Origin of the sequence: Pedobacter sp. L105, from assembly GCF_009765875.1 — a bacterium.
GTDB lineage: Bacteria > Bacteroidota > Bacteroidia > Sphingobacteriales > Sphingobacteriaceae > Pedobacter.
Genome location: NZ_LMUP01000002.1, coordinates 634,386 through 692,056 on the forward strand (window position 1 = coordinate 634,386; position 57,671 = coordinate 692,056).

Below are 57,671 nucleotides of genomic sequence, written 5' to 3' on the forward strand. Positions count from 1 at the left end.
GGGAATCGCATTTTTTATTTCTTATTTTGAATCGAAATAGTGTATCTTCAGCCAATAGTAAAAGAGGTATTAAAAATCCTGCGGCAGTGTATTAAAAAGAAGCATTTAACTGGGATTAAAATCAAATTAAAACGAAAGTGTTAAAATATTTTGAAATCATATATAATTTATTATCAAATAATTAACCTATCACACCTCATTTACAACACTATATAAATCATAAATTCCGCTCCTCAAAAAACTAAATATGTTAGCATTAGCAAAAGATGAATAATATAATACCTAATAAAAAACTGATATTCAGTTTATTAATTTCATTCATCTCAATCACAACCTCACATAGTGCCTATGCACAGATTTTTGAAGCTCCCCAAAACCCACTTAGTGTAAATTGGAGGCAAATTAAAACATCCGGATTTACCATCATCTACCCTACCGAACTGGAAACTGAAGGGCAGCGAATGGCTGGAACTATCCGCTATATTTTCCCGCTGGTAGGCGGCAGTCTCGGCGTTAAAAAAACCACCTATCCAATACTCCTGCAGAACCAGGGCGTAGTGGCCAATGGCTTCGTGCAGCTGGCCCCAAAGAAGTCTGAGTTTTATGCTACCCCACCCCAGTCTTTTGACAGTCAGGACTGGCTGAATAACCTGGCCGTTCATGAGCTTCGTCACGTCGCCCAGTTCACCAGATTGACCGGCGGCAGGAGCAACCTTTTTCCTGAATATGCCTACTTTGCCTGGATGGGTGCCAGCATCCCTTTGTGGTTCTTTGAAGGGGATGCCGTTAGCAATGAAACCTCTCTGACGAATGTTGGGCGTGGGCGCCAGCCCAGTTGGATCATGCCCTATAGAACAGCCCTGCTGAGCGGTAAAAATTACTCCTACAGCAAGTCTGATTTCGGCTCTCAGAAAGACGTAGAAATGGGCTATTACCAGTTCGGTTATCTCATCGTCTCTAGGCTCCGCCAGGCGGCCGGAAAGTTTATTATCGACAGCCTCCTCACCGACCTGAAAGATCATAAATTCCGCCTCTATCCGCTGGCCAAAAGCATGAGGAAATTCACTGGAAAAACAGCTAGGGAATGGTACGAATACAATAACGCCAAAATGAAAAAAGACTGGGAGGAACAGGCTCGGCTTACGCCTTCCAAAACCTACCCATCGCTTACCCGGCAGGCCAGTTATGAAACCAATTATTTTCTGCCCGTTCCTCTGCCCGACGGAAAGATCTTAGCCCTGAAACAAAGTAAATCTGAGCCCTCCGCTTTTTTCCTGGTTGACAAAAACAAAGACGAACAGCGGCTGCTCGGAATTGGCCAGCAGGAACAACCCTGGTTTAGCTATGCAAACGGAAAGATTGTATGGGACGAGATCAGGTTCGACCCAAGGTTTACCCAGCGGAGTTATAGCGTTGTTTGCAGTTATGACCTCCAGACCAAAAAAGTTAAAAAGCTGAGCACCAGGTCAAGGATCTTCTCCCCTACCCTATCATCCGACGGAGCAAAGATTGCTGCCGTACAAATTGACCTGGCCAACAAAGTCCGGCTCATCGTTATGGATGCCCAGACAGGAAAAATCATCCGTTATGTTCCAAATCCCGATAACCTGCTGATCCAAACCCCATCTTTTAACAAGTCAGGATCGACCATCGCTTACATCAGCGTTTCTGAAGCCGGAAAAGCACTCTGGACAGTAGATCAGAACAACCGGAAGAAGAAATTGATTGAAGAAACACAGCAGCAGCTGGGCAGGCCGGTATACATTAACGATAAGATCGCATTTAATGCTCACTACAGCGGCATTGACAACGTTTACGATATAGATGTCATCACAAAAAAAATAAGCGCTCTGAGCGCCTCAAAATTCGGCGCCTTCAATGTTTCTAAAATTCCGGGTACCGACAGCATCCTGTTTAACAATTTTGACCTCTACGGTTATGGAATTGCCAAGGCGAAAATCGAGCAGATGAAAACAGGAAAGAACAATTTTGTCTTTTTCGGGGCTGCAGCAGCAAAACAGGAAAACACAGGTGACGTCTTTTCTTCCATTCCCGACACCACTTTTACTTCTACCCCCTACAAAAAACTGGGACACCTGTTCAACTTTCACAGCGTATACCCTGTCGTAGCCAATGACAGACAGGCCGGTATCCGCTTACAGTCAAATAACCTGCTGAATACTTTTGATTCTTTTGCAGAGGTAGATTACATGAGCGACCTGAAAAGGTTTCAATACAATGCCGGCGTAAGCCTCAAAGCACTTTATCCCATCATCAGCCTCAACTACACCAATGAACCGGTACGGACTTTTTATGAAACCGGCAATGGAGTTCAGCAGGGAGACTTCAGGCAAAACTATTACCATCTACAGGCCGAAGTACCAATAAACCTGAGTGCCCAAAACCATAATTTCGGTTTCACCTTTGATGCCGGAACCAGCCTCACCAAAAGGTATGATGGTGAGAACATGCCTGTCAATTATCTGAAGTCTATCGATCTTCCTGTGGAGTCGAGTTTTACCTTTTCACACACGATCAATTCTTCGGAGAGAGACATCGCCCCTGCATGGGCACAAGTGTTCAGGATTACTTACCTGACCAAACCTCTCGGTCAGCAAGAGCTCAATGGTAAACTTTTCGCAACAGAAAATTTCCTATACTTCCCCGGTTTGGCAAAAAACCATAGCTTCCTGGTCAATTTCAACTATCAGCAAACCTCAGGTGTGTGGATCTATTCGAATGCAATTACTACCGTTTACGGATACGACAACATCATGGCGAAAAGCAAGCTTACCAATACGCTGCTCCTGAACTACCGTTTCCCTATTGCCTTTCCTGATGCAGAACTTGGCCCGCTGGCCTATATCACAAATATCAGGGGTGGGGTCTTCTGCGATTACGAAAATTTCGGCAGCGAAACTAATATCGGTCAGCCTAAAACTTATGGATTTGAGCTGCACAGCAACATGAATGTGTTCCGATATTCCCCCGTACTGGATTTAGGTACAAGATTTGTGTTTGTAAACCAGGAATACCATCATAGCCCAATTCTGCAATTAACTGTAAATTATACTTTTTAAAATATGCGTACTAAAACCATCCTGATCATCATTTTCACCATATTGATCACTATTTTTTTAATGATGAACACAGATGCAGTAGAGTTTGACTTTATTGTTGCTAAAGCACAGGTTTCCAAATTAGTGGCCGTTGGGGTCTGTACTTTTATCGGATTTATCCTTGGTTATCTCGCAGGTCGTCCAAAAACTGTAGTGACTACGTATGATGACAGATTGGAGGAGAATCATCAGGAGGGTAAACCTGAAGATTTACCAAAAGATAGTTTAAGTGCAGAAGACAGGGAGTATATCAGTTAATTTTTGTGCTAAAAAAGCTTCTTCTAGCTTCGCTGAAAAAATGACTGTACTGTTTTGCAGCTGGAATAATGCTGCGCTGCGCTTGCAAGAGTCCGAGGCTGCAAAACAGTACAGTCATTTTTTTAAAGATCATCCATTGCAGGGAGTATATAGCATGAGCCCTAATGCCCCAATGAGTTTGCACATTGCTAGAAATATACAGATCATCAGCTATAAGCCGTATTCAGCAATTAGTTTTACCATTCCTAAATGAAGTCAACCTTATTAGCTGATTATTTGTTAATGCTACATCCCATACAAATTCACATCTCTAAGGTTCTATTTCGAACTAACAATTACGAAGGATGCCATATAATCGGCCAGTCTTGAAAATCTCCAGGTAAATCTTTTTGAAGGTCATCCATTGAAGGGCCCTAAACCAGCCTATGGAAGACTTCCAGACACTTCCCCGCGGATTATCCAGTAGAAATCACACCAGAACGTCCTCCTCTTGATTATTCCACTAAGAAAACCAGCATGTAATATGATGACCTAGATCATCCATTGCTGGGTCTTAGACCAACCTTTGGAAAACCTCCAGACAATCCCCCTGATTACTCCACAAAAAAACCAGTATATACTATGACGGCCTAGCGTCTTGCGAGCGAAGCGAAGCATTATGCAGCCGGAATAGTATATACTGGTTTTTTTGAAAGATAATCTCCTCCCAAAAACTAATTATGGATAGCGTATGAAAATTTTATTGTTGCCGAGCGGCCAATGATATTAGAAACCGAACAGTATTTTTCAAAAGTAAGATCCAGGGCGCGCTCTACCTTTTGCACATTTAGTGCGCCATACAAATCAAAGTGAATATCGATCACATCAAATATAGCAGGTACCTCATCATCTTTACGGGTAGCGTTGATCTTAATCTTCACATCGTCCAACGGCTCTTTTTGTTTTGTCAGTACGTTGATCATGTCAATCCCACTGCATCCACCCAAACCTACCAGCAGCATTTCCATTGGCCTGAAACCTTTACCTTCTCCGCCAATCGCCGGATTTGCATCCAGTTCAACTGTTTGCCCCACTGAGTTTTCAGCTTCGAAATTAAATTTATCGTTTTTACGAATTAAGTTGATCTCCATAAATTCTAAATGTTATAAAACACCCTGTTGTCTTTTTCTAATTCCGGCAAAGTAACCGCTTGTTCAAATATCGCAAAAACACTGGAACCGCTACCGCTCATCAATGCAAATGTGGCACCAGCGTGATAAAGCCCTTCCTTTATCCCCTTAATCCAGGGATATTTTGAAAAAATCATTTCCTCAAAATCATTTTTCAAATGCGCTTTCCAATCGCAAAGCGGCAAATTTATCAATTCTTTCAAACTGGTTTCAGGAGCAGCCGGCTTTAATCCTGCAAAAGCATCAGCCGTAGAAACATGGATGGGAGGTTTTACCAGTACTAAAAAATAGGAAGAAAGATCTATGGTTACCGGAGAGAACTCATCTCCCCTTCCTTCCGCATACGCAGGTGTATTCGCGATAAAAAAAGCACAGTCGGCCCCAAGCACCCGGGCGTAATCTTCCATTTGAAGAACCGATAATCTCAGTTTGAATTTATCATTGAGCAATTTGATCAGGAAAGCCGCATCGGCAGATCCTCCGCCCAGCCCTGCACCTACCGGGATATTTTTCAGTAAAGTGATTTGTACAGGAGGAAGATCAAAATCCTTTTTCAGCAAATGATAAGCTTTCAGACAAATGTTATCTGTCACCTCCCCGGGAATATCAATTCCTTTGATCACACAGGAAGTTTCATCCGCATCAGTGATTTCTACGGCATCGTGAATCTTTACCGGATAAAAAACCGTTTCCAGGTTATGATAACCATCAGTCCTTTTTTCAGTGATGTTTAAACCCAGATTGATTTTTGCGTTGGCGAATACAAGCATTTATGTGAAATCTTAAAACACAAATTTAGAAAATCGCAGCGTTCAATGTGCAATTTTGCAAACATAAAAGTATTAACAACGTCAATACACTCTGCTCAGCACACTTTTCTAAATTTTGAACCTTGATTAAAATTCCAAAATCATTAATCAGAGATGTGAATAAAATCTAAAACACTGTTTACATTTTTGTTTTAGCTTTGTATCTTAAGCAAAAGCTTATTCATATCATGAAACAATATCTGGATTTAATGCAGCACGTGCTGGATACTGGTGCACAGAAACACGACAGGACAGGAACAGGAACCATCAGCGTATTCGGTTACCAGATGCGTTTTAACCTGCAGGAAGGTTTCCCAATGGTCACCACCAAAAAATTACACCTGAAATCTATCATTCATGAACTGATCTGGTTTTTGAGTGGTGATACCAATATCAAATACTTAAAAGACAATGGCGTGAAGATATGGGACGAATGGGCAGATGAAAACGGTGAACTAGGACCAGTATATGGTTCACAATGGCGTTCATGGCCTACTCCTGATGGCAGACATATCGATCAGATCAGCAAAATCATACAAACTATTAAAACTAATCCAGATTCCAGAAGGATCATTGTTTCTGCCTGGAACGTAGCAGACATCGACCAGATGGCACTGCCTCCATGCCATGCATTTTTTCAGTTTTATGTAGCAGATGGTAAATTAAGCTGCCAGCTCTACCAGAGAAGTGCAGATATATTTTTGGGGGTACCATTTAATATTGCATCTTACGCTTTGCTTACCATGATGGTGGCACAAGTGTGTAACCTGGAGTATGGCGACTTTATCCATACCCTCGGTGATGCGCATTTGTACAACAATCATATTGAGCAGGCAAAACTGCAATTAAGCAGGGACCTTAAACCCTTACCTGTAATGGAAATTAACCCAGACGTGAAGGATATCTTCAGTTTTAAATTTGAAGACTTCAGCCTTAAAAACTACGAACCACATCCGCATATTAAAGCTGCAGTTGCTGTATGATCGTTTCAAGTATTGTAGCCACTGCCGAAAATAACGGTATAGGAAAAGACAACCAATTGTTATGGCGCCTTCCGGCCGACCTTAAACATTTCAAAGATATCACCACTGGGCACACCGTGATCATGGGGCGCAAAACTTTCGACTCTGTTGGAAAACCCCTTCCAAACAGGAGGAATATCGTTGTTACCCGTAAAAGCGGACTGGAAATATCAGGTGCAGAAGTAGTAAACACGATAGAGGCTGCTTTAGCACTCTGTGACGACAATGAAGAAGTATTTATTGTTGGCGGTGCCGAGATCTACAAAATGGCCATGCCCCTGACAGACAAAATTTATTTAACTGTAGTGCACGGAACTTTTGATGCTGACACCTTTTTTCCGCCAATTGATCCGGAAATATGGAAAGAAACTGACGTTGTCAATCATGAACCGGATGAAAAAAATGCTTACGCATACACATTTTCAACCCTTCTCCGTAAATAGTATCATATCCCTAATAAATATTATAGAAGGCTGACTATTAATTAAAAAATTAATTAGATTTGCCGACTTGTTGAAAAAAATATACAGCATAGACAAATAACTACAAACAAAAAATGCAAGGTAAAGGTTTCATTAAATTTATGGCAATACTATTAGGTATTGTCTGCGTGTATTCACTCTCGTTCAATCTCGTTACGTCGAAGGTAGAAAAAGACGCTAAAGCGTATGCCAAAGGCGACCAGGTTAAGGAAAAAGCTTATTTGGATTCCATGTCAACTGTTCCAGTTTATCCGGTATTCGGATTTGACTACCAGTTCTGCAAAGGAAAAGAAGTCAATCTGGGTCTTGACCTTAAAGGCGGTATGAACGTAACGATGGAAATTTCGTTAGGTGAACTGGTAAAATCTTTAGCTAACCATACTGACGATGCTAATTTCAACAAAGCATTATCTACTGCACAAACGCAGTTAAACGCAGGTGGTAAAGATTTCATCGGTTTATTCGTAAACGATTTTGAGAAAATCAGCCCTAATGCAAAATTAGTAGATTTCTTCTCTAACCAGGATAATGCGCAACAGCTGAAAGGCAACGCCAGCAATGCTGATGTTAAAAGTTATTTAGAAAAAGAAGCAACCAGCGCAATCGACCGTTCGTTCATCATCATCAGAAGTCGTATCGATGGATTTGGTGTTGTGAGTCCGAACATGCAGAAACAAGAAGGTACTAACCGTATCCTGATTGAGATGCCAGGTGTGCAGGACAAAGAACGTGTTCATAAATTATTACAGGGATCAGCAGAATTACAATTCTGGCAGGTGTATCAAAATGAAGAGACTTACTCGATCATGGAGAACATCAACAAAACTCTTGCTGCTACGCTGAAAGATACTACTGCTACAGCAGGACTGAAAGATACTACTGCTGCTAAAGGCAAAAGTGTTCTGGCCGGACTGGCAAAAAAATCTACCAGCAAAGATTCGCTTGATGTAAAAACAAAAGAACTTTCAAAAACAAACCCGTTATTCGCGGTTTTAAATATCCCTACCTACCAGGCACAAAACGGACAGACTTCTTTACGTCCGGGACCAACTGTTGGATGGGTAGCACAAAAAGATACAGCTAAAGTTAATTCTTATTTCAGATTACCTCAGATTGCTGCCATCGTTCCTCAGAGCTTCAAATTTATGTGGAGCGTAAGACCGATGGATGGTACTAAGGTTTTTGAATTGTATGCAATAAAATCTGTTAACCCTGATGGAAAACCTGACTTAGGTGGTGAAGCGATCAGCGATGCCCGTCATGATTACGATCAGAAAGGTAAACCGGAAGTAACCATGTACATGACTGGTGAAGGTGCACAGAAATGGAAAAAAATTACTGCTGAAGCTTCTGCTGATGCAAACAATAAAAAATCTATCGCTATTGTTCTGGATAATGCAGTTTACTCTGCTCCTACTGTTCAAAATGAAATCCCTAACGGTATCTCTTCGATCACAGGTAATTTTACTGTAAATGAAACACAGGATTTAGCAAACATCTTAAAAGCAGGTAAACTACCAGCTCCGGCACGTATCGTTGGTGAGTTCGTTGTTGGTCCTTCATTGGGACAGGCAGCAATCGACAATGGTTTACTTTCCTTTGTACTGGCATTCGTAGTGATCCTGATCTTTATGGCGCTGTATTACAACAAAGCCGGATGGGTAGCTAACCTTGCCTTAGTGATCAACTTGTTCTTCATCATGGGTATCCTGGTTTCACTGGGTGCAGTGCTGACTTTACCTGGTATCGCCGGTATCATTTTGGTAATCGGTTTATCAGTGGATGCGAACATCCTGATCTTTGAACGTGTCAGGGAAGAACTGAACAACGGAAAAAGTACAGCTGCTTCCATCAAAGAAGGTTTCAAACATGCAATGCCTTCTATCATTGACTCCAACGTAACGATCCTGATCTTAGGTATTATCCTTTACATATTCGGTAGCGGTCCTGTTCAGGGTTTCGCCACTACTTTAGTAATTGGTATCCTGTCATCTTTATTCTGTGCAGTGTTGATCTCACGTTTAGTGTTCGAAGGATTACTGAATAAAAACGCAAATATCACTTTCGGTAATAAAGCGACTATTCACGCTTTCAAAAACATCGCGTTCGACTTTGTAGGACGCAGAAAGATCTATTACACTATTTCTTCGATCATCATCCTTTTAGGTATCGTTTTCTACTTCAAAAACGGCGGTTTAAGGTTAGGTATCGATTTTAAAGGTGGAAGAACCTACATCGTTCATTTCGACAAAGGAATGGATACTGAAGATGTGAAATCTAAACTGGCACCAAGCTTTAAACATGAAGAACTTCAGGTTAAAACAGCAGGCAGCACAAGCGATCTGAAAATCACCACTACTTATTTGATTACAGACCAGGATCCTGGTGCAGATAAATTAGTAGAAGATGCATTAAAATCTGGTTTAGCTCAAACAGGTGTTAAATACTCCATTGAAAGTAACCAGAAAGTTGGACCTATCATTGCGAGCGATTTAGTTTACCATGCTTATGGAGCCATCCTGTTCTCATGTTTAGTGATGTTTATCTACATCATTGTACGATTTAAAAAACTGAACTATGGTTTAGGTGCTGTTATTGCCCTTTTCCATGATGTTTTACTGGTACTATCGTTCTATACCATCCTTGATGGTGTATTACCATTCTCTCTGGAGATTGGTCAGGACTTTATTGCAGCAATCTTAACAGTAATGTCTTATACAATGACTGAAACAGTAGTTGTGTTTGACCGTATCCGTGAGAAACTGGCTGAAGCTGGTAAAGAAGACTTATACGGTAAAGAACGTGATACCCTGATCAACTTTGCGCTGAACAGTACTTTAAGTCGTACTATCTTAACTTCGTTAACGGTATTCTTTGTATTGTTGGTGATCTTCATCTTCGGTGGTGAGAGTATCCGCGGATTTATCTTCGCCCTGTTGATCGGTCGTATCATCGGTACTTACTCTTCATTATGTATCTCTACCCCTATCGTAATCGATTTAGGACAAAAGAAACCAAAACAACTAACCTAAGCAATCTGGTAAAGTTTTTATTATTCATACAATGGCCCCAAAAAGTGAAACACTATTTGGGGCCTTTTTTTTATAGACAAGAATTAAGAACGTAAAGATGTATCTGGGTTTAAACCTGTACAATAGCATCAGCCAATACTCAATTTCAGACTGATCAACTGACAATCAAATCAAGAATCTGTTATCTGAAATGATTCTGAGATCGAAGAACACTAATTCAACTAATATTATAAAAGATAAAATGAGCATAATGCAACGAGCCCGATGACATCGGGCTCGTTGCATTATGCTCATTTTTTGTGCAATCAATTTTTGCAGCCTTCTCTAAATTAAATTGGAGTTTTTAATTTACCCGAATAGCAGAAACTTTACCATCCAAACCATTATGATGATGAAAATCAACTTTAACATTTGCATCTTCATATGATGTTTCAAATGAAGATACGGTGATGCTTGAAACAAGCGATTTCACCGTAATAATGCAATAATCATCGCTTGCATCACCAGCAGGAGCATCATAAACTGAGATTGCGGCACCAACCCTAACATTTTGTAGAATTAATGATTTCGCTTCATCATTAGCACCGATGTTAGAAGGAGTCTTGTCCTTTAGATTGTAAAATTGCCCTGAAGCATCAGTAATAGTGGCAACTGTGTTTTGTGTCCCACCGTTTCCTTCTTTAAAAATCAAAGTTCCAGATTGGGCGTTTGCATTGGTAGAGATTGCAAAGAAAACTCCTGCAACCGCTAAGACTTTTAATAAATTTTTCATACAATATAAATTAGGTTTAAAATATAGATCTAAGTTATAGAATAAAATTAAATAACAAAATAATTATATAATTATTTTTATAATTATATAATTTAGCGGAATGAAGTCAATTTTGGCATTAGGAGTTTTATTGATCTTAGGTCATTTAAATGTATTTGGTCAGGGATCAATAGAGGGCTATATTATGGATTCGACCTTAAAAAAACCGATCATAGGGGCAAATGCTGTGTTAAAAAACTATTTGGATACTACAATTATAGAAAGGGCAGTTACCGATTTGAATGGCTTAATTATATATAGAAATTTAAAAAACGGAAAATATAAACTAAGTATTACCTCTATTGGTTATGACATGGCCACTGTTAACATCCGGATATATAACAGAAAATCAATTATAGATACCCTCTTCCTTAAAAATAAATCAACTCAGCTAAAGGAAGTTATTGTGAAAGGAATGCGTCCTCCTATGATTCTTAAAAATGACACTTTGGAATATAATACGGAAAGTTATAAGACGAGAGCCGGTTCAAAAACAGAGGACTTGCTAAAGAAGCTGCCCGGTATAACAGTTAATCGGGAAAGTGAAGTAGAAGCCAGAGGCAAAGATGTCCAGAGTATTTTAGTTAACGGTGAAAAGTTTTTCGGAAACGACTTAAAAAAGGCAATTCAGAATATACCATCAAACCTCATTGATAAAATACAACTATATGATTCACAAAGTGAAGAATCAAAATACAAGGGCGTTGACGATGGAAGCCGGGTTACGACCATTAATATCATTACCAAAAAATCGGTTAATACAAATTATTTTGGCGATTTAACAGGTGGCTTTGGCACTAATAATATATATAACCTGGCAACAAATTTTAATTCTCTGGGCAGAGGGTTAAATTATAATGTTTTTGGACAAACGGATAATGCCAGTCTCACTGGAGGAAACAATGATAAATTCCCATCAGGCACTTTACCAGGTATTTCAGACATTAAAAACATAGGGCTTAATCTTTTCTATTCAAAACCTTCAAAGTTTAAGGTAAACGGCAGTATACAATATTCATCTTCCCACAATAATTTAACTCAAGACAGGTCAATACAGAATTTCTTACCGGAAGGCCATATGCAATCCAATTCCTCTGTTGCTAATTCAGAAAATGGAACAAAAGGGTTACTTTACAATTTGCACCTGGAGGCACGTATAGATTCCACAACTACATTTTCCATGGATGGAAATTTCAATAGCCAAAACACAGAATTGGAAAGTGTAACTCACACAATTATAAAAAAAGACTCAATTCTAACCGGTGAATCTCTTAGCAAATTACGAAGCAAATCGGCAATTTTAGCAGGATATGTTAATGGCTATTTGAGTAAACATTTTAAAAATAAAGGTCGAATAGTATCATTGGGTTTTAATTTTAATATAAACAATACCTTTCAAACAGATAGTATACTTTTACAATCGATATATAACACAGGTCAGGTAAACCAGGTATCAAAAAATTCATTGCCGCAACAATCTTATGGTTTCACACTTAATTACACAGAGCCTATCCAAAAACATGGAGTCCTGCGATTTAATTACAGCTACTCTTATGGCCCTGGGGAAAATAGAAGAAAAACAATGAGCTTCGATACCAAAACAAATCTGTACGATCTGGAAGACTCTACAAGCAGCCAGAGTAAGAGCTTATTGATATATCAACAGCCAGGTATAAATTATACTTTCCAAACAAGCCGGCTTATATTAAATACAGGCCTAAGCTTTCAATTTGAAAGTTTACAAAATACATATTTACCATTAAACCCTGCAACTACTCGTTATATAAATATATATCCGGTACTATCAACGAATTACAAATTTTCAAATTATAAAACCCTCGTTTTTAATTATCATGGTTCAATAAACCCACCTGGCATAACCCTTTTGCAACCTGTAATTAACAATAGTGATCCCTTAAATATCAGGCTAGGCAATGCAGATTTAAAACCAACTAAAACACATTCATTTTCAATTTCATATAATGAGATTAATCCAAAGACAAATCAGCCCTTTTTGCTTTCTCTAAATTCATCAATTGAAACTAATCAAATTGTAGATGCCATATCCACTCTTCCAAGTGGAGCACAGATCAGCAAACCCATAAATTTTAACGGAAACTATTTTATATCCCTTAATTTAACAAAAGGATATAGCTTTAAAACTGGTCCCCGTGTAAATTTTAATACAGCTATAACGTACCGCCAAACTGGTAATTTGATTAATAATGTAGTGAATTTTAACAGAAATATATCATTTCAGGAAAATTTGTCCTTGTCAAACAGTTTTGGTGAAAATTTCGATTTAACCTTAAACGTACAGCCTTCAATTAATTTTAATGAGTATTCGGTTTCAAAAACAAGTTCTAACGTTTTCAACAACAATATCTTACTTGATGCCACCTGGTACAATGACAATTGGAAAATAACAGGCTATTTAACCAATCTTTACTACGGCAAACTTTTAGAGAATAGTGCCAAATGGTTTACTTTTATTAATATATTTTTGGAACGCAGGATCAGTAAGAAAGCACCTTTATTCGGAAATTTTTCAATTTTCAACCTGCTTAATAACAAAACCAATGTAATGAGAACCTTTAATGAAAATACCATTCAACAATTAAATAACAATACAGTTAAGCCTTATTGTATGGTCGGATTAAAATGGAGTCTTCAGTAGCCCTTAAATTCAATCGGATCTGAAAATAACGAAAGATAATGTGATTAACTGCCCTGTGTTAATAAGCTATAGAGGTATGTTCTTCCATTTTTTTTACCTCTTATAAATTTATTCTTTAATAAATAGGACAATCTCACTGACAATGTCTTTTCGAATTTATTCTTATCCAAATCAGGCTGTTGTTTAATGATAACAGCAAGGATATCATCCTTAGTTAGCCTTTCCTCTTGTGACAATGCAAAAGCAATTTTATAATCTAACTTGCTATTAGGATCAAATTCTTCTGTAAAAGACAAATTCTGTTTTATTGCGTTGATAAAAGACTGATTTTGTACTCCTTCCTGATCATTATCATTAAAAGTCAAATATAAATGAGGTTCAACACTTAGAGCCTCTAAAGCAAGCTCAACTTTCTTTAGTTCATTTTTAAGTATTTTCTGCTTATTAAGCAGAAAACTAATTAACTGTTTTTCAGTTATATTTTCATCTTCCATAATATCAATTAACGACGCATTATGTCAAATAAAAGAAAAAATTAGATAAGTTCAAAGTTTAATTTAATTAAAAATGTGAACTAATAATATAATTTCGACTGGGATACTACTGATTAATTATAATTGCATTGAAACTTTTTAAAGCAGATGTAATCATCTCTTTACCCTCTTTTTCATTCAGATCAATACCGCAAAAAGTTCCATTATTAACCTGCGAATGAAGAGATAAATAACACAAACCGGAAATAATGATGGCATATAGACCCCGATAGTTGAGTAGTGGATTTGAACATTTCTGGTTTATCAAATCAAACAAAGACTCTCCTACTTCTTCTCTGCCGGCTATTATCTTTTGAATAATGGCATTAGGCTCTGAAATACCCCAAAGCATGATTTGATGTTGAATTTTATCTTCAGATAACATATCATATTGTTTTTCCAGATAAAAATTCAAGAGATCTTCCAGGCCGAAAGATTCTGTTTCACCATCTATAGCCTGGTGAACTTTTCGAACCAGATTTGTCCAGTAATCATGACTTAAAATAAAAGTTTCGATTAAATTTTCAACAGTACCAAAATGATGATAAACGAGTTTTTTATCAACGCAGGCGACCTGGGCGATTCGAGTTACCTTCAAAAATTTAAATCCTTCATTTTTTAAGATTGTTCCAACAGCCTTCAACAGCTTTTGTTTAGATGTTTTTTCTGATTGCATAGTTTAGTTATAGATAAGTGATTGTCTCTTATTACATGTTAATTTTGATCCGGGAATAGTATTTTAATTTATTTTTGTTTGAAGCGTATGATTTTTCAGTAAGGTAACTATGACATAGGCCCCAATTACCGCTGGAAAAAAAAGTAGAAATGACCGTTGTAAAAGAGTAAAAACAGGCAAAACGGCTATGGGTAAAATCTTTGCAAAAAGCACGGCAATACTTGCTTCAGCAAAACCACTACCACCGGGACTTGGCGCGAAATAAATCATGAATTGAATAAGAATCTGGATGCTGATAACCTGTAATAAATCAGCATGAATACCTAAACCCAAAAGGAGTACATACTGCATACAATATTTATTCAGGTAAAGTAAGGTGGTAATTAATAAACTTAAAGGGAAAAGTAAGGGAAACTCTTTTAATAGTTTACTGCATATAGTCTGATAATTTAAGATCTTTTCATAGGAATTATTTGCCCATGATTGGAATTTTGCTTTTTTAGATGGCCAGATTTTTCCTAATGCTGTTCCGATGTATTTAATTCCATTTCCAACCCATAAAGGCTTCCAAAAAGCCAATAAAAAGATGGCTAGAAATAGTGTAAAAACAAAAAATCCATACTTAATTAAACTGGGAACTATCCCTGCATCCAACTGGTCATTCATTGCCCATATAGCAAATAAACCTGCTACTGGCATAAATAGCAATGTAGCCCCCATATTGATTAGGCTAACAATAAATCCGTCAAGGATCTTAATGCCATACCGGTTGTAAACATATAACTGTCCCGGACCGGCTCCACTATGGAAAGGAGTTACAGCTCCCATAAACATATTAGCCGCATTTGCCCTGAAGCTAACCCAGTAGGAAAGATCAGGTTTAAGCTTACGGATAAAAATATGATTTCGCCAGCTACCCAGTATTAAGTCAATAAATATCATAACCAGACAAAGCAGGATATATCTTGGAAGTATCCTGGATAAGGCATTAAATGTGTCTCCTGTATGGCTGTAAAAAAAGATTGCCGCTACTGATGCTATTGTGATCAGGCAAAGCCACAAACAGCCTTTATAAATGATATTTTTTTTTAAAACCTGATCAAACGGTTTTTCTTTATTCTCATTATCGCATTTTTTTCCAATGGAGGTATCAGACATCATAATATATAGATTAATAAGTACAATTAATTTAGGGCAACTCCTTCGCAGGCAATCGCTGTTTTATTCATCCATTTAAGGATAGTAGGGAAAATATCGGCGGTACGCGAGGCGCGACCCGCCCATCCTTTTTGATTGTAAATCAAAGGAACTAACATATGTTCTTTGCTAAGTGAGCCGTGTGAGCCTTTGTGCTCGGGATACTCCCAAAAGTCCCGAAGATCATAACCATTCCTTGCACTTACGATTATATCCCCTGCCCTGTTACTTCTAAATAGCTGTACAATTTGCACGAGGGCATCCGGATAATTACTTTGAATCGTTGCTTCCAATGTTTCCATATAACCATCAGCTATAATACCAAAGTCAAAAGGATCGGCACTAACCGGCCAGTAGCCATATTGATTGTTATTGCAGGTAATTAATGCTCTACCCCGACGGTTTTCAACGTAATATTCGAAAGGATTATCCCCGCGATATGCAATAAAATCAACGGCTTCAGTTTCTAATAAAGCTTTAAGCCTTTCAACACCCAAGTATTTAAGAATTTCTTTTTGTGCCAGGACCTGATCACCTTTATGATTAAGCAGATGGATGCTGCCAAACGAATTTCCGGAAATCATGACAGCTGACTTTGGATTACTCCGCCAGATGACCGGGTAGCTAATTGATTTCAACCCCTGATCAGTCAGCCAGTCCCCCAAATCAAAATGTGTATGGGTTGGCGTTAATCCATGATCAGAAGTAAGCATAAATAATATATCTTTCCACCAGCCTTTCTGTTCCAGATAAGCCCTTACTTCGCCAATACTATTATCGGCGATCTCGTACGCTTCGAAAGTTTGCGCATCTCTAATATCATGATAGTGGGAATCCCAGTCAACGCTAGGAAAAACGGCAAATAGAAAATCGAAATCTTTATTACTTTTTAACAGTTCCATTATTCGCTCATGTCCCTGAAGATCAACAGGGTGATGTCTTTTAAAAAAGTGTGCCCGGGTATATAATAAATTCTTACCCTTCTTACCCAGATCGTGCTCATCCGGCACATTTCGGGTAATCATATTGTAAAGGTTATAGGCACTCCCTGTTAACTCAAACAGTGTAGGCTTATTTGCAGGCATATCGGTATTAAACCATCCCGCTTCCGGACCACAATACGAACGCATGGCCATTTTGTTCCAGCGGGTTCTTTTAAATTCTTTTTTATCAAACCAACGGATGCCAGGTATATTCAAAGTTCCGGGAAAGTGGCCGGTTAGAAAAGGAAGGTAAGCGGGGCCAGTAGTGGAAGGGAAACAGGTTGTTGCTATTTTAAAGGTACCTTCATCCACCAATTGTTTAATATGGGGCAGTCTGCCTTCGGCGATCAACTGAGTCAATACATCAGGCCTTGCACCGTCAAGCAGGTAAAAAAGAACGCGTTTTTTTGAAGTATTCAAAATAAAATAAGTTAAGATCAAGGTGATTAATTAAGGTTAGTTTAATTTTATAGTTTAAAATGGTAACCCAGTTTAAGCGCTATTAAATCAGAGGTACTCACCCCACTGTAATTCTCATATTTTAAACCGATATCCAACCCGCTTTTATAGGCCAGGCCAATGGCTGGTGAATAGATAAAGGTTGTTGCACCATGTGAAACTAAGCCAGCACCAGCTGCTCCTGATATATAAAACCGATTACCCGCATAAATTCTCAGGCCCGCTTTAACCGGGAATACATTCCGTTCTGTTTTGGATGTTTGAATCCCGGTAGTTCCTTCTTTGGTATAATCGTCAAAAAAGTAGTTTTGGTAAACTTTAAAGTAATGATTGATTCCTGTTGAAGCAAAAAGCCCCAGATAGTTAGTCAATTGCTTATTGACATTTAATTCCCCTCCAAGGGTTGCACCTTCAAATGAATTGGTTGTCAGCCCAGGGTTAACACTAAATCCAATTTGCCAGTCCTTTTCCACCTCAGGAGCTATAGAACCAACATGTTTTCTTGTATCAATGCCATAAGCTAAACGAAGGGCAATATCTTTAGTATTCTTATCCCTGGTAAAGTTTTCATATTTAACACTAACATCCAGCCCATTGTTGAAGGCTAAACCCGCTGATGGGGAATATAGAAAAGAAGTTCCCCATTGTTCAAAAGCAAACCCTGCCCCAGCCTCTGCACCTATATAAAAGTTATTCGTTAAGAATGCTTTTATTCCTGCCTTTAGCGGAATTACATTATAGGGACTTCCATATTGCGTGTAATTTGTAAAATGATCATTTTCAAAAAAATGGGTAAATCCAGTAGTAAATGTTGCCGATAAATGATCGCCAAGATCCTTTTGAAGACGAATATCACCACCTAAAGTATATTGAAATACATTCGTGGTTGGCAGGCCGGCATCTACACCAAAGCCCAGGTGCCAGCGGCTTGCGGATGATTGCCCCTTAGCTAAAGTAAAGAACAAAGAAATAGCAATGAGTAAAAAAAAATGTTTCATAATGAATAATATAATTTATAAATCACTATGACAACAGTAAAGTTAATTACCCTTACAGGGCTGGTAATTATTTATTGAGTTTTAAACGATAGCCTAATCGAAACGCAAATTGTTTGTATTGAGACTGAAGGGAATAATCTTCAAATTTAATTCCTGTTTCCACTCCGCTTTTAAATGTATAACCAACCGATGCGGAATAGATAAAGGAATGAAATGAAGTCTTAATTTGCTGAAAATTGTTGTTAATGAGTTGTGGTTGTCCGGTTCCAAATCCTTCACCTATTTCACTGGCTATAAAAAAGTTTCCACCTGTCATTAACCTGATTCCAGCTTTCACTGGAAAGACTTTTACAGGTTGAGCATAAATATCATTAGACCCGATGCTTCCAATGACGTAGTTTTTTTGCACGGAAAAATAGGTATAACCTGTTGACAGTATTCCCATAAGCTGCCCACCTAAGGCACGCTCCAGAGACAGTTCTCCACCACTAACTAGCTTGTAAGGCTTGTCCCAGCCTATACCTTCTGTTCCGTAAAAGCCCAGATACCAGTTTTGAGAATGATCAATAGCCCGTTTAGCAGGCTTAAAGACTGAATTGAAAGCAATACCGGTTTCAAAACCAACCCAATTTCTGGACTGGTGGTTAGCGTCAAAATCATCAGAATGGCTTGTAGAATTTGTAATATTTTCGTAGCCTTCACTGTATTCGCCACTATGGTCATAATGGTTAATCGTAGGCCCGGCAAGAAGACTGATATTTTTTGTTAACTGGAAATTAAGGAGCAGTTTTCCCTGCGACCAGCGGTCATCCCATAAACCGGTACTGGCAATCTGATAATTCGTTTCTGCAGATACATAAAGCTTGTCATTTAATATAAAGTCATGACCTATACCCAAGCCGAATGCATAAAACTTTTTATTTGCAGAAATATTAGTACTGATTAGTAATTCACTATAGAAGTTATGTGTACCTGTTTTTAACGCAAAATTCGAATTGCTGATGTTGTTGGCGGACCAGGTGACTCTATAAAAACCATTACCAATAATATTCAACAGACCTATGCTGGCACCATCCGACACATCAGCAACGTTAACCAATCCTACCTGTAAACCTTTAAGATGGCGAGTTTGATTATGCAATGCACTAATTTGTACACCTGATAGCTGTTCACCTGTGCTATTGGTAAAAAGAGCCACCTGCGCTCCTTTCACGGTATCCAGCACCTTATTATCTACGCCTGCAAATTGCAGGCCCGTTACGTTGCCGCCAACCAGGTTAAAAATGCCCGCCAGCTGAAAATACTTTGAGTCGCCCTTATTAATATTAAACAATCCACCTACTTCTAACCCATTTACACCCGCGGTATAACCGCCAGCTAAATTCAATGAAAACTTATTCACCACCTGTGGGCTAAACATGCCATGGGTACTTAGACCGGGAGTTAAAGAAACCTGAAATGGGCGCTTTGCAAAGAAATCAGGGATATTCATGCTCTGAATCATTTGCCGGGTAGATATTAACAAGCGACCAATACCAGTTTGTTCAACATGGTTACCTGGATGAGCAGCATTTGAATAATTCTTTCTGTCCGGTCGCGAATTGATCAGAACAGGCTCCAAAAAATGGAGTGTTGTATCCCGGTAGAATATCTTACTTAAAGTCACTACAATCTCACCATGATAATCTTTATTGAGTTTTAATCGGAAATAACCTTGTCTATCGGTAAGTGTTGATGAAAGTTGTTCTTTTTCATAAACACTTGTATTCATTAAATGCTCGCCTGTATTTTCATTGACAACTATTCCGCTCACAATGTAGCTTTTACCATCGACGGTCAAATCAGGATTTAAAAAAGATAAATGCCCTAAAACAGTCGTTATGATGATATGATTTTTCCGCTCCTCATACTCATACCTGTCTTTGAATAATTGATGCAACAACACGGAAATGGGTTGATTAGAAGCAACCAGGGTAACGACGCTGTCTTGCGGAATTATGCTTCCATTATAGGAAAAGTAAAAACCACCTTTCGCACTGATTTCATTTAGTACTGTTGTTAATTTGGTTTGCCTGGCAGTTATGGAGATGGACCTGTTCAGCAAATTTTGTCCTAAAACCCTGTTAAAACCAAAAAAAAACAGTATTACCTGTATAAATAACCTGGCATGTTTAGACATCAGCAATGGTTTTATCGTCATTAAATTTTCTATTTAAGGACGATTTCTCTACGCTTTCTTTCAACCGTAACCTTAAACGTACGGCTGATTACCGCTAAAACATTATCCAGAGATTGATCTTTAAATGTAGTGTTAAGCGGCAAATCATTCAGTTCTTTTCTGCCTAGGACAATTTTACAGTCATAAGCCTCATTAAGAATCTCAACCACACGCCAGAGTGGCGTATTATTAGCTACTATTTCTTTACTTCGGTAATAATTATAAAGCTGATCTGGATTATTTTCTTTTTTAAACGATGTTTCATTTTGTTTAACCAAAACTTTCTCTCCCCGTTTTAGTAAAACCCTGTGTCCATTTCTTGTTACCTGTACAACACCTGTTTCAACAATCACCTCTACATTCCCGTTCTTATTCTTTACATTAAAAGATGTTCCTACTACGCAGATACTTGTCCTGCCTGCAGCAATAATGAAAGGCAATTGTTTATTATGGGCAACGTTAAAGAATGCCTCGCCTTTCGCCAGGATCACACTGCGTTGTTTACCATTAAACCTTTTTGGATATTTTAAAACAGTTGACTTATTTAACGTAACGATAGATCCATCAGAAAGAGTATCGGCTTTAATTTCTTTATTGGTTGCAAATTGTATTTCTGGCACATTAAACTGATAAAAATAAAACAACCCACATCCCACAAGCAATAAAATAGCCGCTGCAATTTTGAGCCACGGATTTCTTTGCTGAAGTGAAACTACTTTTGCCCCGCTATTTTTTTGTGCTGCAGCTTTTTCTCTTAGCCTGTGCAGGGACGCCTGTACGTCTAACGATCCATCAAATTTCAAGTTCAGGCTTGTTTCCCAAATCAACTCGAACTGATTAAACCTTGCATTATTTATTTCACTACGTTTTCTCCACTCATTGACGAGTTTAGCCTGTTCGGGGGATGTCTCGCCCAAAAGGTAACTGATCAGTATATCATCGTTCATCTCCATAAGATCAGTGTTTAATCAAGTAAAAAAGACTAAGTAATAATTGCCATACTATGATTGGCAAGTAATCAGCTAGCCTAATACGAAGTTTTTTAAGTGCACGGCTCATTTGCGTTTCTACAGTTTTTATGGACAGGCCTAATTGATTGGCAATCTCTGCGTATTTCAATTCTTCAAAACGGCTCATCTGGAAAATGGTACGACACTGTTCGGGCAGCTCGCTAATAGCGTTTTTAAGCTGTTGTTCCAGTTCTTCATACTGAAATTTACCTAATGGCGTTTCTGTTTTACTGTTCATGGTTTTAATGGCTTTGACTTCGAAAGCACGTTTAACTTTTTGATGTTTAATAAAATTTAAGCATTCATTATTTACGGAACGGTATAAATATGCTTTTAGCGATGTATGAATAGCAATTGGCCCATTCTTTTCCAAAAGTTTTAAGAATACCAGATGAACCATCTCCTCAGCCATTATATCGTCATGCAACATTGTAAATGCATATTGAAATAAGGCATGGTAATGATCAAGATACATCCTGTCAAACTCTGGTTCATCCAAAATTAAATCTATATTATTCGTATCGGCTCTCGTCGTCTGCAATATTTGGTTGCTTAAATTTAAATACTTTTTCAGTTATCTGTTCAATAGACAACTGAAAACAGATTTACCCTTACAATAAGTAAAATTAATATTATTTATTTAATAAGTTCTGGAATTTTCGTTTCAGTTTTAATCAGATTGTTTGACAGTGCTTTTGTAAACTAATCTCAGTATGGGACACATCATGGTTTAAAGGTAGTTTGTTGAGATCATGTCCTATACAAACACAGATCAGACTCGGATCAAACTCGGACACCATCCGTTTTTGATCCGTCTTTGACAGTGTTTCTTTTGTATTTGATTTGAGTTTATATCGAACATAATACGGGTAATACCCTACCGAACCCAGTAGAAAATAATTTCATTAACAAAATGTGCCAGAGGCATTCTTCAAATGCTATCTTCTCTTGGAAACGAATAAGGTTGAGTATAAATTTGAGGTAATGATTTATAATCTCAACCGAAAAATCTGGCAGAACATGGGATATACTATGCTGTTTTACTGAAAAAGAAGTAAATTAGCATTCAGCCAAATGAATCTATGCCTATGAAATTAATTGAATGTCCAAGAGATGCCATGCAGGGAATTCATGATTTTATCCCTACAGCTCTCAAAGCAAAATATATCAACCTGCTTTTACAAGTGGGCTTTGACACCATAGATTTTGGAAGTTTTGTTTCACCCAAAGCTATCCCCCAATTGAGTGATACCAAAGAAGTATTGGCACAATTGGATTTGAGCAAAACCACCAGTAAACTACTGGCCATAGTAGCCAATCTGCGCGGTGCTGAGGAAGCTATGTTTTTCCCGGAGATCAGTTATATCGGATTTCCCTTTTCCATTTCAGAAACTTTCCAGCAGCGGAATACCAATTCCAGTATCAGGGAATCATTAACCACTGTAGAAAAAATGCTGGAATTATGTGATCAGCATGGAAAGACTGCTGTTATTTATCTTTCTATGGGTTTTGGAAATCCTTACGGTGATGAATATAATGCGTCTATAGTAGAACAATGGGCATCAGTGCTGGTAGAGCGGGGAACAAAAATCCTCTCCCTTTCTGATACTATAGGTGTATCCACGCCAGCGCAAATTGAAGAGCTGTTACCCTTACTGATGAATAGCTTTCCTGAAACAGAGATTGGTTTACATTTACACAGCAACCCGGATACCCGCAGGGAAAAAATCGAGGCCGCATATAACGCTGGATGTAAACGATTTGACAGCGCCTTAAAAGGATTTGGTGGCTGCCCAATGGCAATGGATAGCCTGACGGGTAATATGGCCACAGAAGAGCTGATTAACTATCTGGAGCAACAGGGAGAAAGCTTATCTCTCAACAAGGGCAAATGGTTACAGGCAATGCTGTTCTCCGAAGAGGTCTTTAAATCTTAACCATTTTGAAGTGCTGAATACCGGCTTCTTCAAATTGTTCACCTTCTACAGCGAATCCGAATTTAGCATACAAACCTACGGCGTCGCTTTGTGCATTTAAATAAATAACTTCTGCATTATCGGGTATATCATCCAATACCGCAGCAACCAGAGCCTGGCCCACCCTTTTCCCGCGAAATTCTTTCAGTACAGCAAAACGCTCCAGCTTATATCCTTTATCAGTTTTACGGTAGCGACAGGCACCACAGGGCTGATTATCCAGTAATGCCAGGAAATGAACAGAGACTTCTTCATTCTCTAACTCCAGCTCAGGGGCAACTCTCTGCTCTTCCACGAAAACTTTTCTGCGGATCACAAATGCGCTTTCCATTTCTTCCTGAGTTCTGATCTTGATTACCTGAAGTAGTTCCATGGTCCTTATTTTAATGGTTTAGGTCTATAGGTGTGCCTTGCCTTAAGCTGGTTTGCTTCTTCGGCAGCATCTATAGAATGAGAACAATGAATATCGGTTTCTTGTTTTGATAATGCCGACAAGGTCACGTAAAATTTATGCAGCTGGTCCAACTCCTTTTCTGTCAGGTCTTCGATATCTACCATCCTGTTACTTGCCCTTTCATGAGCAGCGATCAATTCATTTAGTTTAAGCTGTATGGCTTTGCCATCTTTATTCTGGGATTTCTGAATCAGGAAAACCATCAGGAAGGTGATAATGGTAGTTCCGGTATTGATCACCAGCTGCCAGGTTTCTGAATATTTAAAAACTGGTCCGGTAACGCCCCAGATGATCACAGTTAATAAAGCAATAATAAAAGCCGTTGAGCTTCCCGTAAATTTTGTGGCTGCATTTGAAAAAATTTCAAAGAAATTCTTTTTGTCTCCCGATGTGCTCATAGCTATTTTTTTGCAAGTAAAGTTGAGGATTAAAACGGATTAAATATCCACATTAGTTTTTTTTAATGTAGGTGTTAAAATATCCGCATTCCTTTAAAATTTCCTGATAATACTGGGTTTTCTGATAGCTGTTTTTTAGCTCAGCGAAATATTTGCCGGAGGGGATGTCCTTAAAATCAAAATCCCAGTAATACTTGTGTTGATTGGCTTTATCATTATAGGCCGCATTGTAGATATCATTCCGCTCACATTTCGCAGCCATAAATGTACACCTCGCTTTTTGCTCTTTAGTTTTAGCATAAAGCCTCGCCCTCAGATAGTATTTTTCAGCTAACTTAGCAGAGGTGAAAGTAGGCCTGAACACTTCAGGAATATCTAAAGGAGAGGTAGCATCCTGGCCTGTAATCTCAGATTGATAAAAAGTACGTGCATTACCATAATGGGTAATATTATAATAAGCATCTGCCAATAAGAAAGTGTTGACGTAAGTATTCTTTCCTGCTGCGATCTCCGTTTTTAAAATTTTGATCTCATTTAGAAAACTTAAGGGTGTGTATTTCTTTTTCTGAACGGCTTCAAAATCACAATCGTGACAATCATTGATATGGATGCTAAAGGGGTTACCTAACAATTGGGCCTGGGCATTTTTGCCAGATTTACTCATCAGTAGAATCGCCTGATCTATTTTCTCCTGGTATACCAGCATTAACGCCTGGTGGTAATACAAATCTTCTATGGTAAGGTGGTAATACCGCAGCATAGCTACCTCAAATGGCGTCTTTTCCCTTTTACTGAGCAGTGCTTTCAGCGATTCTATATTTTCATTATGGGTATAAAATTCCGTTTTGGAATCGAAACAGTTTGATTTCAGCAGTTCACCCTGTTTTTTGTATAACGCTCCCAATAAACTTATGCTTTGCGTTACCGCCCTGTTATATCGTAAGTTTGGAATGGTATCTTTACCATCTCTAAGATTGGCCAGCCAGGTAATAGGCTCTACCATTTCGCTTTCGGCTTTAGCGTTAATGGTCTTTAAACGGGAAAGGTATAGTGTCCAGTCCAGTATTTTGTATTGCGCAATGATCAGCTTATCATTTTTAGGAAGTTGTATCTTTGCTTTAGTATAAAAGCTTTCTGCGGCCCCGTCATTACCATTGAGGTAATTTAAATAACCTGCAGCAAGGTTCCAGAAGCAGGGTTTCGCCGTATTATTATTCCTGGCAATACGGCCCACCAGGGTGGCATTATTGGTCAGAATAGTCTTTTCTGCCTTACTTGCAGAGTCGCTCACTATGCTAACCAGATTACTTGTCCCGCTGTAAGAGGAGATTTCCGTCATATTAATTAAACGGCTCAGTAGAAGTTCCAATTTTTCGGATTGAGGGTCAATTGCGTAGATCTCTTCTATTGCCCTGGCTTCATCCCCCGCTAACCCAAGCATCTGCCAGAGGGTAGCCTTTTCCTCTTTTGTTTTAGCAAGGGAAAGGCTTTTGTTCCAATCGTCCTCATTTTGAGGATGGAAACTCCACTTACTTGGGATTTTCATTGTTGAGGAAAAGTTATAACATAAGCTATACAGGTAATTTGCTTCCGAGTAATCCTTTTGGTTAAAATAGTGCCCTGCCAGATAACCCAACGTCCGGTAATAAGTCATGTTCTTTGGAAATGCAGACCCATACTTTTTAAAAAGTGAGGGGATTTCTTCGCTGTTATTTTCGGATCCAGCACTCCGCTCTTTAAAATACTGGTAACGAATAGCTTGAAACCAAAGTCTTTCCTTAATATAAGGGTCTTTACTTTTGTCCAGGGCTTTAAATAGCTCAGCGCCAAGCAGAACATCAGGCAGGTGAGCCGGCACTTTTTCATCCCAGCTATATCTAACCTCATTAACAGTAAAAGATTCGCACTTTTTTGCAAGGATAAGATAACTTAAAAAGTTATCCAGCCGGCGCTTATCCAGCTTAATCTGTTTAAGGTCGGTTAAACCCGGGGACAGACTACCCAATTTGCCATTTCTATAATCAGATACAGAATCCAGCCCTGTGAGCGTAGTATTAAATAATAGTGCTTTCAGTGACTTCTGATCAATTTTATGGTTCAGATAATCATCCCATTCTGATAAAACCAGGCCATTAAACCTGGTATTACTATCATCGTCGGCATCACCATAGTAACTTGTGGAGCTGGTATAGAAAAAAGGTGAATACTGGTGGTCTACGAAGGCTTCAGGACTAAAATTAGAGTAACTGCCGTCATCGTAATCGCCGTCTGCACATGCCCATACGATACCGCCGGTAACCAGTATACAAATGCTAAAAATGAGCAGAAACTTCCATGATAACTTTAGGGGTAAACGATGAAAGATTAACTGATGATATTTCATAATAAATAATATTTCTGTTATTTAACGGTGGAAGGTATTCAGATAACTGTTTTGCAGCGGCATTCAAATGCCCGGCATCAACATCTTCTATTTTGAATACATCCTGCGCCATAATATAAATTCCGTCCAGATAAAAGCTCTTTTTTGCACGGTAGCCAATACTGTTGCCCAATACTTCAAAATTGCTGTTCCTGATCAGTTCTTTACGGTCAATTTGTCCGTATATCTGTATGATCTTTCCTGCCCTGATCTGAACAGCCCATGAAAACAGCGGCAATGCAACAGATAAAGGTAAAGGGTAATGTGTTAAAGAAGAAATATATTTTTCTGCGTCCCCGGCATTATAAATTGAATTTGGCGATGTTAAGCCTGCTGATAGTTTCCCCATATTATAAAACATGAGTACTCCCTGGTCTACTGGCGGAATTCCTGTCTGCTCAGGGTATTTTACCTGGTGCAGGCGAATAGTAGCTTCCAGCTGATGATGGTTATATCTTTTAAGTGCTTTCAAAAAACTGAAATAGCTAGTCCTTGTTCCGGTAGTCCAGTCGCAGTCTATTTGTATACTTTTATAGCTTATTTGATATTTTTCCGCCAGCCGGTTAATTAACTGGTTTACTTTTAGTGCAAGGCTATCTGTCTGGGCCGGACTTGTATGTGTGAATGTTTTATTGGTGATATATACTACAGGAAATATCGTGAGCCCTTTAATATTCTGTTTTACTGTCAAAATAGCATTTGGAACGGCCTGATGATGATGATCGTCCCAGATCACATCGAAAAAACGAAGATAAATCCGGTTAGAAGCTGTGCCTTTTAAAAAATCTTCTTGCTGATGACTGAGTGCGAAGGATGTTTTCCAGTAATAAAATGCCGTTTGATGATGGTGTTTCTCTTTACATCCCATCATCAGGAAGAAAAAGATTCCGGCAAGGGTATAGCGTAGCCCTTTATATTTATACCACATGATCTATTTTTAGACAGACATATAAAAGGCGCTTTCCGAAATAGGAAAACGCCTTCTAAATATGATATTTTTAATTATAATTTATCGCTTGCGTTTTTGCAGTTTAAATCTTCAAAAGCCTGAGTTAAACGTTTAACAAAAGTTTCTTCTCCTTTACGTAACCATACACGGGGATCATAATATTTTTTGTTTGGTTTATCTTCGCCATCAGGATTTCCAATCTGGCCCTGAAGGTATGCTTCGTTTGCTTTATAATAATCCAGGATACCTTCCCATAATGCCCATTGCATATCAGTATCAATGTTCATTTTGATCGCTCCATAAGAAATAGCTTCTCTGATTTCTTCCTGAGAAGAACCCGATCCGCCATGGAATACAAAGTTGATTGGTTTTGCGTCAGTCAGGTTGAATTTTTCTTTCACAAATTCCTGAGAGTTGTGAAGGATTACAGGCTGTAATTTAACGTTACCTGGTTTATATACACCATGAACATTACCAAAAGCTGCAGCGATAGTGAATTTATCACTTACTTTACTCAATTCTTCATAAGCATAAGCTACTTCAGAAGGCTGGGTATATAATTTAGAGCTATCTACATCACTGTTGTCAACTCCGTCTTCTTCACCACCTGTTACACCTAATTCAATCTCGATCGTCATACCTAATTTAGCCATGCGTGCTAAATATTTAGCGGAGATCTCCATGTTTTCTTCGATTGGCTCTTCAGAAAGGTCGAGCATATGTGAAGAGAATAATGGTTTACCATATTCAGCGAAGAATTTTTCTCCGTGATCTAAAAGACCATCGATCCATGGCAATAATTTTTTAGCAGCATGGTCTGTATGTAATACTACAGCAACACCGTAGTGCTCTGCTAACAAATGAACATGTTTTGCTGCAGATACTGCACCAAGCACACATGCATTCAGGTTATCATTATTTAAGGTTTTACCCGCATAAAATTGCGCGCCACCATTAGACAACTGGATCATTACTGGTGAATTCACCGCTTTAGCAGTTTCCATAACTGCATTGATCGTATTTGTACCGGTTACATTCACTGCAGGTAATGCAAACTGATGTTTTTTAGCCTGTTCAAATAATTCCTGAAGGGCATCTCCGTAAATTACGCCTTTATAGCCTTTTAAACTCATTGTTATTAGATTTTTATACGCCGAAGTTATGAAAAATATCAGGCCGCACAAATCTACAGGACATTATTTTCATATCCTGTATCCTACCAATATCACTGATGAAGCTATCTAAGTCATATCTGTCGCTTTTTATTAGTTATAACACGGTTAACGTTTTAGCGAAAGTTATGCTCAATCTAAGTCAAACTCTTCTAATTTTTTTTCGTTTCTTTGTAATCGCATTTTTCAACGAATAACATGGCTTGGTTTAAGAGAGAAAAAAAAGGTATCAGTACGCTGACAGAAGAAAAAAAAGAAGCGCCGGATGGCTTATGGAACAAGTGTCCTAATTGCAAAAAAGTATTACATAGCGCTGATCTGATAGAAAATAAATTTGTTTGTCACTATTGTGACTATCATTTGAGAGTAGGTTCAAAAGAATATTTCCAGGTATTGTTTGATAACAATGAGTTTACCGAACTTTTTGCTAATCTGACTTCCGGAGATCCGCTGAACTTTGTAGATAGCAAACCTTATACAGAACGCCTGGTAGATACACAGGAAAAAACAGGTCTTAAAGACGCTATCCGTGCCGCAGTAGGTAAGATTGATGGTGAAGACCTGGTGATTGCCTGTATGGATTTCAATTTCATCGGCGGTTCAATGGGCTCTGTTGTAGGAGAGAAAATCGCCAGATCTATCGATTACAGTATCAAGCATAAAATTCCTTTTTTAATGATCTCCAAGTCTGGCGGGGCAAGAATGATGGAAGCAGCATTTTCATTGATGCAAATGGCTAAAACATCTGCTAAATTAGCTTTGTTAAGCCAGGCTAAAATTCCTTATATCTCCCTGCTTACCGATCCTACTACTGGTGGGGTTACTGCATCCTATGCCATGTTGGGCGATATCAATATCGCAGAACCAGGTGCATTAATAGGTTTCGCAGGCCCAAGGGTAATTAAAGAAACGATCAAAAAAGATTTGCCTAAAGGTTTTCAAACTGCAGAATTCGTACAGGAACATGGTTTCCTTGATTTTATTGTAGACCGCAGGGTGATGAAAGCTAAATTGGCTACTTTCCTGAAAATGGTGAAGAACTAAATATTTTTGTTAAGGAGCTTAAGGTTATCCTTGCTTCGCTGAAAAAAATAGTATGCTGTATGACAGCTGGAATATTGCAGCGCTACGCTTGCAAGAGTCCTAGGCTATCATACAGCATACTATTTTTTTTGAATATGATCTGTAGCATGACGCGTAAGATCATCATCCAATAACAGGATGCTTTAGGCAAGCTACATAGAAAGGCCTGCCATTACTCCTTCTTCAGGCTCATGATCAATTCTTCCTTCAAGAAGGAAGAGTATCTCCTTTCATTTCGGTAATGATCAAGCCATCCTGCTACTGGATATCCCTAAAAGAAGAACCCTGTCTTCTGATGCCTTCAAGCGCGTTTCAGCGGTTGGCAGCATCAGAAGACAGGGTTCTTTTTTAAACGAAGCTAGATGTTCTCTCTTATTTCTTCTCTGTTGACAATGAATAAGGGAAATCAGCTTCCTGAGTACCTCTGTTAAGGTTAGGTTTCGCAGCCATATCAAAGTCAAGCGTTGCGCCTTTCAACAATTCAGAGTGTGTAAGGAAATTCTTTCCATAATCCTTACCATTGATCTTCATCGACTTGATATAACGGTTATCATCGCTATTGGCTGGTGCGTTGATCACGATCTGTTTTCCATTTTCAAGGTTTAGCGTTACTTTTTTAAATAACGGGGCACCCAGAACATACTGGTCTACAGCTGGTGTAACAGGATAGAATCCCATAGCGGAGAAAACATACCAGGCAGAAGTCTGTCCGTTGTCTTCATCACCACAATATCCGTCAGGAGTAGCTTTGTATAACCTGTTCATCGTTTCCCTGGCCCAGTACTGCGCTTTCCATGGCTGGCCTGCATAATTGTACAAATAGATCATATGCTGTATTGGCTGGTTACCATGTGCATACTGGCCCATGTTAGCAATCTGCATTTCCCTGATCTCATGGATCACTTCTCCATACTCACTGTCGTCAAATGTTGGCGGCAAAGTAAATACAGAATCCAGTTTCTCAGCAAATTTCTCTTTACCCCCCATTAACTTAGACAATCCTGCAACATCCTGGAATACCGACCATGAATAATGCCAGCTGTTTCCTTCAGTAAAGGCACCGCCCCATCTGAAAGCATTAAAAGGAGCCTGGAAAGTACCATCCTGGTTTTTGCCGCGCATTAAACCAACAGAAGGATCAAACAGGTTTTTATAGTTCATCGCCCTTTTGGCATAAATACCAATTTCCGACTCAGGTTTGTGTAATGCCCTTCCTAACTGGTAAATGGTAAAATCGTCGTAAGAATATTCCAGTGTTTTAGCTGCGTTCTCGTCAATTTTTACGTTGTAAGGTACATAACCCAGTTCATTGTAATATTTAACGCCTGATCTTCCCACAGCGGTGATAGGACCTTCGTTATTTGCACCATGAATCAATGCTTTGTATAAAGTTTCGATGTCATAATCACGCATTCCTTTGATATAGGCATCAGCCACTACAGAAGCAGAGTTATTACCTACCATGATATTGGCATAACCCGGACTAGACCACTCAGGCAGCCATCCTCCTTCTTTGTAATCGTTGATTAGTCCTTGCTGCATCTCTTTGTTGATGGATGGATACATCAGGTTTAAGAATGGATATAATGCCCTGAAGGTATCCCAGAACCCGGTTCCTGCGAACATATAACCCGGCATTGTTTTGCCGGTATAAGGACTCCAGTGAACCATTTTATTATTGGCATCAATTTCATACATTTTATTCGGGAAGAATAAAGTACGGTATAAGCTGGAATAGAAGGTACGGGTCTGATCGATCGTTCCGCCCTCTACATTGATCCTGCTCAGTGTTTTGTTCCACACTGCCTTTGCTTTCTCTTTAGTGACGTCGAAAGAATCATTAGCCAGCTCTCTTTTCAAACTCAGCTCGGCCTGCTCTACACTGATAAAAGATGAAGCCACTTTCATGTCCACCTTCTCGCCTTTAGCCGTTTTAAAACCTACGATAGCACCAGAGTGGTTGCTTTGGATCTCCAATGTATCTTTAGCAAGCGTTTTTCCATGCCATGCGTTAGCAGAAACAAATGGCTTGTCAAAATAGATTACAAAGTAATTCTTGAAATTAGGCAGTGGTCCTCTTGCATATTTAGTGCTGTATCCTATGATTTTTCTTTCTTTAGGAATGATTTTGATGTAAGAACCTTTATCAAAAGCATCTACTACCACATATGAACTGTCTGATTTAGGGAAAGTAAAACGGAAATGTGCCGCTCTTTCTGTCGGTGCAATTTCTGTAGTTACGTCTGCGTCGGCCAGGTAAACGCTGTAATAATAAGGTTTAACAGTTTCTGCTTTATGCGAGAACCAGCTGGCGCGTGCATCCTGTTCAAATCTCATTTTACCGGTTACCGGCATGATAGAAAACTGACCATAATCGTTCATCCATGGTGAAGGCTGGTGGGTTTGTTTAAATCCCCTGATTTTATCAGCATCATAAGTATACGCCCATCCATCACCCATTTTACCGGTCTGAGGAGTCCAGAAATTCATTCCCCAGGGAAGTGCGATTGTGGGATAAGTGTTACCATTAGATAGGCTTGGTTTACTTTGGGTTCCCATTAAAGGATTGATCAAATCTACTGGATCAGTAACCTTATCTGCTTTCTGTGCCATTGCCGGTACAGCAGCAGCGATCAGCAACATTGATAAGAAATGTTTCATCATTGTTTTTTGGTTTATTTATTGTGAATATAAGCTTAAAGAGTTGGATCGGCTATATAAGACGACCATAATTCGTTCAGCGTTTTAGTGGTTAATGTTTTCCAGGTGTCATCGGTATAGGTATGATCGCGCATGTTCTTGTCTATTTTTTTAACGATTCCGGCATAACCATGTTTCTCCATCCAGGCAAAAAACCTTGCTGTTACACGGTAACCGTTTTCATACTTCTGCCCTTCTTTGTAGTTGGGAAGTGTCCATTTGGCACCTGCATTATCTACGCCATATACGTAACGGACATAATCAGCAATACCTTCAGTAATGTACCAGGGACCTGCGTTTTCACCATAAGCCTGTACAATATGCATCACCTCATGCGTGACCACATCTACATCTTCAGGATGTTTTTTAAACCAGACAGGGCTAAAGGAAACAATCGTTCCTGAAGTAGCTGCTACGCCTTTATAAGCAGTGTCGATCACAAAAGTGACTTCCTTTGCAGCATTAGGATTGAATTGCTTTTTTAGTTCAGGATAAACCTTAAAAAAGGTTTCTATTAACCTGGCTTTCACAGCAGGTGAAAAGTTAGCATCCTGGGTGATGAAGGTTAGTGTATTTCCCTTTTTCTTAAAAGACTCCTTTTCCTGGGCGGATACCAGTACAGAAGAGGATAAAAACAATAAACAGGCAGCTGAGAGAGCCCGAAGAGCAAATTTATTCATTGAATTTTAGGTTTAAAAAACGATTTAGCTAATATTAATTTGACCTTTATTAAAAACAATTAAATTAACGTTCGCTAATGTAATGGAGAAAATATTAACACACAAATTAATCAGGTAATATTTCTATACCCAATCTTTAATCAACTGCTCTTAAAACAAAAAAGCCCCGAAACACTGAAGTTTCGGGGCCAATTTTTTATAAATTTTCTAGAAATCCCTTCCCGGGGTAACACCTGGCTCATGACCAGCACCCATTGGTTTATTCTTTCTTTCAGGAGTATGGGAAAAAGCAGATCTGCCGGATTCTGATGTCGAAGATGTTTCTCCGCTGGTCAATTCATCATCTTCATTGGTAGTCGTCTCTTTATATACTGTTTTTTTATCTTTCTCGTTTTCGGCGTTTTCTTCTGGAGTAATCATAATCAATGTTTTTTAGTAAAAAATATAAGTAGATTACGATAACAACAAGCCATGAAAGCTATTGTTTGTAAATTTATTCAGAAGATTTTTAACGCTGTCCATAAACCGCTTTTAAAACCTTTAAAAGGACATCATCAAATTCTTTGTGCTCATTATCAGGTCTGTTGCTCATCAGCGTCATCTCGTATGACACATCTTTTTCCCTGTAAGAAGGTTGCTGGTAAGCAAAAGGCAGAAGAACCATCCCTACCCGCTCGTAGAATTTTATTCTCCTTACAGCATCCTCACTAATTGGCAGTTCTACTTCTAACAAAACTTTGTTTTTATGGCTAAAATCCATCATTACCTTTTCTCCATATCTCAACCCACGGCAGGCAGGATCGATAGCAAAGTATTCTATAAAATTCCAGTCTGCAAATGTCCAGAAAATGATCATGCCTACAGGATTTTCATCCTGCAGAATAACCTGAACATGCATTTCAGCGGCACTGCCCATTAAATTCAATAATTCATCCCAATCCCTTCTTTCATGCGGAGGAAATGCTTCGTGATATAATCTGTTGATAAAAGACAGATAAAGATCATCAGCTGCTGTTATAGAGATATAGCGCATAAAATGTAATTAAAAATAACAGGCATAAAAAAACCCCGACCATGGATCAGGGTTTTTTCTTTATCAATCCTGATTAAACCACAATGTTCTGTTCAACAATATGTTTAACCTTTTCAATAACATAATCAATTTCTTCTTTGGTATTGTATTTACTGAAAGAGAACCTAACTGAGGGACGGTTGGGATCAGCCGCGATACCAGTCAATACATGCGAACCGATGTTAGAACCTGATGAACAGGCACTGCCGCCTGAAGCAGAAATACCATTAATATCCAAATTGAAAAGCAGCATATCGGCCATATCCATTTCCGGGAATGAAACACTAAGTACGGTATATAAACTGTTTTGAGGATCTGTTTCCCCATTAAAGAAAATCCCCGGAACTTCAGCCGTTAATTTTTCTTTCATATAAGTTTTCAATTCCTGAATCTCCTGCTGATGTTCTTCCATTTTACTGTAGGCCATTTCAAGGGCTTTAGCCAAACCAACTATCCCATAGATATTCTCGGTTCCGCCGCGCATGTTACGTTCCTGCGCACCGCCATAGATCAAAGGGTTGATTTTAACCGCATGGTTCACATAAATGAAACCTACTCCTTTTGGCCCATGTAATTTATGCGCTGCACAAACGATAAAATGTGCTTTCAACTTTCTGACATCATGTTGATAGTGCCCCATAGTCTGCACTGTATCACAATGGTATATGGCATCATAACGCTCACAGATATCCCCTACCCTTTCTATGTCCGTCAGCGTTCCCAGTTCATTGTTGGCATGCATCAGGGAAACCATCGAGCGTGGATTTTCTTTTAACAGCTCCTCCAGGTGATTGTAATCAACATTTCCTTTTGAATCGATACGAACAAAGCTCAATTTATCAATTACACCGTCTTTTAACAACTGCTCCAAAGTATGTTCTACAGCGTGGTGTTCTATTTTCGACGTGATAGCATGTTTAATGCCATAGGCAGCAATACCACAACGGATAGCCATGTTATCAGCTTCTGTACCGCCGGAGGTAAAAAAGATCTCTGCAGGTACAGCGTTTAGCAGCCCGGCCACAGTTTTTCGCGCCTTTTCTACCAGCGTTCTTACCTCACGGCCCTGTGCATGAATAGACGATGGATTACCATAATAGTTTTCCATGACATTAACCATTTCCGCTATCACTTCTTTATCAAGAGGTGTAGTCGCTGCATTATCTAAATAGATTCTGTCCATTTGTGTTAATTCAATTTTAAAATTTCTTTGATATCTGATATGATTTTATTGGCCAGGTTTTCTGCTACAGTTTCATTTTCCGCTTCACTGTAAATACGGATAATTGGCTCTGTATTAGATTTACGCAAGTGTACCCACTCCTTATCAAATTCAATTTTTAAGCCATCTATTGTACTGTTAGGCTGTTTTTTATATTTCTCCTGCACTTTAACCAATAACGCATCGATATCCATCTCCGGCGTTAACGTAATTTTATTTTTGGAGATATGGTAATTTGGATAACTACTTTTCAGCAGTGAAACCGACTTCCCAAATTTTGCCAGGTGAGTTAAGAATAAAGCAATCCCAACTAAAGCATCACGTCCGTAATGCAGTTCAGGATAGATGATACCACCATTTCCTTCACCACCGATTATGGCATGCGTAGCTTTCATCTGATTAACCACATTCACTTCACCAACTGCAGCAGCATTATATTCTGTACCGGCCCTTAGGGTTACATCTCTCAGTGCCCGTGTAGAAGATAAATTGGAAACCGTATTACCCGGTGTATGCTGAAGGATATAATCCGCCACAGCTACCAATGTATACTCTTCACCAAACATCGACCCGTCTTCACATACAAAACATAAGCGGTCTACATCAGGATCAACCACAATACCCAGGTCGGCCTGTTTATTCTGTACCACCTTCGCAATTTCGGTCAGGTTTTCTGGCAAAGGCTCAGGATTATGCGGAAACTCGCCGTCTGGTGTACAATACAGTTCATATACTGTTTTTACGCCCAGCGCTTTTAATAAAGCAGGGATAAAAATGCCTCCTGTTGAATTTACACAGTCAATCGCAATTTTAAAATTAGCTTTTCTGATCAGTTCCACATCAACTAAAGGGAGCGCAAGAATAGCATCTATATGTTTTTGCAGATAACTGTCATCATAAATCACTTTCCCAAGGTCATTTACCTCTGCAAAAGAAAACTCTGATTTTTCTGCGATGTCCAGTACTTCTTTACCGTTTTCATCGCTGATAAACTCGCCGTTTTCGTTGAGCAGCTTTAGTGCATTCCATTGTTTTGGATTATGGCTCGCGGTAAGAATAATTCCTCCTCCGGCTTTTTCCATGGGTACGGCTATTTCTACCGTAGGTGTAGTAGATAAACCCAGGTCGATCACTTCAATTCCAAGCCCCTGCAGGGTGCCTGTAACTAAATTGTTAACCATTTCGCCCGAGATGCGTGCATCACGTCCCAAAACAACTCTTTTTATATTTGTCCGCTGTATTACCCACGTACCATAAGCCGCGGTAAACTTCACTATATCAATAGGCGTCAGTCCGTTTCCGGCCAGACCACCGATGGTTCCCCTGATTCCGGAGATAGATTTTATGAGTGTCAATGCTGTAAAATTAGTTTTCCAAAAATACAAAAAATTTAAGAAGAGAGGTCAATTAAACCGAATCATCTGAAATATCAACTTCGTTGCATTACTTAATCGCTATATTTGCCACTCCAAAATTTAACAAGGCCCTATGCAGCGAAAGTGGTTTCAGTACTGGTTTAATTCCCCCTACTATCATATACTTTATAGCCAGCGAAATGACGAAGAAGCCGAATTTTTAATTGATAACTTAACTGCTTACCTCCAGCCTGCACCAGGTTCCAAAATTCTTGATATTGCCTGCGGAAGGGGCCGCCATTCTGTTTATCTACAAAAGAAAGGTTTCGATGTGACAGGCATTGACCTCTCCGAACAGAATATCAAATATGCCAAACAGTTCGAACAGCCGCATTTACATTTTTTCGTTCATGATATGCGCAAGCTGGGTTATGTCAATTACTATGATATAGCCATGAACCTTTTCACCAGTTTTGGTTACTTTGACACAGAAAAGGAGCATATTAATGCACTGAAATCATTCAGAAAAAGTATCAAAGATGATGGCAAAGTGGTGATAGACTATTTCAATGCCAGCAAGATCCTTGGCCATCTTACCCATAATGAAACAAAAACTATTGAAGGAATTGATTTTGATATCCAAAAGTCTGTTTCACAAGGAAGGATCATCAAAAAAATCAATTTCGAACACAAAGGCAAACACTTTGCATTTGAAGAGAAGGTCCAGGCTTTTATCCTTGCAGATTTTGAACAGCTGTTTGAAAAAAGCGGACTTGCTATCACGGCGACCTTTGGGAACTATAAACTGGATGCTTTTGATGTGAGCAAATCTGAAAGATTAATACTTGTCTGCGAAAAAATATGATAGAGAGTTTACATAATTTCGATGTGGAGCTTTTCCTGAAAATCAACAGGGGCATGTCCAATGGCTTTTTGGATTGGCTGCTACCACTGATGCGAAACCGGTTCTTCTGGTCGCCCTTATACCTGTTTATGATCATCTTCTTTCTCAGGGAATACAAAAAAAAAGGATGGTATATTATTGGGGGTATCCTGCTCACCTTTGCGCTGGGAGATATGGTATCTTCACGGTTGATCAAGCCATTTGTTGCGCGGTTAAGGCCATGCAACGACCTTAGCCTGCAAGGCATTATCCATCGTGTCCCCTGCGGCAGCGGTTATAGCTTTCCTTCTGCACATGCCACGAACCATTTTGGCATAGCAGTTTTCCTGATCCTGGTTTTCTATCCAAAATGGAAACCCATTCTTCCCATAGGGCTGACATGGGCTTTTATTATTTCATTTGCACAGATCTATGTTGGTGTGCATTATCCGATTGACACCCTTGCGGGGGCAGCATTAGGCACTACAATGGGTATTTTAGTCTCCATACTTTATAAAAAACTACAGCCCGAACTATAATGGAGACCTGGAAAATTCTAGTGCTTTTCTTTTGTGCTTTTTTAGGCGGATTGTGCATCTTTTTGGTGAAAAGCGACAAATCGCAATTGCTGAAGCTGATCCTGTCTTTTAGTGGGGCTTATTTATTTGCAATTACCGTATTACACCTGATTCCTGATGCCTACAGCGGACCTGATCACGATCAGATTGGTATTTATATCCTGATTGGCTTTTTATTGCAAATCTTTCTGGAACAGTTCTCTGATGGTGTAGAACACGGGCATGTTCATCATCAGCATGACAATGAGCTTCAGATTTTTCCTTATGGGATCATGATCAGCCTTTGTTTGCATGCTTTTCTGGAAGGGATGCCGCTAGCTGTAGATCATCACAATGCATTGATCTTTGGTATCGCCCTGCACCACATTCCGGCAGCATTCGCCTTGGCAAGTATTCTGATGCAGAACAAATTTTCTACGAACAAGATTGTCTTCTATCTGTTTGTTTTCGCCATAATGGCGCCGTTAGGATTTTTACTGAGTGTTGGTATCAGTTCTGGCGCAGTTGGGGGAATAGCACTTTATTTCAACAAGATCATGGGAATCGTAATTGGTATATTTTTACATATCTCCACTACCATATTATTTGAATCAGGCGTTGAACATAAAGTATCAAGACGGAAAATGGTTGCCGTATTACTGGGAGTCAGTATAGCATTGATTGGATTTTACGTCTCCTAAAAAAGGGGGAATTATTCGCTCCCCCTTGCTTTTTCAAGCAGCACATTTAATTGATCGACTTCTTCTTTTGTCAGATTGGAAGACAAAATGGCCGAAAGATCAACTTCTTTGTCGGTTTTCTTTAACAATAACATCCCCTTCTCAGTAATAACGATATCAACAGCACGTTTGTCATAGTTATTGATCTTTTTCATGACCAGGTCCTTTTGTACCAGCCTGTCTACGATCCTGGAAGCGTCACTCATTTTATCCAGCATCCTTGCTTTGATCAGATTAATCGTAGAAGGGTTCGGATATTGTCCGCGAAGAATCCTCAGCACATTAAATTGCTGTGAAGTGACATCAAAGGGTGCTACGGCCTGTTTGACCTTGTCATTACACCAGTTTTGGGTGAAAGACACATTAACGATAGCCTCATGAAATGGGCTTTCGTAGCGCGGGACTTTAATTTCTTTAGACATTACATCAATTAGCTAGTTTTGTTATTTTTCGTTTCACTATCAGTATTTTTTGGCCGCCCATAATTCCAGGGACAATGTTTACATTCATTTTTACAGCAATTTCCTCTTTTAAGGTGATATGAAGCGGTAAAAACCAATAAATCTTCCTCATTAAAATAGTAGTCGGCTTCTTCTTCCATCAGTTAAGCAATTTAACGGCCAAAATGTTTTTAAAATAATTTTTTAATTCTATCCCACTTCCATGTGTAGTCCATATTTCCTTAGGTTTAACCTTTTCTATGGTTAAAACAATATCAGCCCAATCTACATGATCAGATATATATAGTTCAATTCCAGCCTTATTTTGCAGGTTTTTCCACCCCGATGCAAATACTTTCATAACATTCAATGCCTTGTTGTGACTATGGTAAACTAATGGCGGTACCAGGTAGATGATATCTGTCATATTGGCTTTCATCACTTTGCGGTCAAACACCTCATATTTACCCAAATTGATTCCCATTTGCTCATATACCCTTACAAAAGGCAAAATGTTGTAGTGTACCAAAATCCTTTTCTGAGGACAATGATCATTGATCAGCCTGATTAAACGCTGACTTTTACCCAGAGCATAAGCACCAAGCATGATATTATTTTTTGTTGCGTTTAATTTGCTGATCTCAGTGATCACATCCGGATGACTGGTCTCAGGGTTGGCAAAGGTGGTTTCTGTGATCAGTACATCTGCTTCAACAAATTCAATAGGCTCACAGGTATCATCTGGCTGCAGCTTATAATCCCCAGTATAAAGATAACGTATCCCCTTATATTCCATTAACACCAGGGCAGAACCCAGCATATGTCCCGCAGGAATAAAACTGATTTTTACCTCATTTAGTATAAAAGGACTGTTAAACTCTTTGACATGAAACTCCTCACCAGCGAATTTTTTATAACGCTGCAGCATAAATAATGAGGTAGCCCTGGTACAGTATACGTTTAAATTCCCCCCTATGGCATGATCGCCATGCGCATGTGAGATCACTGCATCTTTAACTAACTCCTTAGGGTCGAGATAAAAATTTCCATAGGAGCAAAACAGCCCAATTTTAGTCGGCACTAAAAAGTCATCTAATATCATTTATGCTATTCTATTTATAAATTGATGGTGAAGCTGCATTACCTGGAGTATAAGCGACTGGCTTTCGTCATTCCTGATCAGGAAATCTGCCATTTTGATCTTTTCATCGTCGCTCATCTGTTTATCTACCCGCGCCTGTATCTGCTCAGCGCTTAGGCTATCCCTTTCCATCACCCGCTTTATTCTCAGCGGTAGCGGCGCAATAACCAGAATACTTTGATCACAGGTTTTATAAGATCCGCTTTCAAACAATAAGGCGGCTTCTTTAAGGATATAGGGAACACCAGCCGGTACAGCTTCCAGCCAACGGTCAAAAGCCCGGAATACTGCCGGATGAACCAACGCATTTAACTTTGCCAGCTCTTCGCTGTTGTTAAATACCAGCTGTGCAATATGTTTGTTGTTGAGCCTGCCTTCAGGGCTGTAACTTTCCACTCCAAAGGCTGCCTTCACTCCTGCTACCAGCAAAGGGTCCGCTACCATGATATTTTTTGCTACCGTGTCAGCATAAAAAACAGGGATACCGAAGTTTTCAAATATCCTGCAAACGGTACTTTTCCCGCTTCCAATACCACCTGTGATGCCAACTTTAATCATTATTTTTCTATAATAAAATCAATTTTCCCAGGAACTATCTTTACCGGTTTACAGTAATCAGGAAAGCGTGTGAGCTCAACCCTCAGCTGATGGTGTTTTTTTAATTTCCATTCATTGAGATCTACTACAGCTTCAATAAAATCTTCATTTACCTGCTGGTAACTGGATAAGGCCACCATAAAAGTAACCTTAATCTTTTTAGGATATAGTTTTACATTATAATAGTCGTTATTATCAATAATTTTCAACGGGATCTCCAGCGTTTTCTCGGTGAACTCATCCACCGGCAGGGTCACTTCTACATTAGCAGGATATATATTTACATTCTTCTGGGTATTCTGCTTCATCGCAATCCGGGTTACAGCAGGCCCCTGTATATCATGCAGTCGCAGTGTATCGGTTTTCCATTCTGTTATTTTTTTCAATTCTTCCTGCGGCCCGGATACTGTTACATAACTAGGCTTCAGTTCAATCTCATCAGAAATTCCAAACTGTTTGGCAAAGCTTAAATTGGAGATCAATTTTACAGGAACCCGTTTTACCGCGCGTTTAGAAAAATCAAAATATAAAGTATCAGGTCTTACAGATATAATTTTTTGCGAAGTTTCCAGCTGGCTGTTTACATTATACAATTGTTCTGAAAAAAGCACATAATTCCTGTTGTTCAGCTTATCTAGGCTAATACTGATAGAAGGAGGATTAACACGCAGGCGTGCAAACAGCAATTGCCATCCTGTTCCCTCCACCTGCAGGTCTACCGTATCAGACTGAAGGGGATGAAAGGCTTTTTTCTGAGGAAAGTTTTTGTATACAAGAACAGTCTTGGCGGTATATACATACTTGTTATTCAATGCCAGAAACAGCCATCCCGCTATAGCTAAAAGCAGACAGGTGATCAATACCAAAATGCGCTTCCGCTCTATTTTTGTAAGTTTAATGACTGGCATAGATGCAAAGTAAACAAATTTAACAACACAAAAAAGCCGCGCCAATAGTGGAGCGGCCTTGATTATAGGAGATCCGGTTAAGCCTTAGGTGCTTCCGTTGATGCTTTAGTAGCATCCAGAGAGATTGCACTTTTATCAAAACGGATTTTAGTACCGCCTTCTACTTCAATCAGGAAAGTAAGTTCATTCATATCCACAATTCTGCCGTGAATACCAGCAGTAGTGACAATTTTATCGCCTTTTTTCAAATCAGCAACCAATTTTTTGTGATCTTTTGCTTTTTTAACCTGAGGTCTGATCATGAAGAAGTAGAAAACCACCATGATTAATACCATTGGAACCAATGTACTTAACATACTGTTTCCGCCGGCAGCTTGTAAAATTACTGTAGATGTCATATTTGTTTTATCAATTTATTATTAAATTATAGAGCTGTAGGTTCCTTTACTTCACCAATTAAATGCAATTCACTGGTGACAGGGTTACCATTTGAAGTGATTGTGATAACTTTATCCTGCATACCAGATTTACCGGTGCTGTTAAAAACCACTTTAATGATACCGGATTCACCTGGTTTAATAGGTTGTTTTGGAAAATCAGGGGTGGTACATCCGCAGGTTGCAGTTGCATCAGTAATGATCAGCGGGGTTTTCCCTGTGTTTTTAAAATTAAAATCGTGTTTAACTTTATCGCCCTGTGCAATCTTACCAAAGTTAAACATCCCCTGTTCAAAGCTCATAACAGGGGCATCTGCCGATGATACTGCAATATTCGTAGCTTTTACACCAGCCTGGTCTGCTGCCTTTGGCCGATGACAAGCAACTGATAAAGCTGCTGTCAGTGCCAGTAAAATATATTTTCTCATCTTATTCTTCTATTAATCCGCGACCAATTTTCTTAATACTATTGGTACGCTTTAAGTCGCTTAAAATTTTGTCCAATATACCGTTAATAAATGAATTACTTTTTGGCGTACTGTAATCCTTTGATAAGTCAAGGTATTCATTGATAGTTACTTTAACCGGAATTGAAGGAAAGTTCATCAGCTCACAAATAGCCATTTTCATCAGGATCGTATCCATCAATGCTATACGCTCAGATTCCCAGTTTTTTGTACGTTCTGCAATCAGTGCCTGGTACTCATTGTTATTTTTAAGGGTAAAAACAAACAGGTCTTCTACAAATTTACTATCCTCTTTCCAGTCTGCACTGATCGGCGTAAGTTTGTTTTTTAATGGATCTTCTGAAATAAAGTTTTTCAGTGTTTTCGCCACCATTCCCTGCATCACTTCCTTATCTACCGACCAGTTGATAAATTTGTCTTCAAAAGCCTGGATGATGTTCTGGCTTTTCAGGATGATTTTTCTGAAAATAAATTTAATGATCTCTTTTGAACCTTCCAGACTGTCATCTGTATCAGCCAGATAAGCTGTATATTCAGGAGTAGATTTTAATTTATTGTAGATCGTTTTGATAAATTCAGGGTCAGCATGCCAGTTGATCTGGTATTTGTTTACTGCCATCTTGAACTCAGGGTTTTTCTGCAGCAGGACAATAAATTTATTGTGGAGCAGTTTCTTGTTCGGATTCAGATCATCTGCTGTTGGAAAGTGCTTGTTAGCTCTTTCTATAGCATCAATTTCCGTGTATTCGGTAATTTCAGAAAGCAATGCCAGCATTCTGACATACATTTCATAAACATTATCAATACTGAGCATCAGTTCTTTCTTTGCAGAAAGTAGATCCTTTTTGTCAGTCATTTGCCAGGCAAAAATGTTTTGCAGGGCTTTAATTCTTAAGTGCCTTCTATTTAACATGAATGTAAGAACGAGTTGGTAATTTACCGGTTATTAAAATGATGATTTTATTTTTTTGATATCAATAATTCTTTGTTCTGCAATCCTGTTTGCTGCCAGGATAGTAGGGATATTATCTGCCTTAGACAGTTTAATTACATTACGTGTGGCGTCATAAATATTTTCTGTTAGCTGTATGGCACGTTTTTTTCCAAAACCTGTCAGTTCACAATAACAGTTGATCAGGCCACCGGCGTTGATCAGGTAATCCGGCGCAAAAAGAATATTCTTTTCCAGCAGCAGCTGTCCATGTATCTGCTCGTCTGCAAGAGGATTATTAGCAGAACCAGCAATGATGGCAAATTTCATTTTTGGAATGGTCTTGTCATTTACCGTGGCACCTAAAGCGCAGGGTGCATAAATATCAACATCCAAACCAAATATTTTATCGGCCTCAACCGGTTTAGCTTTATATTTTCTTGCTACATGATGCAAACGTTCTTCGTTAATATCACTGATAAAAACTTCCACGTTTTCCTTTCTGAGCAGTTCTACCAAATGTTCACCAACGTTTCCAATTCCCTGTACTACTACGGAACGTCCTGCAAGAGTATCTGTACCAAAAACTTCCTTTACACAGGCTTTGATACCCAGAAAAACACCTCTTGCACTGGTTGGGGCAGGATCGCCCATACCACCAATAGACTCAGGTACCCCTGTTACATGTTTGGTTTCCATGCTGATAAATTCCATGTCCCTGGTCGTTGTACCAACATCTTCAGCAGTGATAAATTCACCGTTCAGATTTTTAATAAAACGTCCATAACTGCGCATCATGGCTTCAGACTTTCCTTTGCGGGAGTCACCGATAATGACTGCTTTGCCCCCACCAAGGTTTAAACCCGTAATAGCTGCTTTATAAGTCATACTCCTGGATAAACGAAGTACATCATGAAGTGCTTCCGCTTCAGTTGCATAATTCCACATCCGCGTACCGCCCAATGCAGGGCCGAGCGTAGTGTCATGAACAGCAATAATAGCTTTCAAACCAGTATCGGGATCGTTACAATAGACAATTTTCTTATGTCCTAAAGCACTAAGTTGATCTAAAATTGAAGTTACCACAGAACTATTATCAGACATATGATTTCGTTTATCAGACAGTCCGCAAAAGTACTGATAAAAAAGATTAATTACATTGTTTTAACCAAACAGTTTTCAAAAATCATCGTCAATTTGATAACTTTACAAAACATGAAGCACCTCAGTTTTTTAAATAAATATTTCTACAAATATAAATGGTGGATCATACCCGGCGTATTCTTTGTTATCATTTCCAATATATTTGGCGTGATCCCTGCCCAGGTTATCGGTCATGCTTTTAACCTGATTACAGAAAATATACAGATCTACGGCCTGTTCAGCGGTTTTGAAAGACAGCAGATCATTTATGACATTTTCAGCTATAGTTTATTCTATTTCGGTGCCCTCGTATTGGTCCTCTATTTAGTAAGGGGATTATTCTTGTTTTTTATGCGCCAGACACTCATCTTAATGTCAAGGCACATAGAATATGATATGAAAAATGAGATTTACGCACATTATCAGCACCTGAGCCTTGGCTTTTATCGCCGTAATAATACAGGTGATTTAATGAACAGGGCTACTGAAGATGTAAACAGGGTAAGAATGTATGTTGGCCCGGCCATTATGTATGCCATTAATACCGCTGTACTTTTTGTGCTGATCATTACCTCGATGTATGCTGTTAATGCTAGGCTGGCCACTTATTGCCTGCTGCCACTACCTGTACTGGTGATGATCATTTATTATGTCAATACCCAGATCAACAATAAAAGCGAACTGATACAGGAACAACTTTCAAGTTTATCCAGTTTTGTACAGGAAAGATTTTCAGGTATTCGTGTAATTAAGTCGTATGTGCGTGAAGATCATACGCGAGCAGTCTTTGCCAAAGAAAGTGAAAATTACAAGACCAGCGCGATGAGCCTGGTTAAGGTGCAAGCCCTTTTTTATCCTACAATGTTATTGCTGATAGGGTTAAGTACCATTCTTACGGTTTATATTGGAGGAGAACAGGTGCTGGATGGTTCCATTACAGCGGGGAATATTGCGGAGTTCATTGTTTATGTAAACCAGCTGTCTATCCCCGTTACAATGCTGGGGTGGGTAACTACCCTGATTCAGCGGGCTGCAGCCTCACAGAAGAGGATCAATGAGTTCCTGGAATTACAATCAGACATCAAATCAGGAGATGCTCCGGCTACAGTTGTAAATGGAAACATCAGTTTTAACCAGGTTAATTTCACATATCAGGATACAGGCATTCATGCGTTAAAAGATGTAAGCTTTGAGATTGAACCAGGGCAATTCGTGGCTGTTATCGGCCGCACAGGCTCCGGAAAGTCTACCCTGGCCAATCTGATCATGCGGATGTACGACGCAGATTCGGGCATAATTGAGGTTGATGGCGTCCCAATGAAGCAGGTTAACCTCAATTCTTATAGAAATCAGGTAGGTTTTGTACCTCAGGAAGTATTTTTATTTTCTGATAACATTAAAAATAATATTGCTTTCGGCCTTGATAAAGTAACCGATGCAGAAATTGAGACCGCAGCAAGAAATGCAGCAGTGTACCACAACATCATGGATTTTGAACTGAAGTTTGAGACGATGCTGGGAGAAAGGGGAATTACCCTTTCAGGTGGACAAAAGCAGCGTGTATCTATAGCCAGGGCACTAATTAAAGAACCAAAGATCTTAATTTTTGACGATTGTCTCTCTGCCGTTGACACCAGAACCGAAGAGGAAATACTCAATAACCTCGGTAATGTCATGAAAGGAAAGACCAGTATATTAATTGCCCACAGGATTTCTACAATCAAAAAAGCCGATAAAATTATTGTCCTGGAGGAAGGGCGTATTGCCGAGCAAGGCACTCATGATGAGTTAATTAGCCTTCATGGTATCTATGAAGACATATATTTAAACCAATTATTGGAAGAAGAAAATAAATCTCTTTGATTTCTATTTTGATCTTTAATAATTAATACTTTATATTTACCGGAACCAAAACCAACAGCAATACCAAACATGGGAGAATTTGACAACAAAGAGAGAGAAGAGGTTTTTTCTAAGAAAGTAAGGGCCGGTAAAAGAACATATTTTTTCGACGTTAAAGCAACCCGCTCAGGTGATTACTATTTAACCTTAACGGAAAGCAAGAAAAGATTGGAAGATGGTGTATTTGTAAAACATAAGATCTTTTTATACAAAGAGGATTTTGAAAAGTTTGCTGAAGGACTAAATGAAACAGTAGACTATATCAAAAATCACCAGGAGGTTGTTGAGAAACGTTACGAATATTCAGAGAACCACGACGGAACTTCTAAAGGTCATAGTGATGATTTTTCGTTCTAAATTTTAAAACCTTTTAGAAGCTCCAAAAGGGGCTTTTTTTATGCCCTGTAAAAGGACAAGTTATTACGGGTATCCTTTATATTCCAGAATGAATGTGTTAAACTTCACATTCCTTTACTTGTGCGTTAGCTAAATTTATCCAGTTCTCTTCTTCAGACACATTGGTGCCCAATACGATTTGAGGGTTCTTTTTCAGCTGCTCCTCTATCTTCCCCAACAATTCGTGTGAAATCGCTTTGTTCAATATCCTTATCGGCTCATCCAGTGCCGGCGTTTTAATCTCCAGATCGTAAATTCCGGAAGTAAATGTTTTACAAATCACCAGCTCTACCTGCTGATTATGCGTAACTTTCTTCAATGCCGTAAAAGCATGAATCACCTGATCTACATTATTTGCCTTAAAACCAAGTATGATTGATGGGTTTAGCTCAGGTTTGTCACTGTCATTTGATAAATATACTTCATCCACATCGGCTAATATTGATTCTATTACTAATCTGTCCATAATTTAATCTTTTAGAAATCTATACCCTAAAAAGGAATAAAAGACCAAATTGTTTGATTAAACATTAGATTTACCGCAGGTTTCTTATGCGTATTGAAATCTGTAAAACATAACCTATGAACATAGTACTTTTTATGATGAACGGCGTCAATTTTGGAACATCAGAATTTATCATCATCGCGCTGGCAATTTTTGTTGTGTTTCTCATCGTAAGAAATATTGCATCGCCACCAAAAGAGTAATCTATTGCTAATGTTACCAAACTTTTCTGTATTGAATCTGTAATCCCCGTGTATCAAGATATATCCCGACTATGCATCAATTTGAAGAAACGAAAAGATTATTAGACGATTCCAATATCTATTACCTCATTGCTGTAGGTGTGGATAGCAATTACTCCTATGTTAACAAACGCTATCAGCGTATTTTTGAAAAAGTACATGGAAATTTGGTAGGCCAGCATTTCTCTCTTACCATGCATCCCGATGATGTCGAAGTTTGCCGTGCTGTTTCTAAACTCGCTGTTAATCACCCGGGAAAGGCGTTTCCAGCGATGATTAGAAAACATGATGGAAAAGGTGGTTATGTGATTACACAATGGGAATTTAAAGCCATTTTTGACGCTGCAAATCAGCCTGCCGGGATGTTCTGCATTGGGCACGATATCACTGAATTCATGCTGAATAGCACAGAATTAAAGGACACCAAGGAAATACTGACTAAAACGAAGCTTACGCTGGATCAGATCAATTATATACAGTCCCATGTGGTACGAAAACCCATAGCCAATATCATGGGGCTTACGCTGTTGTTGGAGTCAATGACGATGGAACCAGGAGTTGAAAACATGTTCAAAATGATTAATGAAAGTGCAAAAGAATTGGATCAACTGATCAGGAACATGGCCAATATACCTGATCATTCATAAAACAAACAACTTCCAGAGAAATAATCTTTTAATAAAAAATAGCTATACTTATTTGCTGCCTCGAAATTTTGCAGGCGTAGCAGGCAAAGGTTTCAGCGGCAAATAAGTATAGCTGTCTTTAAGCGAAGCCAGAAGATTATTCTATTTGATAGTTATACTAAACTAGCTTCTAAAGTGATATCCATATTGTAAGCTTTACTTACCGGACAATTTTCTTTTGCACCTTTAACAATTTCCTGGAATTTATCTTCCGTAATATCAGGAATACTTGCTTTTAATACCAGATGAGAACCAGAGATAATACCTGTATTTTCTAAAGTAATTGTCGCTTTAGTTTCCAGTGAAGTCGGGTTAAAACCTGCCTCAGTAAGATCAAGACTCAATTTCATGGTAAAACAGCCTGCATGGGCAGCTGCCATCAGCTCTTCAGGGTTAGTACCTACACCATCAGCAAAACGACTGTTGAATGAATATTGGGTATGATCCAATACAGTACTATCTGTAGTTAAATTACCTTTACCTTCTTTAATTGTGCCATTCCAAACGGCTGTTGCATTACGTTTCATATTGTCTTTTTTTATGAAGATAGCAGGCTATCTTTAGGTTTATTCGAAATTACATCATTAGCAGCAAATTCTAATCCACATTTCGCCAAAGGAGTCTGAATCCTGCAGCGCAAACCAATAGAATAAGCACCATAATGACCCACAGCCAGTTATAACCATACTTTTCTGCCAGATAAAAACCGGCTGAAGGCCCTATTACCTGAGGAATAGACCAGCTAAGCGTATAACCTGCAGCATATAGCCCGCGGTTGGCATCATTGGTACGGCTCATCACAAAAGTGTTGATAAATGGTAGGGCAAACATCTCCCCTATCGTGAATGTAATAATAGACAGCACTGCGGCAATTACCGGATTTATACCGGGAATCATTAAAAAAGTATAAGCAACCGCGATCAACAATACCCCCCAGATAATATAATGAAACAAAGATCGCCTGTTTTCAATTTTACTGATCATCACCATTTCAAAAACCGCAATGATTAATCCGTTCAGTCCCAGGATGAGCCCTATCCACAACTCATTAATATGCCATACCTCTTTATAAAAAAGCGGTACTACCCTGAACATTAAAAAGAAACAGATGGTGAGCAGAATGCTTAGCAGTATAAACTTAACAAATAATACATCCTGCCAGGGTTTAAGTGCCGCAGCATCCTCAGTTTGTCCCTTTAGCGTTTTAACCACCCCTTTCAGCCTTGGCAAAAACCACAAAATGAGGAGACCGGCCAATACACTTACTGCCCCGTCTACAATAAACAGCATGGGATAACTGAAAGAAGCGACAATACCGCCCATACTGCTGCCTGCCGCAAAGCCCAGGTTATTGGCCAGCCGGTTGAGCGAATAGGAACGTGTTTGTGTTCCGGGAGCAGCATATGTAGCAATAGCGGCAAAATTTGCAGGCCTGAATGCTTCAGAAAAGAAACTGATCACCAGTGTAAGCATACATAAAAAGTGAAAGTCAGTTTTCGTAGAAAAAAAGATAAAGAATATGCCGCCGATAATGGAAGAAAGGATCTGTACTTGTCTGAAGCCGATCATATCCGTCAGCTTACCCCCAGCCGCAGCTCCTGCAATTGCCCCCAATCCGAATAAACTAATGATCAGCCCCGCATCAGATGGTGGTCTGCGCAGGTACTGGGTCATATATAAACTCATAAATGGCACCGCCATACTACTGCTTCTGTTGATCAGCATCACCGTACTCAGCACCCATGTTTCGCGGCTTAATCCAGAAAATGATTCCTTGTAGGCAGTACCTAATTTTTTAATCATCGGTAACGTTCAAAAAACTCCATGGTTCTCAGCATCTGGTCTACACGCTGTCTGTTATTTCCCGAACGTGTAAGCTCATGTGTGCCGCCAGGATGCCTTACATATTCTACATCCCTGCCTAAAACTTTAAGGGCTTTGTACATCATCTCCGACTGGATTACTCCTGTCCTCAGATCTGTTTCTCCATGAAAAATGATCAGGGGGGTATGAATCTGATCTACATAGGTAAACGGCGACTCAGCTTTCAGAATCTGGTTGGCTTCTTTTTCCCAGGGATAACCACCGAAATAATCAGGCACTAACCTCCAGGCATTGCCCTCACCAAAAAAAGTGGTCAGGTCGTAAACCCCACGCTGCGCACAGGCAGCTTTAAATCTATCAGTATGTGATACCACCCAGGCGGTAAGATAACCCGCGTAAGATCCTCCGGTTACAAACTGTTTCGTGCTGTCTGCCCATCCCTCTGCAATGGTCAGGTCAAGTGCCTTGATCACATCCCGCATAGGTCCTTCTCCCCAGTCCTTCACGTTTCCGCGTAAAAAGGCTTCATTATAACCACCTGATCCGCGGGGATTACTGTACACTACACCATAACCCATTCCGGTATAATACTGAAACTCATGCCACATACTCGCTTCGCCAGGCCCCCACATGGCTGCCGGACCACCGTGCATCTCCAGAATAATAGGATACTTTTTTCCGGCTACCCATCCTGCAGGTTTCATTATCCAGTACTCAACCTCCATCCCCTTATCATTGATAAAGGTCTTTTTCACAGGATAACTGAGTGATTTTTCGGCCAGCCAGGATGAATTTAAAGCGCTTACCTTTTTAGTATTTTTATTTGACAGGTCGGCAGTGTATATTTCTGACGGATCAGCAACATCCAGTTTTGCGTAAACCAATTGTGATTTGCTCACATCAAATGAAGTTATTCCACTGTCAAAATCTGATAAACGCTTAACCGTTTTACCAGAAAGAGGAAAGTTATAGATTACATTTCCGCCATTTGATGAGGCTGCAAAATACAAAGAGCGGCTATCCTTAGCCCAGGTAAAGGAATTCATATTCCTTTCCAGCGGGATACTGATCTTTTGTTTAGTATTAAAATTATAAATAAACGACTTTGATAGGTTCACACCCCTTGAAGGCGAAGCCTGATAAACCATCCACTTCCCATCAGGCGAAATACTTTGGGCAGCTTCATGATAGTTCGCTTCGCTTAACAGAAGCTCTGGCGTTCCTCCTGTTACAGGAAGGCGGTATATTGCAGATTCTTCCGACCTGTCGGGATGTTTAGCCGGATTAAGATCAGCATTGATCAGCAGGTACTGCCCATCGGGACTGATATCTGCCAGACTGTAACTATAAAAACCTTTTGTTAGTGCCACCGGTGAGAGTTCAGGATGAACCAGTGAAAGGGAGAATAAATGTGTATAACTTAACACGGAATTTGTAGATGCCTCCCCCTGGAAATTAAGCCGGTTAAATACTTTGGCCTTTTTGTCCTTTTCATTCTGCTGTAAATAAACCCTGATTTCAGCAATGCTACCATCAGCATTCCCCTTTGCTGTATTTCCATAAACGGAAGCAGCATTCAATCCAGGTTTTTCCAGGTTCCACTCAGGATATAACTTTGGAGCATTTAATATAGAGTCCTTCAGTAACTCATCGGTAGTTAAAGAAGATGAAAAAACAAGGGTTTTACCATCAGCACTTACGGTTGGATTAGAAATACCGTAGCGAAAATCTGTCAGCTGTTTTGCTTCCCCACCATTTAGTGGCAAGCTAAAAAGCTGGGATTTGCCTTTTACTGTCCTGGCGAAAAACAACTGTCTGCCATCGGCCGACCAGCAGGCATCTGCTGTGTTTTCTTTATTATTGGTTATCGCCCGTGGCGCTGCATGCTGATCGGCAGGCGCCAGGAACCATTGGTATTGATAATCAAATTCTCCGTTTTTATCTTCATTGGCAACAATAGCTTTAACACTATAGATATACCATTTTCCATCAGGAGAGAACTTCGCGTTTGCGGCGGTTTTAATTTGGTAGAGGTCGGTTACCAGCATTCTTCCCTTCTGCTGAGCAAAAGAATGAAGCGTAAACAACCACAATAGGAGAGCGTAGCGTATTTTCATAAAAAAAGGGGATTAATCCCCTAATTTATAAACATTACGATAAAAATCAGGGGATTAATGATAAAAAATCCCCTTTTAAATTGGTGTTATTCCAGCTATATCATTGCTTGTCTTCCATTTTACCAGTCACATAACGGTAAGCAGACAATTTGATCTGGTAATTTACTTTTGCTTCTGCCAGCTCACTTTCTGTTTGCTGAAAATCTGCCTGCGCTTTGAGCAGATCTGACAGGTTATTTAAGCCTGAACGGTAATTATCCCTTTCTACTTTCAGGTTCTCCGAAGAAGATAAGAGGTTATCTTCCAGGATACCATATTGTTCAAAAGCTTCAGTCAGGTCATACCAGCTTCTCAGCATTCTTACCTGCAGCAGGTTACTGCCATCCGCCAGGTTGTTTGCTGCAATATTTTCGGCTATCTTACGCTGTCTCAGGATATGTTTTCCTTCACCCCACCATCCTGAGATAGGGATACTCACCACACCAAAAGCCAGAGGCGTAAAGCGGCTCCCTAATCCCCTGTCGATCACTCCAACCTGGGATGCACTTACACCTACAGAAGCTGAAGGAAGGTAATCTGCCCTTTTTAATTTAGTTTGCAGCGTCTCTGCAGAAACGTTTTTTTGGAGCAGCTTGTAATCATCAGTCGTGTTCAATACTGTTTCTGGTTTAATGTACAGGGCCGCAGGATCTTTAACCACCAGTACCGAATCTGTAAACTGAATACCCGGATCAAAAGGAATGCCGATAAACTGGCAAAAGTCGAGTAAAGCTACCTGCTTCATATTGCTGATCTTTGATTTATTCAACAGCAGGTTATTTCGCTGTACCTTCACCTTTAACAGCTCATTTTTAGCAATTAATCCTGATTTAAGATAATCACCCATCTCTTTATACAATGTATCCAGGTAATAGGTATTAGAAATTACGGTCTTATATTGCTCATTGATGTTGATTAACTGCAGGTACTTTTGTTCCGTAATCAGGTTCACCGAATCTTTTGCCTGTTTAAGCCTGGTTTTATTGACTTCAAGCTGAAGTTTCGCCAGTTCATTATTGGTATTTATTTTTCCCCCCGCATAAATTGGCTGCTGCGCAGTTACAGTCCCCAGGAAAAAATTATTAACGCCCTGTGGCAGATATGGCGGAATAGCAGGTATGAAATTCCTAAAGCCATACATCAGTACCCCATTGGCATCTACTTTAGGTAAATAAGATGAATAAGCAGCCTTCTTCCCTTCCTCGGCAAAACCTATACGAAGTCCGCTGTTTTTAAGACTGATATTGTTACTATTGGCAATATCCTTACTTTGCTGCAGGGACAATTTTTGCTGTGCACTTACCTGGGTCACAGCTAAAGCCAGGGCAACGGATAAAACTATTGTTAAACGCATAATTTAAGCTTTTGAGGGTTCTGTAACTGCTGGCTGTTCTTCATCTTCTTTACGGAAGAATAACCAGTACAATACAGGTAAAACAAATAAGGTAAGTACCATAGAAAATAGCAAACCAAAACAAATTACGGTACCTAAAGGCCCCCAGAGGGATGATTTACTAATGATCATGGGAATAACCCCAACTGCGGCAGCGGCCGAAGTTAAAAAGATAGGGCGCATCCTTCTTTCACCGGCATGGATGGCAGCTTCTTTAACCGTCATTCCCTGATGGAGGCGCATTTCACCTGCAAAATCAATCAGGATGATTCCATTTCTAACTACGATCCCGCAGAGGCTTAACATACCGATGAAGGAAGTAAACCCAAAAGGATAGCCTGTCAGGATTAACCCCAGGCCAGCCCCAAATAAACTTAAAGGCATGGTCACCAAACTTAACCCTGCATGTTTCAACCCTTTGAAGTGGAACAACAGGATAAAGAAAATCAGGATCACACTAACAAGCAGTGATAAGCCCATTGGCCCCATATTTTTAATCATCTGCTCCCTTTCGCCCCCATAAGCGATGCTTACTCCGGAAGGAAGTGCCAGATCGTCAATTTTCTGTTTAAACCGGGCAAGCACTTCTGCCGGTACCGCGTCTTTCTCCACATCAATTCTTACAGTTAATGTTCTTACTCCGTTTCTGCGTACAATTTGTCCGTCAGTCCAGACAGGTGATAAATCTGCGATCTGACGGATAGGCACAACCGACTTAGTGGTTTGGGAAGCAATATACTGATCCCTGATATCAGAAGGTTTGTTACGCATATCCTTTGCGGTTTTCACATTGACATTCACGTCATAATCCCCTTCCCACACCTGCGTGGCAGTCAAACCCTGAAAGTTCATGGCCAGGGCATCCGACAGGTCTTTTTTGGTAAACCCTAACCTGCCTGCTTCATCAGGTTTGATCTTCAATGCAAAACCCTGGTTCATTTGCTCATAATCTGTCCTTATCCACATCACGTCTTTCACGCCAGTTGCAATAGCTTCTACCTTAGCTCCTATGTTTTTCAGGTCCGCAATACTGTCTCCGCTGATCCTTACTTCAATAGGTGCCTGGGCATCAATCATGCTCAGCTGTTTCATCCTTACATAAGCATTGGGAATAGAATCACTAAACTGATGCTGATATTCTTTCAGAATTTCTTCTGTAGTTTCCTCAGTAGTACTGTTCACCAGAATCTGCGCATAATTAGGCGATGGTAAACTCGGCGCATAAACCGTATGGAACCTTGGGGAGCCTGATCCGATAAAACTGGTATAATGCAAAACCCTTTTGTCTCTAGCCAGTTTCTTTTCTACCTGTTTCACTACCTCAGCCGTACTTTTTAAATTATTTCCGGTAGGCAGATAAATCTCTATCGCAAACTGGTTCCGCTCTACTTTAGGAAACAACTGCTGAGGGACGTTGCCCAGAAATACGAAACCTAGCAATACGGCTATAACAGCCACAGTTACCGTTATACGATCGTGTATAAAAGCCTTCTCCAGTGTTGTATTATATACATTCTGCAACCTGTCCAGTAATGATTTTTTCTTTTGCTCTTCATCCTGTTTTTTAGAATGGTCTGTTAACCCCGTTTTGATCAGTATGGTATTCAGGTAAGGTACGATCAGCATAGAAATAACCAGGGAAATGGTAAGTGCAATAATGATCGTGACGGGAAAAATGCTGATAAAATCGCTCGCTATACCTGTTAAAAACAGCATTAAAGGAGCAAAGGTTGCCGATATGGCCAGGGTAGCGGTAAATACAGAAGGAAAAAGCTCTTTAGCGCTGCCTACAGCTGCATCCACTACAGACATGCCATGATCCAGTTTTTCCACATGGTTATCAATCACCACAATAGGGTCATCGACCACAATTCCCAGTACAATGATCAGTGCTGCCAGCGTTACTGTATCCAGCTCAATCTTAAACATGTACATAATGGCCAGTGTAGTTAGAATGGTGATAGGTATGGTTGCACCTGCTACCCCCGCAATCCTCATCGGCAGCAGCAGCATCGTAACGATCATTACCGCTACCAGGGCGATTCCAAATTCCTTCATAAAATGAGAAATAGAATCATCAACTACCTCTGGCTGATTGGCCAGTTTAGATAATTTAATATCCGAGGGAAAGGTCTTTTTCATCTGATCCAGGTGCCCGTCCAGTTCTTTACCAAATTGAACAATATTTTTGCCGGGCTGCATCTCCATAGAAATGACAACACATTTTGTTCCATTCGTAGTGATGTAACTGTCCGGTTCACCATACTCCCTTTTGATAGCAGCGATATCTTTCAAACGGATGATATTTCCTTGTGCATCCGACCGGATGATCAACTGCGCCAGGTCGCTTTCAGTGCTGTAATAGGTATCCACATAAATAGGCCTGTCGATCTTATTACCCTTCACTTTTCCGGAAGCACCTACCGAACCCTGGTTCTTAATGGCCTGCATCACTAAACCCGCATTGAGTCCATAGGATGCCAGCTTATTATTATCTACATAAATACCAATTTGTTCTCTCAGATCCCCAGTATGGCTGATTTTGGAAAGCGAAGGAATCTTCCTGATCTCATTTTCAAGCGAGGTTACATATTTCTGCAATTCTTTATAGGGACGGTCTTTAGATTCTACAGCGAGAAGCACGGCAGATGTACTGCCGAAATCACTGTTTACTAAAACTCCCTGTACCCCATCAGGCAGCTGCGTGCGCTGTAAGATCAATATTCCATTTTTCAGCTTGTTCCAGAAGGCCTCCGTCTCTACCTTGTTGGGCTTCTCGGAAACCTCTACATAGATATACATCATCCCATCCTTAGAATAAGAATAGGTTTTGGTTTTATCAACTTCCTGATAGCTGAATAGGTAATCCTCCACTTTTTTTGTCAACTGCTCCTCTACCTGGGCGGAAGAAGCTCCCGGATAATATCCTATGATGAGACCGGTTCTCACGGTAAATTCGGGAAATTCGTTCCTGGACATATTGAACAGGGCATAAACGCCCAGCACAACCAGAATACCTGCCAGGCATAAAGCAATCTGTTTATGTTTGAGGGCAGTTTCTATAAATGATTTCTTTTCCATTTTTTTGCGCTAAGCCCTATTACTGAATAATTTTAACAGGCGTACCAGAAGTTATTTTTTGATATCCTGATATGATCACTTTGTCTGATGGCCCCAGTCCCTTGGTGATCATGACTACATCATTCATTAACTCTCCGCGTGTAACCTGACGACGAACGGCTTTCTGACCACTTTGATCTACGATGTAGACAAAATTCCTGTCCTCCTCATCTACCTGCAAAGCGATCAATGGAATGCTCACACCTCCAGTATCTATAGCTTTTGTCTTTGTACTTTCCTGGAAATATACGTTGGCTACCATGCCTG

Annotated in this window: 53 protein-coding genes (1 of these 53 only partly in view); 15 read left to right on the top strand and 38 right to left on the bottom strand. The window is 39.5% G+C overall.

Features of this window, described 5'->3' with window-relative positions; translation table 11 throughout:
* Nucleotides 1-266: 266 nt before the first annotated feature.
* Both GSQ84_RS03900 and GSQ84_RS03905 read left to right on the top strand, forming a co-directional pair.
* On the top strand, nt 267-3,080 hold the full coding sequence (locus GSQ84_RS03900) for a hypothetical protein (protein WP_158795930.1): 2,814 nt from the start codon (nt 267-269) through the stop codon (nt 3,078-3,080).
* A gap of 3 nt (nt 3,081-3,083) precedes the next feature.
* Entirely contained in the window at nt 3,084-3,377 is a 294-nt protein-coding gene (locus GSQ84_RS03905; RefSeq protein WP_158795931.1) for a LapA family protein, read from the top strand.
* Between the two features lie 713 nt (nt 3,378-4,090).
* Here the strand turns inward: GSQ84_RS03905 and GSQ84_RS03910 are convergent.
* Nucleotides 4,091-4,507, bottom strand: coding sequence for an OsmC family protein (locus GSQ84_RS03910; RefSeq protein WP_158795932.1), 417 nt, complete (start codon nt 4,505-4,507; stop codon nt 4,091-4,093).
* 5 nt (nt 4,508-4,512) lie between these two features.
* Nucleotides 4,513-5,316 carry a 4-(cytidine 5'-diphospho)-2-C-methyl-D-erythritol kinase gene (gene ispE, locus GSQ84_RS03915; protein WP_158795933.1) on the bottom strand — a complete coding sequence of 268 codons (804 nt, stop codon included), beginning with the start codon at nt 5,314-5,316 and terminating at the stop codon, nt 4,513-4,515.
* Nucleotides 5,317-5,543: 227 nt separating this feature from the next.
* Here ispE and GSQ84_RS03920 point away from each other — a divergent pair, with 227 nt between their 5' ends.
* The 3 genes from GSQ84_RS03920 (at nt 5,544) to secDF (ending at nt 9,891) form a co-directional block, all read left to right on the top strand.
* Nucleotides 5,544-6,338: a thymidylate synthase gene (locus GSQ84_RS03920; RefSeq protein WP_158795934.1), complete on the top strand. Its 795-nt coding sequence runs from the start codon at nt 5,544-5,546 to the stop codon at nt 6,336-6,338.
* Nucleotides 6,335-6,820, top strand: a complete 486-nt coding sequence (locus tag GSQ84_RS03925; protein ID WP_158795935.1) for a dihydrofolate reductase — start codon at nt 6,335-6,337, stop codon at nt 6,818-6,820. The genes GSQ84_RS03920 and GSQ84_RS03925 overlap by 4 nt, the downstream gene beginning before the upstream one ends.
* 113 nt (nt 6,821-6,933) lie before the next feature.
* Complete coding sequence (gene secDF, locus GSQ84_RS03930; protein ID WP_158795936.1) at nt 6,934-9,891, top strand: protein translocase subunit SecDF; 2,958 nt, start codon at nt 6,934-6,936, stop codon at nt 9,889-9,891.
* Nucleotides 9,892-10,234: 343 nt separating this feature from the next.
* Here secDF and GSQ84_RS03935 read toward each other — a convergent pair whose 3' ends face one another.
* Nucleotides 10,235-10,663 carry a hypothetical protein gene (locus GSQ84_RS03935; protein ID WP_158795937.1) on the bottom strand — a complete coding sequence of 143 codons (429 nt, stop codon included), beginning with the start codon at nt 10,661-10,663 and terminating at the stop codon, nt 10,235-10,237.
* 100 nt (nt 10,664-10,763) lie between these two features.
* Here GSQ84_RS03935 and GSQ84_RS03940 point away from each other — a divergent pair, with 100 nt between their 5' ends.
* Nucleotides 10,764-13,379 carry an outer membrane beta-barrel protein gene (locus tag GSQ84_RS03940; RefSeq protein WP_158795938.1) on the top strand — a complete coding sequence of 872 codons (2,616 nt, stop codon included), beginning with the start codon at nt 10,764-10,766 and terminating at the stop codon, nt 13,377-13,379.
* Nucleotides 13,380-13,423: 44 nt separating this feature from the next.
* On the opposite strand, the gene GSQ84_RS03945 is transcribed toward GSQ84_RS03940, so the two are convergent.
* The 8 genes from GSQ84_RS03945 to GSQ84_RS03980 form a co-directional block, all read right to left on the bottom strand.
* Nucleotides 13,424-13,873, bottom strand: coding sequence for a soluble adenylyl cyclase-like protein (locus GSQ84_RS03945; RefSeq protein ID WP_158795939.1), 450 nt, complete (start codon nt 13,871-13,873; stop codon nt 13,424-13,426).
* A 106-nt stretch (nt 13,874-13,979) separates the two neighbouring features.
* A complete protein-coding gene (locus tag GSQ84_RS03950) occupies nt 13,980-14,588 on the bottom strand; it encodes a TetR/AcrR family transcriptional regulator (protein WP_158795940.1) in 609 nt (202 codons plus the stop codon).
* A gap of 63 nt (nt 14,589-14,651) precedes the next feature.
* Nucleotides 14,652-15,749: a lysylphosphatidylglycerol synthase transmembrane domain-containing protein gene (locus GSQ84_RS03955; RefSeq protein ID WP_158795941.1), complete on the bottom strand. Its 1,098-nt coding sequence runs from the start codon at nt 15,747-15,749 to the stop codon at nt 14,652-14,654.
* Nucleotides 15,750-15,772: 23 nt separating this feature from the next.
* A complete protein-coding gene (locus tag GSQ84_RS03960; RefSeq protein ID WP_158795942.1) occupies nt 15,773-17,188 on the bottom strand; it encodes an alkaline phosphatase family protein in 1,416 nt (471 codons plus the stop codon).
* 47 nt (nt 17,189-17,235) lie between these two features.
* Nucleotides 17,236-18,225, bottom strand: a complete 990-nt coding sequence (locus GSQ84_RS03965; protein WP_158795943.1) for a hypothetical protein — start codon at nt 18,223-18,225, stop codon at nt 17,236-17,238.
* A gap of 67 nt (nt 18,226-18,292) precedes the next feature.
* Nucleotides 18,293-20,425: a hypothetical protein gene (locus tag GSQ84_RS03970; protein WP_158795944.1), complete on the bottom strand. Its 2,133-nt coding sequence runs from the start codon at nt 20,423-20,425 to the stop codon at nt 18,293-18,295.
* Nucleotides 20,426-20,433: 8 nt separating this feature from the next.
* Nucleotides 20,434-21,396, bottom strand: a complete 963-nt coding sequence (locus GSQ84_RS03975; protein ID WP_158795945.1) for a FecR family protein — start codon at nt 21,394-21,396, stop codon at nt 20,434-20,436.
* 4 nt (nt 21,397-21,400) lie between these two features.
* Nucleotides 21,401-21,994, bottom strand: coding sequence for an RNA polymerase sigma-70 factor (locus tag GSQ84_RS03980; protein ID WP_254070772.1), 594 nt, complete (start codon nt 21,992-21,994; stop codon nt 21,401-21,403).
* A gap of 547 nt (nt 21,995-22,541) precedes the next feature.
* On the opposite strand from GSQ84_RS03980, the gene GSQ84_RS03985 reads away from it, so the two are divergent.
* Nucleotides 22,542-23,390 (top strand): hydroxymethylglutaryl-CoA lyase, encoded by an 849-nt coding sequence (locus GSQ84_RS03985; protein WP_158795946.1) that lies wholly within the window; start codon nt 22,542-22,544, stop codon nt 23,388-23,390.
* Here the strand turns inward: GSQ84_RS03985 and GSQ84_RS03990 are convergent.
* The 5 genes from GSQ84_RS03990 to fbaA all read right to left on the bottom strand — a co-directional run bounded on the left by GSQ84_RS03990 (nt 23,380) and on the right by fbaA (nt 28,785).
* The gene (locus GSQ84_RS03990) at nt 23,380-23,802 is read right to left on the bottom strand and encodes a GNAT family N-acetyltransferase (protein ID WP_158795947.1); all 423 of its coding nucleotides are present in this window, start codon (nt 23,800-23,802) and stop codon (nt 23,380-23,382) included. The two genes, GSQ84_RS03985 and GSQ84_RS03990, sit on opposite strands and share 11 nt — an antisense overlap.
* A 5-nt stretch (nt 23,803-23,807) precedes the next feature.
* On the bottom strand, nt 23,808-24,281 hold the full coding sequence (locus GSQ84_RS03995) for a low affinity iron permease family protein (RefSeq protein ID WP_158795948.1): 474 nt from the start codon (nt 24,279-24,281) through the stop codon (nt 23,808-23,810).
* A gap of 52 nt (nt 24,282-24,333) precedes the next feature.
* On the bottom strand, nt 24,334-26,664 hold the full coding sequence (locus GSQ84_RS04000; RefSeq protein WP_158795949.1) for a hypothetical protein: 2,331 nt from the start codon (nt 26,662-26,664) through the stop codon (nt 24,334-24,336).
* Nucleotides 26,594-27,631, bottom strand: a complete 1,038-nt coding sequence (locus GSQ84_RS04005; protein WP_254070773.1) for a hypothetical protein — start codon at nt 27,629-27,631, stop codon at nt 26,594-26,596. Before GSQ84_RS04005 ends, GSQ84_RS04000 begins: the two co-directional genes overlap by 71 nt.
* A 74-nt stretch (nt 27,632-27,705) precedes the next feature.
* Nucleotides 27,706-28,785 (bottom strand): class II fructose-bisphosphate aldolase, encoded by a 1,080-nt coding sequence (gene fbaA, locus GSQ84_RS04010; protein WP_158795950.1) that lies wholly within the window; start codon nt 28,783-28,785, stop codon nt 27,706-27,708.
* A 237-nt stretch (nt 28,786-29,022) separates the two neighbouring features.
* Here fbaA and accD point away from each other — a divergent pair, with 237 nt between their 5' ends.
* The gene (gene accD / locus GSQ84_RS04015) at nt 29,023-29,868 is read left to right on the top strand and encodes an acetyl-CoA carboxylase, carboxyltransferase subunit beta (protein ID WP_158795951.1); all 846 of its coding nucleotides are present in this window, start codon (nt 29,023-29,025) and stop codon (nt 29,866-29,868) included.
* A gap of 411 nt (nt 29,869-30,279) precedes the next feature.
* On the opposite strand, the gene GSQ84_RS04020 is transcribed toward accD, so the two are convergent.
* The 6 genes from GSQ84_RS04020 to glmM form a co-directional block, all read right to left on the bottom strand.
* The gene (locus tag GSQ84_RS04020; RefSeq protein ID WP_371416348.1) at nt 30,280-32,568 is read right to left on the bottom strand and encodes a GH92 family glycosyl hydrolase; all 2,289 of its coding nucleotides are present in this window, start codon (nt 32,566-32,568) and stop codon (nt 30,280-30,282) included.
* 35 nt (nt 32,569-32,603) lie between these two features.
* Nucleotides 32,604-33,287, bottom strand: a complete 684-nt coding sequence (locus tag GSQ84_RS04025) for a basic secretory protein-like protein (RefSeq protein ID WP_158795953.1) — start codon at nt 33,285-33,287, stop codon at nt 32,604-32,606.
* A gap of 207 nt (nt 33,288-33,494) precedes the next feature.
* Nucleotides 33,495-33,707 (bottom strand): hypothetical protein, encoded by a 213-nt coding sequence (locus GSQ84_RS04030; RefSeq protein ID WP_158795954.1) that lies wholly within the window; start codon nt 33,705-33,707, stop codon nt 33,495-33,497.
* Nucleotides 33,708-33,795: 88 nt separating this feature from the next.
* Nucleotides 33,796-34,320 carry a GNAT family N-acetyltransferase gene (locus tag GSQ84_RS04035; RefSeq protein WP_158795955.1) on the bottom strand — a complete coding sequence of 175 codons (525 nt, stop codon included), beginning with the start codon at nt 34,318-34,320 and terminating at the stop codon, nt 33,796-33,798.
* A 73-nt stretch (nt 34,321-34,393) separates the two neighbouring features.
* Nucleotides 34,394-35,542, bottom strand: a complete 1,149-nt coding sequence (locus tag GSQ84_RS04040) for a cysteine desulfurase family protein (RefSeq protein WP_158795956.1) — start codon at nt 35,540-35,542, stop codon at nt 34,394-34,396.
* 5 nt (nt 35,543-35,547) lie between these two features.
* Nucleotides 35,548-36,936 (bottom strand): phosphoglucosamine mutase, encoded by a 1,389-nt coding sequence (gene glmM, locus GSQ84_RS04045; RefSeq protein WP_158795957.1) that lies wholly within the window; start codon nt 36,934-36,936, stop codon nt 35,548-35,550.
* Between the two features lie 133 nt (nt 36,937-37,069).
* Here glmM and GSQ84_RS04050 point away from each other — a divergent pair, with 133 nt between their 5' ends.
* From GSQ84_RS04050 to GSQ84_RS04060, 3 genes are read left to right on the top strand one after another with little or no spacing between them, the layout of a single operon-like run.
* A complete protein-coding gene (locus GSQ84_RS04050) occupies nt 37,070-37,801 on the top strand; it encodes a bifunctional 2-polyprenyl-6-hydroxyphenol methylase/3-demethylubiquinol 3-O-methyltransferase UbiG (protein WP_158795958.1) in 732 nt (243 codons plus the stop codon).
* Nucleotides 37,798-38,358, top strand: a complete 561-nt coding sequence (locus GSQ84_RS04055; protein ID WP_158795959.1) for a phosphatase PAP2 family protein — start codon at nt 37,798-37,800, stop codon at nt 38,356-38,358. The genes GSQ84_RS04050 and GSQ84_RS04055 overlap by 4 nt, the downstream gene beginning before the upstream one ends.
* The gene (locus tag GSQ84_RS04060; protein WP_158795960.1) at nt 38,358-39,077 is read left to right on the top strand and encodes a ZIP family metal transporter; all 720 of its coding nucleotides are present in this window, start codon (nt 38,358-38,360) and stop codon (nt 39,075-39,077) included. The genes GSQ84_RS04055 and GSQ84_RS04060 overlap by 1 nt, the downstream gene beginning before the upstream one ends.
* An 11-nt stretch (nt 39,078-39,088) precedes the next feature.
* On the opposite strand, the gene GSQ84_RS04065 is transcribed toward GSQ84_RS04060, so the two are convergent.
* The 9 genes from GSQ84_RS04065 to GSQ84_RS04105 form a co-directional block, all read right to left on the bottom strand.
* Entirely contained in the window at nt 39,089-39,538 is a 450-nt protein-coding gene (locus tag GSQ84_RS04065) for a MarR family winged helix-turn-helix transcriptional regulator (protein ID WP_158795961.1), read from the bottom strand.
* An 8-nt stretch (nt 39,539-39,546) separates the two neighbouring features.
* Complete coding sequence (locus tag GSQ84_RS04070) at nt 39,547-39,717, bottom strand: DUF5522 domain-containing protein (RefSeq protein WP_158795962.1); 171 nt, start codon at nt 39,715-39,717, stop codon at nt 39,547-39,549.
* Complete coding sequence (locus GSQ84_RS04075) at nt 39,717-40,658, bottom strand: MBL fold metallo-hydrolase (RefSeq protein ID WP_158795963.1); 942 nt, start codon at nt 40,656-40,658, stop codon at nt 39,717-39,719. Before GSQ84_RS04075 ends, GSQ84_RS04070 begins: the two co-directional genes overlap by 1 nt.
* The gene (gene coaE, locus GSQ84_RS04080) at nt 40,659-41,255 is read right to left on the bottom strand and encodes a dephospho-CoA kinase (RefSeq protein ID WP_158795964.1); all 597 of its coding nucleotides are present in this window, start codon (nt 41,253-41,255) and stop codon (nt 40,659-40,661) included.
* Nucleotides 41,255-42,202, bottom strand: coding sequence for a YbbR-like domain-containing protein (locus GSQ84_RS04085; protein ID WP_158795965.1), 948 nt, complete (start codon nt 42,200-42,202; stop codon nt 41,255-41,257). Before GSQ84_RS04085 ends, coaE begins: the two co-directional genes overlap by 1 nt.
* 77 nt (nt 42,203-42,279) lie before the next feature.
* On the bottom strand, nt 42,280-42,600 hold the full coding sequence (gene yajC / locus GSQ84_RS04090) for a preprotein translocase subunit YajC (protein ID WP_158795966.1): 321 nt from the start codon (nt 42,598-42,600) through the stop codon (nt 42,280-42,282).
* Between the two features lie 26 nt (nt 42,601-42,626).
* Nucleotides 42,627-43,067, bottom strand: a complete 441-nt coding sequence (locus GSQ84_RS04095; protein WP_158795967.1) for a DUF1573 domain-containing protein — start codon at nt 43,065-43,067, stop codon at nt 42,627-42,629.
* Nucleotide 43,068: 1 nt separating this feature from the next.
* Nucleotides 43,069-43,962, bottom strand: coding sequence for a transcription antitermination factor NusB (nusB, locus tag GSQ84_RS04100; RefSeq protein WP_254070774.1), 894 nt, complete (start codon nt 43,960-43,962; stop codon nt 43,069-43,071).
* Nucleotides 43,963-44,052: 90 nt separating this feature from the next.
* On the bottom strand, nt 44,053-45,141 hold the full coding sequence (locus tag GSQ84_RS04105; RefSeq protein WP_158795969.1) for a Glu/Leu/Phe/Val dehydrogenase: 1,089 nt from the start codon (nt 45,139-45,141) through the stop codon (nt 44,053-44,055).
* 111 nt (nt 45,142-45,252) lie between these two features.
* On the opposite strand from GSQ84_RS04105, the gene GSQ84_RS04110 reads away from it, so the two are divergent.
* Both GSQ84_RS04110 and GSQ84_RS04115 read left to right on the top strand, forming a co-directional pair.
* A complete protein-coding gene (locus tag GSQ84_RS04110; RefSeq protein WP_158795970.1) occupies nt 45,253-47,043 on the top strand; it encodes an ABC transporter ATP-binding protein in 1,791 nt (596 codons plus the stop codon).
* Between the two features lie 69 nt (nt 47,044-47,112).
* Complete coding sequence (locus GSQ84_RS04115) at nt 47,113-47,439, top strand: DUF3276 family protein (RefSeq protein ID WP_158795971.1); 327 nt, start codon at nt 47,113-47,115, stop codon at nt 47,437-47,439.
* Between the two features lie 97 nt (nt 47,440-47,536).
* Here the strand turns inward: GSQ84_RS04115 and GSQ84_RS04120 are convergent, their stop codons facing one another.
* Nucleotides 47,537-47,944 carry a hypothetical protein gene (locus GSQ84_RS04120; RefSeq protein ID WP_158795972.1) on the bottom strand — a complete coding sequence of 136 codons (408 nt, stop codon included), beginning with the start codon at nt 47,942-47,944 and terminating at the stop codon, nt 47,537-47,539.
* A gap of 116 nt (nt 47,945-48,060) precedes the next feature.
* On the opposite strand from GSQ84_RS04120, the gene GSQ84_RS28185 reads away from it, so the two are divergent.
* Together GSQ84_RS28185 and GSQ84_RS04125 are read left to right on the top strand one after the other, a co-directional pair.
* Complete coding sequence (locus GSQ84_RS28185; protein WP_256377520.1) at nt 48,061-48,186, top strand: hypothetical protein; 126 nt, start codon at nt 48,061-48,063, stop codon at nt 48,184-48,186.
* A 71-nt stretch (nt 48,187-48,257) separates the two neighbouring features.
* Nucleotides 48,258-48,872, top strand: coding sequence for a PAS domain-containing protein (locus tag GSQ84_RS04125; protein ID WP_158795973.1), 615 nt, complete (start codon nt 48,258-48,260; stop codon nt 48,870-48,872).
* Between the two features lie 152 nt (nt 48,873-49,024).
* On the opposite strand, the gene GSQ84_RS04130 is transcribed toward GSQ84_RS04125, so the two are convergent.
* The 6 genes from GSQ84_RS04130 to GSQ84_RS04155 form a co-directional block, all read right to left on the bottom strand.
* Nucleotides 49,025-49,438, bottom strand: a complete 414-nt coding sequence (locus tag GSQ84_RS04130; protein WP_158795974.1) for an OsmC family protein — start codon at nt 49,436-49,438, stop codon at nt 49,025-49,027.
* Between the two features lie 70 nt (nt 49,439-49,508).
* Nucleotides 49,509-50,714, bottom strand: a complete 1,206-nt coding sequence (locus tag GSQ84_RS04135; RefSeq protein WP_158795975.1) for an MFS transporter — start codon at nt 50,712-50,714, stop codon at nt 49,509-49,511.
* The gene (locus GSQ84_RS04140; protein WP_158795976.1) at nt 50,711-52,852 is read right to left on the bottom strand and encodes a S9 family peptidase; all 2,142 of its coding nucleotides are present in this window, start codon (nt 52,850-52,852) and stop codon (nt 50,711-50,713) included. Before GSQ84_RS04140 ends, GSQ84_RS04135 begins: the two co-directional genes overlap by 4 nt.
* A gap of 100 nt (nt 52,853-52,952) precedes the next feature.
* Entirely contained in the window at nt 52,953-54,245 is a 1,293-nt protein-coding gene (locus tag GSQ84_RS04145; RefSeq protein WP_158795977.1) for a TolC family protein, read from the bottom strand.
* A gap of 3 nt (nt 54,246-54,248) precedes the next feature.
* Nucleotides 54,249-57,365, bottom strand: coding sequence for an efflux RND transporter permease subunit (locus tag GSQ84_RS04150; protein ID WP_158795978.1), 3,117 nt, complete (start codon nt 57,363-57,365; stop codon nt 54,249-54,251).
* Nucleotides 57,366-57,384: 19 nt separating this feature from the next.
* Nucleotides 57,385-57,671, bottom strand: the final stretch of a protein-coding gene (locus GSQ84_RS04155; RefSeq protein ID WP_158795979.1) for an efflux RND transporter periplasmic adaptor subunit. 766 nt of this gene lie beyond the right edge of the window; 287 of the gene's 1,053 nt are visible here — the last part of the coding sequence; the start codon falls outside the window, past its right edge; the stop codon is at nt 57,385-57,387.

Bases quoted from the DNA above. Each gene is read 5' to 3' on its own strand.
- GSQ84_RS03900 (WP_158795930.1), top strand. From the start codon at position 267: ATGAATAATATAATACCTAATAAAAAACTGATATTCAGTTTATTAATT.
- GSQ84_RS03905 (WP_158795931.1), top strand. From the start codon at position 3,084: ATGCGTACTAAAACCATCCTGATCATCATTTTCACCATATTGATCACT.
- GSQ84_RS03910 (WP_158795932.1), bottom strand. From the start codon at position 4,507: ATGGAGATCAACTTAATTCGTAAAAACGATAAATTTAATTTCGAAGCT.
- ispE (WP_158795933.1), bottom strand. From the start codon at position 5,316: ATGCTTGTATTCGCCAACGCAAAAATCAATCTGGGTTTAAACATCACT.
- GSQ84_RS03920 (WP_158795934.1), top strand. From the start codon at position 5,544: ATGAAACAATATCTGGATTTAATGCAGCACGTGCTGGATACTGGTGCA.
- GSQ84_RS03925 (WP_158795935.1), top strand. From the start codon at position 6,335: ATGATCGTTTCAAGTATTGTAGCCACTGCCGAAAATAACGGTATAGGA.
- secDF (WP_158795936.1), top strand. From the start codon at position 6,934: ATGCAAGGTAAAGGTTTCATTAAATTTATGGCAATACTATTAGGTATT.
- GSQ84_RS03935 (WP_158795937.1), bottom strand. From the start codon at position 10,663: ATGAAAAATTTATTAAAAGTCTTAGCGGTTGCAGGAGTTTTCTTTGCA.
- GSQ84_RS03940 (WP_158795938.1), top strand. From the start codon at position 10,764: ATGAAGTCAATTTTGGCATTAGGAGTTTTATTGATCTTAGGTCATTTA.
- GSQ84_RS03945 (WP_158795939.1), bottom strand. From the start codon at position 13,873: ATGGAAGATGAAAATATAACTGAAAAACAGTTAATTAGTTTTCTGCTT.
- GSQ84_RS03950 (WP_158795940.1), bottom strand. From the start codon at position 14,588: ATGCAATCAGAAAAAACATCTAAACAAAAGCTGTTGAAGGCTGTTGGA.
- GSQ84_RS03955 (WP_158795941.1), bottom strand. From the start codon at position 15,749: ATGATGTCTGATACCTCCATTGGAAAAAAATGCGATAATGAGAATAAA.
- GSQ84_RS03965 (WP_158795943.1), bottom strand. From the start codon at position 18,225: ATGAAACATTTTTTTTTACTCATTGCTATTTCTTTGTTCTTTACTTTA.
- GSQ84_RS03970 (WP_158795944.1), bottom strand. From the start codon at position 20,425: ATGACGATAAAACCATTGCTGATGTCTAAACATGCCAGGTTATTTATA.
- GSQ84_RS03975 (WP_158795945.1), bottom strand. From the start codon at position 21,396: ATGGAGATGAACGATGATATACTGATCAGTTACCTTTTGGGCGAGACA.
- GSQ84_RS03985 (WP_158795946.1), top strand. From the start codon at position 22,542: ATGAAATTAATTGAATGTCCAAGAGATGCCATGCAGGGAATTCATGAT.
- GSQ84_RS03990 (WP_158795947.1), bottom strand. From the start codon at position 23,802: ATGGAACTACTTCAGGTAATCAAGATCAGAACTCAGGAAGAAATGGAA.
- GSQ84_RS03995 (WP_158795948.1), bottom strand. From the start codon at position 24,281: ATGAGCACATCGGGAGACAAAAAGAATTTCTTTGAAATTTTTTCAAAT.
- GSQ84_RS04000 (WP_158795949.1), bottom strand. From the start codon at position 26,664: ATGAAATATCATCAGTTAATCTTTCATCGTTTACCCCTAAAGTTATCA.
- GSQ84_RS04005 (WP_254070773.1), bottom strand. From the start codon at position 27,631: ATGTGGTATAAATATAAAGGGCTACGCTATACCCTTGCCGGAATCTTT.
- fbaA (WP_158795950.1), bottom strand. From the start codon at position 28,785: ATGAGTTTAAAAGGCTATAAAGGCGTAATTTACGGAGATGCCCTTCAG.
- accD (WP_158795951.1), top strand. From the start codon at position 29,023: ATGGCTTGGTTTAAGAGAGAAAAAAAAGGTATCAGTACGCTGACAGAA.
- GSQ84_RS04020 (WP_371416348.1), bottom strand. From the start codon at position 32,568: ATGAAACATTTCTTATCAATGTTGCTGATCGCTGCTGCTGTACCGGCA.
- GSQ84_RS04025 (WP_158795953.1), bottom strand. From the start codon at position 33,287: ATGAATAAATTTGCTCTTCGGGCTCTCTCAGCTGCCTGTTTATTGTTT.
- GSQ84_RS04030 (WP_158795954.1), bottom strand. From the start codon at position 33,707: ATGATTACTCCAGAAGAAAACGCCGAAAACGAGAAAGATAAAAAAACA.
- GSQ84_RS04035 (WP_158795955.1), bottom strand. From the start codon at position 34,320: ATGCGCTATATCTCTATAACAGCAGCTGATGATCTTTATCTGTCTTTT.
- GSQ84_RS04040 (WP_158795956.1), bottom strand. From the start codon at position 35,542: ATGGACAGAATCTATTTAGATAATGCAGCGACTACACCTCTTGATAAA.
- GSQ84_RS04050 (WP_158795958.1), top strand. From the start codon at position 37,070: ATGCAGCGAAAGTGGTTTCAGTACTGGTTTAATTCCCCCTACTATCAT.
- GSQ84_RS04055 (WP_158795959.1), top strand. From the start codon at position 37,798: ATGATAGAGAGTTTACATAATTTCGATGTGGAGCTTTTCCTGAAAATC.
- GSQ84_RS04060 (WP_158795960.1), top strand. From the start codon at position 38,358: ATGGAGACCTGGAAAATTCTAGTGCTTTTCTTTTGTGCTTTTTTAGGC.
- GSQ84_RS04065 (WP_158795961.1), bottom strand. From the start codon at position 39,538: ATGTCTAAAGAAATTAAAGTCCCGCGCTACGAAAGCCCATTTCATGAG.
- GSQ84_RS04070 (WP_158795962.1), bottom strand. From the start codon at position 39,717: ATGGAAGAAGAAGCCGACTACTATTTTAATGAGGAAGATTTATTGGTT.
- GSQ84_RS04075 (WP_158795963.1), bottom strand. From the start codon at position 40,658: ATGATATTAGATGACTTTTTAGTGCCGACTAAAATTGGGCTGTTTTGC.
- coaE (WP_158795964.1), bottom strand. From the start codon at position 41,255: ATGATTAAAGTTGGCATCACAGGTGGTATTGGAAGCGGGAAAAGTACC.
- GSQ84_RS04085 (WP_158795965.1), bottom strand. From the start codon at position 42,202: ATGCCAGTCATTAAACTTACAAAAATAGAGCGGAAGCGCATTTTGGTA.
- yajC (WP_158795966.1), bottom strand. From the start codon at position 42,600: ATGACATCTACAGTAATTTTACAAGCTGCCGGCGGAAACAGTATGTTA.
- GSQ84_RS04095 (WP_158795967.1), bottom strand. From the start codon at position 43,067: ATGAGAAAATATATTTTACTGGCACTGACAGCAGCTTTATCAGTTGCT.
- nusB (WP_254070774.1), bottom strand. From the start codon at position 43,962: ATGACTGACAAAAAGGATCTACTTTCTGCAAAGAAAGAACTGATGCTC.
- GSQ84_RS04105 (WP_158795969.1), bottom strand. From the start codon at position 45,141: ATGTCTGATAATAGTTCTGTGGTAACTTCAATTTTAGATCAACTTAGT.
- GSQ84_RS04110 (WP_158795970.1), top strand. From the start codon at position 45,253: ATGAAGCACCTCAGTTTTTTAAATAAATATTTCTACAAATATAAATGG.
- GSQ84_RS04115 (WP_158795971.1), top strand. From the start codon at position 47,113: ATGGGAGAATTTGACAACAAAGAGAGAGAAGAGGTTTTTTCTAAGAAA.
- GSQ84_RS04120 (WP_158795972.1), bottom strand. From the start codon at position 47,944: ATGGACAGATTAGTAATAGAATCAATATTAGCCGATGTGGATGAAGTA.
- GSQ84_RS28185 (WP_256377520.1), top strand. From the start codon at position 48,061: ATGAACATAGTACTTTTTATGATGAACGGCGTCAATTTTGGAACATCA.
- GSQ84_RS04125 (WP_158795973.1), top strand. From the start codon at position 48,258: ATGCATCAATTTGAAGAAACGAAAAGATTATTAGACGATTCCAATATC.
- GSQ84_RS04130 (WP_158795974.1), bottom strand. From the start codon at position 49,438: ATGAAACGTAATGCAACAGCCGTTTGGAATGGCACAATTAAAGAAGGT.
- GSQ84_RS04135 (WP_158795975.1), bottom strand. From the start codon at position 50,714: ATGATTAAAAAATTAGGTACTGCCTACAAGGAATCATTTTCTGGATTA.
- GSQ84_RS04140 (WP_158795976.1), bottom strand. From the start codon at position 52,852: ATGAAAATACGCTACGCTCTCCTATTGTGGTTGTTTACGCTTCATTCT.
- GSQ84_RS04145 (WP_158795977.1), bottom strand. From the start codon at position 54,245: ATGCGTTTAACAATAGTTTTATCCGTTGCCCTGGCTTTAGCTGTGACC.
- GSQ84_RS04150 (WP_158795978.1), bottom strand. From the start codon at position 57,365: ATGGAAAAGAAATCATTTATAGAAACTGCCCTCAAACATAAACAGATT.